Source organism: Rhodoplanes sp., assembly GCF_013377085.1.
Lineage (GTDB): Bacteria > Pseudomonadota > Alphaproteobacteria > Rhizobiales > Xanthobacteraceae > Rhodoplanes.
The window spans coordinates 56,367-113,229 of the sequence record NZ_JACAAX010000012.1; the positions used below are offsets into that span (position 1 = coordinate 56,367).

Genomic DNA, 56,863 nt, shown 5'->3' on the forward strand with positions numbered 1-56,863 from the left:
CGGTCGGGCCGATTTGGCTCGCCCATGTGAAGGAGAGCCAGCCGCTGCTGGTCATGGCCGGCACCGCCCCGGCCGTCGCCGCCACGGTCGCCGCCTTCCCGCTGGTCGCGCTGCTCGCCGTCCTGGTCATGGCGAGGGCACCGAAGCGGCGGCGGGATTTCGCCACCCTCACGGTCGCGGCCGTGCTGCTCGCGGCCGTGGTGCTGATGGTCGGCAATGCCAAGCTCTACGTCTACGCGGCCTGGTTCGGCATGCCCGTGGTCGCTGCCGTGCTGGCCGGCCTCGCCGACGCCCGGCTCGCGGTCCGCAGCCTGGTCGCGGTGCTGCTCGCCCCGGCCGTCCTGGGGTCGCTCGCCGGCGCCCTCGCGACCGCGATCGCCGGAGCCGAACCGACCAGTTCGACCCGGTCCGCCCCTGACGCGGTGGCGCGCGCCTGCCTGACCGACGCCAGCTACCGCGTCCTCGCCGGCCTGCCGCCCGGCCTGGTGGTGGCGGCGATCGACTACGGCCCGTTCATCCTGGCCCTGACGCCCCATGCGGTGCTGGGCGCCCCCTACCACCGCCTGTCCGAGGCGATCCTGGCGACCGACCGCATCTTCGCCCTGCCGCCCGATCGGGCCCGGCCGCTTCTCGCCGGCCTCGCCACGACCCATTCGGGCGCCACCTATGTGGCGGTGTGCCGGACCGCCTCCACACCCGCCGCCGTGGAGGCGCGCCGGCCGGCCGACGGGCTCGAGGCGCGCCTGCGGACGGGCGCCGTCCCGGCCTGGCTGGCGCCCGTCCAAGGCCCGTCGGATGCGGGGGCGCCGGAGACGGGTCTCGCCATCTTTCGAGTGCTGCCGGAGGCTGGTCCCGGCCGTTAACGAAAGCGGCTCGCGGCTTTAGCCGGCGTTTTCGAAAACGTCCGCCTTGCAGGCCATGACGGCCCTCCTATATGACCGTTTGAACCCGCCTCACCGGCGGTTGCCGTTATTTCAAGGGGCCGGACCCAAGGCACCTGCAGGCATGAGGCCTGCGGACGCTTCCGGGTGCTGTTCAGGCTCGGCCGGCCTGCTGCGATAGAGAAGGACAAGGACAATGGGCAAGGTCATCGGCATCGACCTCGGCACGACCAATTCTTGCGTCGCCGTGATGGAAGGCAAGACCCCGAAGGTCATCGAGAACTCGGAAGGCAAGAACACCACCCCGTCGATCGTCGCCTTCACGGACGACGGCGAGCGCCTCGTCGGCCAGCCGGCCAAGCGCCAGGCGGTCACCAATCCGGAGCGCACCTTCTTCGCCGTGAAGCGCCTGATCGGGCGCCGCTACGACGATCCGATGGTGGAGAAGGACAAGAAGCTCGTCCCCTACAAGATCGTGCGCGCCTCGAACGGCGACGCCTGGGTCGAGGCGGACGGCAAGACCTATTCGCCCTCGCAGATCTCCGCCTTCACGCTGCAGAAGATGAAGGAGACGGCGGAGTCGTATCTCGGCCAGAAGGTGACCCAGGCGGTCATCACGGTGCCGGCCTACTTCAACGACGCCCAGCGCCAGGCCACCAAGGACGCCGGCCGCATCGCCGGCCTCGAGGTGCTGCGCATCATCAACGAGCCGACCGCAGCGGCGCTCGCCTACGGCCTCGACAAGCAGAAGACCGGCACCATCGCGGTCTACGACCTCGGCGGCGGCACCTTCGACGTCTCGATCCTGGAGATCGGCGACGGCGTCTTCGAGGTGAAATCCACCAACGGCGACACCTTCCTGGGCGGCGAAGACTTCGACATGCGGCTGGTCAACTACCTGGCCGACGAGTTCCAGAAGGAGCAGGGCATCGACCTGCGCCGCGACAAGCTCGCGCTGCAGCGCCTGAAGGAAGCGGCTGAAGGCGCCAAGATCGAGCTGTCCTCGACGGCCCAGACCGAGATCAACCTGCCCTACATCACGGCCGACGCGTCGGGCCCCAAGCACCTGACGATGAAGCTCACGCGCGCGAAATTCGAGGCGCTGGTCGACGACCTGATCCAGCGGACGGTCGAGCCGTGCCGGCTCGCGCTGAAGGACGCCGGCCTGTCGGCGGCCGAGATCAACGAGGTGGTGCTGGTCGGCGGCATGACCCGCATGCCGAAGGTGCAGGAGATCGTCCGCCAGTTCTTCGGCCGGGAGCCCCACAAGGGCGTCAACCCGGACGAGGTGGTCGCCATCGGCGCCTCGGTCCAGGCCGGCGTGCTGCAGGGCGACGTCAAGGACGTGCTGCTGCTCGACGTGACCCCGCTGTCGCTCGGCATCGAGACGCTGGGCGGCGTGTTCACCCGCATCATCGATCGCAACACCACGATCCCGACCAAGAAGAGCCAGGTGTTCTCGACGGCGGAAGACAATCAGAACGCCGTCACCATCCGGGTCTTCCAGGGCGAGCGCGAGATGGCGGCCGACAACAAGCTGCTCGGCCAGTTCGACCTCATGGGAATCCCGCCGGCGCCGCGCGGCGTGCCGCAGGTCGAGGTGTCGTTCGACATCGACGCCAACGGCATCGTCAACGTGTCGGCCAAGGACAAGGCGACCGCCAAGGAGCAGCAGATCCGCATCCAGGCGTCCGGCGGCCTGTCGCAGGGCGACATCGAGCGGATGGTCAAGGACGCCGAGGCACACTCCGAGGACGACAAAAAGCGCAAGGCCGGCGTCGAGGCGAAGAACCACGCCGAGGCGCTGGTGCATTCGACCGAGAAGGCCCTGGCCGAGCACGGCTCCAAGGTCGGCGACAACGAGCGTCGCATGATCGAGGACGCCCTGAGCGACCTGCGCGAAGCCCTCAAGGGCGATGACGCCGAGGCGATCAAGACCAAGACCAACACGCTGGCGCAAGCCTCGATGAAGCTCGGCGAGGCGATGTACAAGCAGTCGCAGGAGGGCGGCGACGGGGATGCCGGCGCCGCTGGCGGCGGTGCCAAGAAGGAAGACGTGGTCGACGCGGAATTCACCGAGGTCGACGACGACAAGAAGAACAAGAAGAGCGCGTGATGCCTTCGCCCCTCTCCCCGACGGGAGAGGGGCGGCTTCCGGGCGCTGTGCACGGAAGCCGGGTGAGGGGTTCCTTTTTGTCGTTCAACGTTTTTCGTTTTGCGATGCCGATCGTCACCACTCGCCCGCCTCGCTCACTGACGCTCGCTCGACACCCTCTCCCATAAGGGGAGAGGGTTTTTCGTGCGTGGGGGACCGGCTGAATGTCCAAGCGCGATTATTACGAGGTGCTCGGAGTCCAGCGCGGCGCCAGCGAGTCCGACCTCAAGTCCGCCTATCGCAAGCTCGCGATGAAGTATCACCCGGACCGCAATCCGGGCGACGGCGAGTGCGAGCACCGCTTCAAGGAGGTCAACGAGGCCTACGAGGTCCTGAAGGACGCCGACAAGCGGGCCGCCTATGAGCGCTTCGGTCATGCCGCCTTCGAGCAGGGCGGCGGCGCCGGCTTCGGGGCCGACTTCGCCTCGACATTCGCCGACATCTTCGACGATTTCTTCGGCATGCGCGGGCGCGCCCGCGGCTCCGGCCGCGAGCGCGGCGCCGATCTCCGCTACAACATGGAGATCTCGCTGGAGGAGAGCTACCACGGCAAGGTCGCGCCGGTGCGCATCCCGACCTCGGTCACCTGCGAGGTGTGCTCGGGAACCGGCGCCAAGGCCGGCACCAAGCCGAAGCCCTGCACGACCTGCGGCGGCCACGGCAAGATCCGGCACGCGCAAGGCTTCTTCACGCTCGAGCGGACCTGCCCGGCCTGCCACGGACGCGGCCAGGTGATCGACGACCCCTGCCCGGCCTGCGCCGGCGCCGGGCGCGTCACCCGCGAGCGCACGCTGTCGGTCAACATCCCGCCCGGCGTCGAGGACGGCACCCGCATCCGGCTGGCCAGCGAGGGCGAGGCCGGCGTGCGCGGGGGACCGGCCGGCGACCTCTACATCTTCCTGTCGATCACGCCGCACGCCTTCTTCCAGCGCGACGGCGCCGACCTGCACTGCCGGGTGCCGATCTCGATGGTGACGGCGGCGCTCGGCGGCGACTTCGAGGTGCCGACCATCGACGGCAGCAAGACCAAGGTGAAGGTTCCGGACGGCACCCAGTCGGGCCGGCGCTTCCGGCTGACCAGCAAGGGCATGCCGGTTCTCCGCTCCAAGCAGATGGGCGACATGTACGTCCAGGTGGTGGTCGAGACGCCGCAGAGCCTCACCAAGCGGCAGCGCGAGCTGTTGGTGGAATTCGAGAAACTGTCCTCGACCGCGACCCATCCGGAGTCCGCGGGGTTCTTCGGCAGGGTCAAGGAGTTCTTCGGGAACAAGGCCTCGCCGTGAACGGGGTTGACCCGGACGCCCCGGACCTATACCCGTGACGTTTCCGTGACGAAGCAGTTTGCCGCGTCGCAGCCCAGTAGTTGAAAATGCCGTTTCAGTCCGCTGTGGGCACCGCCAGGAAGGGCCTTCGCATCGACGACGATGTAAGGTTCATCCGGTCGTGGATCGAGAAACCGTTGGCGATGGGCGCCGTGATGCCGTCGAGCAAGCCGCTCGCGCGCGCCATGGCGAGCTTCGTCGACCCCGATGCCCAAGGCAAGGTGATCGAGCTCGGACCCGGCACCGGTGCCATCACGGAAGCCCTGGTCGAGCACGGCGTCGACGAGTCGCGTTTGGTGCTGGTCGAGTTCAACTCCAACTTCTGCCGCCTGCTGCGCGCCCGCTATCCGGCCGCGACCGTGATCCAGGGCGACGCCTACCGGCTGCGCCGGCTGTTCGGCGAAATTCACCGCGGCGAAGTCTCCGCCGTGGTGTCCGGGCTGCCGCTGGTGACCAAGCCGCTGCGCACCCGCCTGCGCCTGATCAGCGAGGCCTTCGGGCTGCTGCAGCCGGGCGCCCCCTTCATCCAGTTCACCTATTCGGTGGTGCCGCCGATCCCCCGCGCGCTGGCGCGGGTGCGGGTCGAGGCCTCCGAGCGCATCTGGCTGAACCTGCCGCCCGCCCGCGTCTGGGTCTATCGCCGCGGCTGAGAGCGACCGTCTTCCCAGCCTCTTCGCAGAAATTCGTCTTGCCTCCGGCCCTTGCCGAGGCCACTTTTCGCGCGCCGGATTCTTTCGACTTCGGTACGCCGTTGCACTGCCTCCACCCTCATGGTGAGGAGCGATCCGAAGGATCGCGTCTCGAACCATGAGGCCGGCTGCGCCCTTCGGGACGGCTGCTTCGCAGCCTCCTCAGGGTGACGGCGGAGAGGGTCGGTGCGATGGCGCAAGGATTCGCGTTCGCATCTGATCTTGCGGAGAGGGAACTGCCGTGGAACATCCGCGCGATCGTCTGATCGTCGCCCTCGATCTGCCGTCCGTCGAGGCCGCCGAGGCCGTGATCGAACGGCTCGGCGACAGCGTCACGTTCTACAAGATCGGCTATCAGCTCGCCTTCGCGGGCGGGCTTTCGCTCGCCGAGCGACTGATCTTCAGCGGCCGGCGCGTCTTCATCGACCTCAAGCTGCACGACATCGGCAACACGGTCGAAAAGGGCGTCGAGAGCGTCGCCCGCATGGGGGCGACCTTCCTCACCGTGCACGCCTATCCGCAGACCATGAAGGCGGCCGTGGAGGGGCGCGGCGACTCCAATCTGCGCATCCTCGCCGTGACGGTGCTGACCTCCTACGACGACGCGGACCTGGCCGCCGCCGGCTACGACTTCACGGTGTCGGAGCTGGTCGCCGAGCGGGCCGCGCAGGCGCACGACATCGGCGTCGACGGCCTGGTCTGCTCGGCCGAGGAGGCCGCCATGCTGCGGCCCCGCATCGGCCACGGCATGGTGCTGGTGACGCCCGGCATCCGCCCGAGCGGGACCGAGGTCGGCGACCAGAAGCGGGTGAAGACGCCGCGCGACGCCATCCTGGCCGGCGCCGACTATCTGGTGGTCGGCCGGCCGATCGTCGCGGCCAAGAATCCGCGGGCCGCCGCCGACGCCATCGTCGCCGAGATCGAGATCGCCGCGAACGAGCAGGTGTGACCCGAGCCGGTGCGCGCCGTGCCGGTGCGAGCGCAAGGATATGAGCATGCCGAAGGCATACTGGATCGGCCGCATCGACGTGACGGACGCCGACGCCTACAAGGCCTATGTGGCGGCGAACGCCACGGCTTTCGCCAAGTACGGGGCAAAGTTCCTGGTGCGGGCCGGTCGCTTCGAGGCGGTCGAGGGCCCGGCGCGCTCGCGCCAGGTGGTGATCGAGTTCGCCGACTACGAGACGGCGCTGGCCTGCTACGGCTCGCCCGAATACGCCGCCGCCCAGGCGCTGCGCGCCTCGGCCTCGGCGGGCGAGCTCGTCATCGTCGAAGGCTATGACGGCCCGCAGCCTTAGCCGAACCAGCGCCGGCGCGACCCGGTCGACGGGACCCCCTTCTTCATCTTCCGATCACCGTGGCGCCCTCGTCGCCGGCTCAGGACGGCTTCGGGCCGTACGGCGCCGGCGTGATCGGATCGAGCGGAAGTCTGTATGGGCCGCCCTCACGGCTCCCGGCGAGCCCTTACCACTGGTACCGAACAACACCCTTTCCAGCATATGCGCGCGTGACGCTGGACCACTCACCCTCGAAGGTCGCAGCCGTCGACCAGCCGTTCAGCCAATTTTGCGCCACTGTCGCCGTGACCAGCGCGGAGTCGGAGGCCTGCGCCGCGCCGTTGACGACGAAGCTCGCCCCGGGCAGCGCCTGGAAGGTCGCGGCAATCGATCTGTCGGGATTGAAGTCATGCGCCCAGGCGATGCGGCCGCGCAACGAGAGGATACCGCCGGCCGTCGCAAAGGACTTGTCGGTGCGAAGGCCCAGTTCGCTGCGGCTGTCGGTCGCGTTCTTGGCGGCGTAGGCCAGCGCGAAAGCGGCGGCTCCGGAGACGACCGTTTCCGTGTAGGCCGGCAGCTCGAAAGTCGTAACCTGCGCAGCGGCATAGGGCGTGAGGCCGACGCCGAGCGTCGCGAAGCGATAACCGCCTTCGACCCGGCCGCTGAAGGCGTTGGCGCTGATCTCGGCGCGCAGCCGGTCGGCACCCGCCACCGTCACGGTCCGATCAGTCACGATGTTTTGCCAGCCATAGGCGAGCGCCGCAGCGAGGTAGCTCGGGCCGTTGACATGGCGCACATAGGCGCCTGCCTGAAACAGGTCGGAGCGGCCGGAGCCAAACCCGTTGACTCCGAAGGTCGTGCCGCCGCCGGCAAGCGCGAATCCTGCGACGGTGTCCGGTGAGAGGCGGTAGTCCGCGCCCAAGGCCGTGCCGAAGATTCGGCTGGTCGCTTGATTCGATCCGACGACTGCATTGCCATCGGTGGTCTGTGAGCCGCCGAACCCCGAGGCCCACACGCTCCAGCGCTGCGCATCGGCAGCAGGCTGCGCCTTGACGAACATAGCCAGGGCGTCGCTGGCGCGCCGGGACCCGGTGGCGCTCGTCCGATCGCTTTCCTCGGCGTAGGCGGCCGGCCTCATCGCGCCGCCAGCATCGCCGGCGCGGTCCGCGGCCGGATCGGTCAGAAGGCCGAGGAACAGCGTCATCGCATCGAATGACGTCTGTTGCGGCGCGGTGCCAATTTCGCCGGAGAGTTGCGACAGCGCGGCGGGCAAGGCGCTGCCAGTCAGGCCGAAAACGGACAGGAAGCCCGGCGGCAGCGACCCGCCGGTGTTGAAGAAGTTGTTCAGCGCGTCGGCGACGGCCTGCTGGTTGCCGTTGAAGCCGCCGGTGCCCATCGCTCCGGGCGTGCCGAGCACAGCCGTGAGGTTCAGCAACACGTCCGTCGCGGTGTAGCTCAGACCCGCGGAAAAGCCCGCCGGAAGATTGGTCGTTGCGAGACCCGAGAATGTGGTGCCGCCGAGCCCGGCCGCGTGCAGGATCGTGTAATGCCTTGCGATATAGCTGCCGGCAGCGAACGCGGCCTGGACGGTGCCGCCGAGCGCAGCCGTGCCGGCGACGTTGGCGAGGCTGGCCGCCGTCGGATTGATCTGCACCAGATAGAGGGCACCCGACTGGAAGGCGAGATTGCCGGACACGGCCATCGAGGTGCCGGGAGTCCCCGCAGCGCCCGGCGCAAACATGCCGCCGGCGGCAACCGTGACGGTCCCGACCGTGCCGGTGCCGCCCAGAGTGCCGCTGCTGTTCACCGTGAAGCTCGAATTGGCGAGCGCGCCATTCACGGACAGGGTGCCCGCATCGATGCTCCAGGGCAGCGCCGCCGCATTGGTGCCGGTCAACGTCCAGGTCGACGTGCCGGTCTTGGCGAAGCTCGCAAAACCCCGGTACTGCGCCGACGCCCCGATCGAGGAGGCATCGAAGCTGGCATCGGCGTTGCCGCCGAGCCGAAGGATGTCGTTGTTGGTGCCGGCCACGGTGCCGGTGACGGTCGCACCCGCCCACAGCTCCAATATGTTCAGGCTGCCCGAGAAATCGATGGCGTGGGCCGAGCCGCCGCCGGCGATGGCGCCGGCATTGATCACCGTCACGTTGGAACCGCTGATGCCGACGCCGTCGGCGCCGTTGGTGCCATTGAGCGATACGCCGACCCCGCCCGCGCCGCCGGTGCCTCCGGTCACCGAGCCCGCAGACCCGATCGTGATCACGACGTTCGAGCCGAACAGGCCGGCGCCACCATAGCCGCCATTGCCGCCGACATCGCCGGCACCGCCGGCGCCGCCATTGCCGCCCCTCACCGCGGCATTGATCGTCAGGGACCCGCCGGAGGAATCGGTGAGCCCCAGACCGATCCCGCCACTGCCGCCGCTGCCCGCGTATCCGCCGGCACCGCCGGCGCCGCCCTGGCCGCCGCTCACCGCGACGCCGAGCGTGCCCAGATTGCCGCCGCCCGTCACGACCGCGCCCCAGCCGCCGGCACCGCCGCCTCCTCCGAAGTTACCGACGCCCGCGCCGCCGGCGCCGCCGGCGCCGCCGGTCACCGCCGCGCTCGGCAAGGTTCCAGGCGCGCTCAGATCGGTATAGCCATGCGCGCCGCCACCGCCACCGCTGCCGCCGGCAGTCAAGAAGGCGACCGCGGGATCGGCCACGCCGTCCGCACCGGCCGCGCCCGGGCTCGAGCCTCCCGCGCCTCCCGCCGAGGTGCCGTGGCCGCCACTGCCACCGGTCACGCCGGCACCGCCACCCGCACCGCCGCCGCCGCCACTCATGGTGCCGGCACCGCCCGTGCCGCCGGCCATAGTGGGATTATCAACTCCCCCGCCCGCACCGCCGCCACCACCGCCGCCGCCGGCAAGCGCCGGCGCGGCAATGCAGAGGGCCCCCAGAGCCGCGGGCAGCGCCATCGCGACCCCGGCCGAAAGCCGCGCCAGCGACGTCCGGGCCGGCGCGGCCATCGCCGGCGGCGCCGAAGACCGGGCCGGGACAGCGGTGGACGCCAGCAGCGTCCGTTCGCTCGAACGGTGCGTGCGATCGACGATGTGCGCCAACACGGAGCCCCCCCATGATCCAAAGCCGCCGTGCAACGCATCGTGCAGGCACTCATCACGGCTCGCGGTAGAATCCCGATTGCCCGGGCCTGCCGCCATCGGGTTTCGATGAACGCGGCAGAACTGGCGACGAACCGGGCAGAGAACCGAGGACACCCCGCGGTCGGGACGCTATCGTGGCGGCCGGAGACGGTAGGCGCGTTCGGGAGGAATAAAGGGATGCGGCCGGGCGAGACGGAGTGGCGGAGCGCATCGCGCCTCGACATGGTCGGCGTGTGCCTGCTGTTTCTGCTGAGCCTGGTGCTGCGCACGGCGCACTTCCAGAATGTCGGCGAGGCCCTGCTGTTCAGTCTTCTCGTCGAGCCGCTGGCACTGCCGCTGATTCTCCTGCTGCGTCCGTTCCTGCAGCGGCGTGCCGAGCCGAAATTCGACGTTCGCGCGATCCTGCTGAACGCCCTTCTGTGCACCGGCGCCGCCCTGGCGATGACCGCCTGGGCCAAGATCATCTCGGGCCTCACCGGCTGGTATACGCCGACCTGGGGACCGCTCCAGAGCTGGGTGATTCCGTGGGCCTATTTCAGCATCGTGTTCGTGACCTGGGGGCTCGCGCATTTCTGGGCGGCGGCGGAAGACGACGCCCGCAGCGAGAAGCGGCGCGCTGCCGCCGCCGAGGCCGAGGCGTTGAAGGCCGAGTTGCACCACCTGCGTCACCAGCTCGATCCGCATTTCCTGTTCAACGCGCTGAACGGCATCGCCGTGGAAATCCACGACGATCCCGATGCCGCGGTCGGCATGGTGCGCGACCTCGGCGAGTATCTGCGCTATTCGCTGGACCAGCGGAACCGCACCGTCACGACCTTTGCGTCGGAGCTCGACGCGGTGCGTTCCTATCTCGACGTGCAGAAGACCCGTTTCGGCCCCGAGCTGAACTACAGGCTGACGGCGGACGAGGTCGCACGGCGGCGCCAGATGCCGAGCTTCCTGCTGCAGCCGCTGGTCGAGAACGCCGTGAAGCATGGGTTCAAGGCGGGGATCACGCCGCTCGCGATCGCGGTCAGCGCCGCGGCGGGCAACGACACGCTGCAGATCACGGTGGCGGGCGAGGGCATCCTGCGGCCCGACTGGCGCCTTGCCGGCGATCCCGGCGTCGGCCTGTCGGTGCTGCGCCGGCGGCTCGAGCTTCACTATCCCGGCCGGCACGATTTCGGCATGCGCCAGATCGGAAACACTGTGACGGCCGAACTCCGGCTGCAGGGTGAGCCATGCTCCGTGTCGTGATCGTCGACGACGAGGCCCTGGCGCGGCGCGGCATGCGCCGGCTGCTCGCCGCACACCCGGCGGTCGATGTGGTCGGCGAGGCGGCTTCGGTCAAGACCGCGGCCGAGCTGATCCGCATCGAAAAGCCGGACGCCGTCTTCCTCGACATCGAGATGCGCGGCGACACCGGCTTCGATCTGGTGAGCGGGCTCGATGATCCGCCCGACATTGTGTTCGTGACCGCCTATGATCACTACGCCGTCAAGGCCTACGACGTCTCGGCGCTCGACTATCTGCTCAAGCCCGTCGATCCGGCGCGCCTCGGCGCCGCTGTCGCCCGATTGGAGAAGGCGCGGACGGCCCGGCAGGCACTGCGGCGAGGCAGCGCGCCCGTGCTGCACGTCAAGACCAATGCGAAGACCGTCCTCGTCCGCATCGGCGCCGTCGTCGCCATGCAGGCCGAGGGCGACTACACGCGGATCTTCGCCGCGAACGCGCCGCCGCTCCTCGCCGGGCAGTCGCTGGGGAAATTCGAGGCGCAGATGCCGCAGCCGCCGTTTCTGCGGATCAGCCGCTCGCTGATGGTCAACATCGACCGGCTCGTGGAAATCGAGACGATCGACCGCGATACCACGCGCATCGGCCTCGACGGCTGCGCAGAGAGCTTCGTGGTCGGCCGGATCGTTGCCGCCAAGGTCAAGAAGGCCACGGACAGAAGCCACATGCTCCAGACACGCTCGGGGCCGGCTCGGACCGAGACACCGAGGTTGCGCTGGTCATTGCCCCGCCATCTTCGCTGAACCGCCGGCTCTCGTGACCTCGCGCCGGTCGAGGCGCAAAGGACCGGGCCAGACTGGCTTCTCCGACCGGTTCGGCCGCACACTCCCGCTCGTCGCGGGCAAACGGACATCCGGGGCTTCCTTGCCGTGCCGCCCCTCGGTTCGCCTCCATGGACGAGCGGCAATCGGCCGTTCGGCCGATGATCGCGTCGCGGCTGTACGTCCCCGCGCCGCTCCTCTATACGGGCCCGGACAGGCAGGAGGGCGTGATGAGCGACGTTCGATTGATCGTGGCGGGGGCCGGCGGCCGCATGGGTCGCACCCTGGTGAAGGCGATTGCCGAGGCGAAAGGCGCCGTGCTGGCGGGCGCCGTCGATGCGCCGGGCTCGCCGCTGATCGGCCGCGACTCCGGCGAGCTCGCCGGGCTCGGGCCGAACGGCATCCCGGTCACGGCCGACCTCGCCGCGCTGGCGAAAAACGCCGACGGCGTCGTCGACTTCACGATTCCGGCGGCCTCGGTGGCGCTCGCCGGGCAGGCCGCGGTCGCCGGACTGTTTCACGTGGTCGGCACCACCGGCTTCTCGACCGCCGACGAGGACGCCATCGCGGCGGCCGCCAAAAAGATTGCCATCGTCAAGTCAGGCAATATGAGCCTCGGTGTGAATCTTTTGGCGGCGCTCGCCAAGCGGGTCGCGGCGACGCTCGACGAGGAGTTCGACATCGAGATCCTCGAGATGCACCACAACAAGAAGATCGACGCGCCGTCCGGCACGGCGCTGCTGCTCGGCGAGGCGATCGCCGCAGGCCGTGGCATCGACCTCGCCACGCGCTCGGACCGGGGCCGCGACGGCCACACCGGTGCCCGGCGGCCCGGCGACATCGGCTTCGCGAGCTTGCGCGGCGGCACCGTGGTGGGCGAGCACTGGGCGATCTTCGCCGGCCCGGCCGAGCGCATCGAGCTGGTCCACAAGGCCGAGGACCGGATGATTTTCGCCCGCGGCGCCGTCAGGGCCGCCGTGTGGGCGAAGGGCCGGCCGGCCGGGCTCTACGCGATGATGGATGTGCTGGGACTGAAGGATTTTTGAGGCGGCCCGCCGCCCTCCACCGACACCGTCATTCCGGGGCGCGGGCTGTAGGCCCGCGAGCCCGGAATCCATAGCCCCGGTGCTGGTGGCTCACGACGGACAGGGGTTATGGATTCCGGACAGCCGCGCTTCGCACGACTTCCGGAATGACGTTTCACCGCATCAGCGACTTGCCGGTCATCTCCTTGGGCTGCGGCAGCTCCATCAGCGCGAGCAGCGTCGGGGCCAGATCGGCGAGGCGGCCGTCGGCGAGGCTCTTCGCATCGCTGCCGAACAGCATGACGGGCACCGGGTTGGTCGTGTGCGCCGTGTGCGGGCCGCCCGTGACCGGATCGCGCATCAGCTCGCAATTGCCGTGGTCGGCCGTGACCAGCAGGGCGCCGCCCGAATCCTTGATCGCCGCGACGATGCGGCCGAGCCCGGTGTCGGCCGTCTCCACCGCCTTGATGGCGGCCGCCAGGATGCCGGTGTGGCCGACCATGTCGGGATTGGCGAAGTTCAGCACGATCAGGTCGTACTTGCCGGACCGGATCGCCTCGACGGCCTTGTCGGTCAGCTCGGGCGCCGACATCTCGGGCTGCAGGTCGTAGGTCGCGACCTTGGGCGACGGCACCATGATGCGATCCTCGCCCTTGTATTGCTTCTCCTCGCCGCCGTTGAGGAAGTAGGTGACGTGCGGATACTTCTCGGTCTCCGCCATGCGGAGCTGGGTACGCCCGGCATCGGCCGTCACCTGGCCGAGCCCATTCGCCAGGCTCTCGGGCGGGAAGATCGTGCCCATGAAGGCGTCGAGCGCCTCGCTGTACTGGGTCAGGCCGACCGCGATGGCGAATTTCACGACGCGCGGGCGCGGGAAGCCCGAGAAGGCGGGATCGAGCAGCGCGCCGAGGATCTCGCGCACCCGGTCGGCCCGGAAGTTGAAGCACAGGATGCCGTCACCGTCGCGCATCCCGGCATAGTCGCCGATCACGGTCGGGACGATGAACTCGTCGCCCACATTGGCTGCGTAGGACGCCGCGATAGCGCCGGCCGCGTCGTCGTAGCGGGCCCCCACCGCGTCGGCGATCGCCGCATAGGCCTTCTCGACCCGGTCCCAGCGCTTGTCGCGGTCCATGGCGAAGTAGCGGCCGTCCACGGTCGCGACCGGCACGTTAGGCGGCAGGTCGGCGACCAACCTCTCGACATACTCGGCGCCGGCGCGGGGCGGCGTGTCGCGGCCGTCGGTGAACACATGCATCACGGTCGGAATGCCGGCCAGCGCCAGGATGCCGGCGATCGCGGCGGCGTGGTCCTGGTGCGAGTGGACGCCGCCGGGCGAGACGAGGCCCATCAGGTGGCAGGTGCCGCCGGTCTCGCGCAGCTTGTCGATCAGGTCGACCAGGGCCGGCATCCTCTCGATCTCGCCGGTCGCGATGGCGTCGGTGATGCGCGGCAGATCCTGCATGACCACCCGGCCCGCCCCGATATTGAGATGGCCGACCTCGGAATTGCCCATCTGCCCGTCGGGCAGGCCGACATCCTTGCCCGAGGTGCGCAGGAAGGCGTGTGGGCAATTCGCCCACAGCGCGTCGAAAGTCGGCGTGTTCGCCTGCCGGACGGCGTTGTCGGCGGCGTCCTCGCGCCAACCCCACCCGTCCAGAATGACCAGCATGACCGGACGACGCGTCTGCATGTCGGTGTCTCTCTCTGCCCGAGCCGCGGAATGCCGCACCCGCGGCGGTGCAGCGCCCCGACTATTGGGACCAGGCAACCCCGCCGTCAACGGCCGGTGAGACCGTACCGCGGACGACCCCGCCGCAGGCGCCGTGTCGTCGCTCGACAGTTCGACACACGCCGCTCGGCGGCGCCCTTCAGGCGCCCCGCTGCCCGGTCTCCCAGCCCAGCATGGCGCGCTTTCGGGTGAGGCCCCAGTGATAGCCGGTAATGTCGCCGCTCTTGCCGACGACGCGATGACAGGGGACGACGAAGCACAGCGGGTTCTTGCCGACCGCCGCCCCGACGGCGCGGGCCGCCTTGGGCGAGCACACCGTGCCGGCGACGTCCGAATAGGTGGTCAGCCGGCCGAGCGGCACCCGCAACAGCGTCTCCCAGACCCGCACCTCGAAATCAGTGCCGATCATGACAATGCGCAGCGGCCGGTCGGGCCGCCAGGTGGCGGGATCGAACACCCGCCGGGCGAGCGCTGCCGTGCCGGCCTGCTCGCGCACATAGGCGGCGTTCGGCCAGCGCGCCTGCATGTCGGCAAGCGCCGAGGCTTCGCCACCCACATCCGCGAAGGCGATCCCGGCGAGGCCGCGGCTGGTTGCCATCACCAGGGCCATGCCGAAGGGCGACGGGTGGAAGCCGTAGTCGAGCACGAGCCCGGCCCCGCCCGCCTTCCATTCGCCCGGCGACATCGCCTCGTGGGTGACGAACAGGTCGTGCAGCCGCCCCGGCCCCGACAGGCCGACCTCGTAGGCGGCGTCGAGCACGCTCGCCGATTCGCGCAGCAGTTTTCGCGCGTAATCGAGCGTCAGGGCCTGCAGGAAGGCTTTCGGCGTCAGACCCGCCCAGCGCCGGAACAGCGCCGTCAGGCCGTCGCTCGACAGGCCGGCGGCATGCGCCACCGCCTCGATGTCGGGCTGCTCGCGCCAGTGCTCCGACAGAAACGCGATGGCGCGGCGCACGCGCTCGTAGTCGTCCGCGGCGCGGGCCAGCGCGGCACTCTGGGGGCGGACCGGGGGCCGCACCTCGACCGGATCGGTCAACATCATGGTGCTCATGGGCCGATCCTGGCAGATCCTCCCGGCGGATCCACCCGATTTCCGGGAGGGCGCTCGAACCCGCCCTGGTCCGGCGCCGGGTTGCGCGTCGGCCCGCGCCGGGCCTCGCCCAGCGCCGCCGAGAGCGCCGCCGCAAAACCTTCGCGCTCGGCCGGCGACAGCCAGGAGCCGACCGTCAGGCGCCGCCCGTGCGACACCAAGGCGAGCCTCAAAAGCCCGAACTCCGGGTCGACCACGCGGTCGAGCCGCACCCAGACCGGGTTCAAGGTCCACTCCGACACATGCCCGGTGTGGCTGACGCGGCGCACGTGAAGCTCCGAGGCCGTCACCACCACGTCCTCGCGCGCCGTCGCCTGGCGATCGTTGATCCGGAACGCCCAATAGACGAGGGCGACGTCCAGCCCTAGAAAGCCGGCGACGGGCCACGCCCCGACGAGCAGAAACACGATGCCGAGCACGGCGCTCGCCGCGGCGAGCACCAGGATCACGGTCCGCACGCCGGCACGGCCGAGCGAGCGGTGCGGGATCACGACGGCCGAGAACAGCGTGGGCTCGCCAGGAGCGTTCATGGGCACAGGAATCTCGGGTACCGGGGCTTCGGGTCCGGGATGCCGATCGGGACGACAACACGGGTGACGACGCGATGATCCGCAAGCCGGCCTCGAGCGCGAGCAAAGCAAGCCGCAAGCCGCACACCGCGGTCAAGGGGGGCAAAAGCCCGGCAAGCCCGAAGCCGTTGACGCCGGCCGATGTCGAGGAGGTGTTTCGCCGCTTTCGGGCGAAAACTCCCGAGCCCAAGGGCGAGCTCGAGCACATCAACCCGTTCACGCTGCTGGTCGCCGTGGTGCTGTCGGCGCAGGCGACCGACGCCGGGGTCAACAAGGCGACCCGGGCGCTGTTTCAGGTCGCCGACACGCCCGAGAAGATGGTGGCGCTCGGCGAGGCGCGGCTGCGCGACCACATCAAGACCATCGGGCTGTTCAACACCAAGGCCAAGAACGTCATCGCCCTGTCGGAGAAATTGATCGCCGAGCACGGCGGGATTGTCCCGGCGACCCGCGAAGCGTTGGAAAAGCTGCCCGGCGTCGGCCGCAAGACCGCCAATGTGGTGCTCAACATCGCCTTCGGGCAGGAGACCATGGCGGTCGATACCCACATCTTCCGGGTCGGCAACCGCACCGGCCTTGCGCCCGGCAAAACACCGCTGGAGGTGGAGCTGCGGCTCGAGGCCGTGGTGCCGAAACCGTACCGGCTGCACGCCCACCACTGGCTGATCCTGCACGGCCGCTATGTCTGCACGGCGATCAAGCCACGCTGCCCCGACTGCCTGATCGCCGACCTCTGCGGCTGGCCGGAGAAGCGCATTTTTTCCCCATAGGCGCGGGCGGAACGCGCGTTGGACTAAGGTCAGTGCACCGGCTATCGGTCGTCATCGTCCGCGCAGGCGGACGATCCAGTATCCACCGGCGTTGATTGTTTCACTCGACACGCTGCGGCGTACTGGGTGCTCCGCCTTCGCGGAGCACGACGAAGGAGAGGCTTTGCCGACTCTCCTGCCGGTCAGGGCGCCGGGTCGCCGGTTTCATACGGCCGCGCCGAAAAAGCTCCCTGCCGCGCCTCCGCCAGCGCCCGGATCCGCTCGGCCGACAGGCGCTTGTGGAGATGCACCATGAACGCGGTGGCGAACAGCGGCGTGGCGAAATTGACGATCGGGATCAGCACGAAGGCGGCGATGAACAGGCCGCCCGTGACGATTCGAGTGCGGTTCTCGCGCCACATCGCCTTGGCGTCGCGGATCGGACGCAGCCGCACGGCGGCGATGAGGAAATACTCGCGGCCGAGCAGATAGGCGGTGGCGAGGAAAAACGCGACGGCGCCGATTCCGCCGATCAGCAGGAAGGGGGCCGCGCACAGATAGATGCCCAATGCCAGCAGCGCCGTCTTGATGCCCTCGACGATCGAGTAGCCGATCGGCGGCGCGACACCGGCCGGATCGACCGGGTAGTGGACCAGCTCGACCTCGGCCGCGATGTCGTCGGCGAAGAAGCTGGCGACCAGCGAGGTGACGGCCGGCATCAGGAAGATGGCGCCGGCGAACAGCCCGGCGCCGATCGCGATCGCCAGAATCCAGCCGAGCACCGAGAGCGGATTGTGGGCGGCCGGCCCCAGCGTCGTCTCCATCCAGACGCCGCCCTCGCCACCCAGCCAGGCGACGAGCTGGTACAGCCCGACGACCAGCACGGCGAGCACCAGGATCGCGAGCCCGACAGACTTGAGCAGCACCGACCGGAACGGCGGCGACATCAACTGGGCCAGGGCCAGATAGGCGGCATGCAGCATCGGGATCCTCGGAAGAGCGCGGGCGCGCCGCGGTTCGGAAACGCCGGAGCAGCACCGGCTGCCTTGAGGTAGAGACCCGGCCGACCGGCGACAAGGCCATGGGCCGAAGCCGTCGTCCACATTGGCGTTTGCGGCCGGGAAGCCCTTGGGGCAAGTTGGCCCCCGCCAGAGAGGTGAGTCCCTGCCATGCCGCCACTCGACCGCCGCACCTTCCTCGCCGGCGCCGCCGCGCTCGCGTTGCCGGGATCCGCGCTCGCGCAGGGCTCGGGCGAGGTCGACATCGTGGTGATCGGCGCCGGCGCGGCCGGCATCGCGGCGGCGCGGCGCATCGCCGCAGCGAACCGCCGCGTGGTCGTCATCGAGGCGGCCGACCGGATCGGCGGCCGCTGTGCCACCGACAGCAAGATTTTCGGCGTGCCGTTCGACCGCGGCGCCCACTGGCTCTACGGCATGGACGTCAATCCGGTGGTGAAGGCCGCCGCCGGCACCGGCCTCGACATCACCGCGGCGCCGCCCGGGCAAAAAGTGCGGATCGGCCGACGCTACGCCCGCGAAAGCGAGCTCGAGGACTTTTTGTCGGTGCTGGTCCGCTCCAACCGGGCGATCATCGAGGCATCGCGCGGAAAAGCCGACGTCGCCTGCCTGCAGGCGCTGCCCAAGGATCTGCTCGACTGGCGCAACACGGTCGAATACGTGCTCGGCCCCCTGCCCTACGGCAAGGATCTGCGCGACCTCTCGGCCGTCGACGTCGCCAAGGCGGCCGAGCGCGATTCCGGCGCGTTCTGCAAGCAGGGGCTCGGCACGCTGCTGGCGGCGCTCGCCGGCGGCCTGTCGGTGCGGCTGTCGACGCCGGCGAACCGCATCAACACCTGGGTGCGCGGCAAGGTCGAGGTGGAGACCGGCCGGGGCACCATCGTGGCCCGCGCGGCGATCATCACCGCGTCGACCAACGTGATGGCGGCCGGCAAGATCAGGTTCGACCCCGAGCTGCCCAAGCGCCAGCTCGACGCCTTCGGCAAGCTCGGCCTCGGCAGCCAGGACCATGTGGTGCTGGAGCTCGCAGGCCAGCCGCTCGGGCCGCAGCGCGACGACCTGATCTTCGAGAAGGCCGACAGCGCCCGCACCGCGGCCATGCTGGCCAATGTGGCGGACACCTCGCTGTGCATGATCCAGCTCGCCGGCAAGCTCGGGCGCGACCTCTCGGCCCAGGGCGAGGCCGCCATGGTCGACTACGCGCAGGAATGGCTCGCCAAGCTCTACGGCAGCGACATCAGGAAGGCGGTGCGCCGCACCCATGCGACGCGCTGGAACCAGGAGCCCTTCGTGCTCGGCGCCGCCTCGGCGGCCAGCATCGGCGGTCAGGGCGCTCGCGCCGTGCTGACCGAGCCGGTGCGCGACCGCCTGTGGTTCGCCGGCGAGGCCGTGCACGAGACCCAGTACGGCACGGTCGGCGGCGCCTGGCTGTCGGGCGAGCGCGCCGCCGAGGCGGCGATGCGCAAGTTCGGCTGGATCACCACGCCGCGCCCCGCCGCCGAACCGAGCCGCGAGACCCCGCGAAAACCGCGGCGTCAACCGACCCCGACCCAGGCGCCGGCGCCGTCCCCGTCGCGCTGGCCGTTCTGATCACGTCGCCCCTGCGCACTGCGCCTTGTCCCCGCGGACATCTCTACCTGCGGCTGTTAACCAAAAATCAGGCGTCTTTTCGGTAGTGTCGGCCGATACGCGCGGCGTTTCGCAGCCGCGCGCGGTCTTCCAGAGGTCACGATCATGCAGGGTGCAGCTTCGGGACAGGACGGACCGATCCCCGCGACCAGCGACCAGATCGGCCATATCGTCTCGGTGCGCGGCTCGCAGGCGACCGTCGGCCTGTGCGAGCACGGGACCGAGGCGACGCCGGCGACCGTCGGCCGCTTCATGATCATCCGCAGCGGGCCGGCCGTGGTGATCGGCGTCGTCACCGAGGTGTCGCGGATGACCCGCACCTTCGTGCACGACCTCGATGTCGTCGCCACGGCGCAGCTCGACCTGATGGGCGAGATCGCCCCCGACGAGACCGGACGGCCGCGCTTCCGCCGCGGCATCAACCACTATCCGGGCATCGGCGACGCCGTCTCGCCGATCGGCCGTGACGCGCTGCGGGTCGTCTACGACATCGCCGGCGGCGACACGATCGACATCGGCCATCTGCAGCAGGACCAGACGATCGCCGCCTGCATCGACGTCGACGACATGCTGAGCAAGCACTTCGCCGTGCTCGGCACCACCGGGGTCGGCAAGTCGAGCGGCGTCGCGCTGATCCTGCAGCAAACGCTGGCGTGCCGGCCGGATCTGCGCGTCTTCCTTCTCGACGTGCACAACGAGTATGGCCGCTGCTTCCCCGACCATGCGCAGATCCTCAATCCGCGCAATCTCAAGCTGCCCTTCTGGCTGTTCAACTTCGAGGAGATCGTCGACGTCCTCTTCGGCGGACGGCCCGGGATCGAGGAGGAGACCGAGATCCTCTCCGAGGTGATCCCGATCGCCAAGGTCAGCTATCTCCAGTACCGCACCGGCGGCGACCGGCCGGGACTCAAGCGCATCGACCCGCGCAGCGCCGGCTTCACGGCCGACACGCCGGTGCCCTACCGGCTCGCCGACCTGATCGGCCTGATCGACGAGCGCATGGGCAAGCTGGAGAACCGCGCCTCCCGCATGGTCTATCACAAGCTGATCGGGCGCATCGAATCGGTCGCCAACGATCCGCGCTACGCCTTCATGTTCGAAAACGCCAATGTCGGCGGCGACACCATGGCGGACGTGATCAGCCTCTTGTTCCGGCTGCCGCCGAACGGGCGGCCGATGACCATCATGCAGCTCGCCGGGTTCCCGGCCGAGGTGGTCGACTCGCTGGTCTCGGTGCTGTGCCGGATGGCGTTCGACTTCGGCCTGTGGAGCGACGGCGCGGTGCCGCTGTTGTTCGTGTGCGAAGAGGCGCATCGCTACGCCTCGGCCGACCGCACGATCGGTTTCGGCCCGACCCGCAAGGCGGTGTCGCGCATCGCCAAGGAGGGCCGCAAATACGGGGTCTATCTGGGGCTGGTCACGCAGCGTCCGGCCGAGCTCGACCCGACCATCATCTCGCAGTGCTCGACCCTGTTCGCGATGCGGATGGCGAACGACCGCGACCAGGCGCTTTTACGCTCGGCGGTGTCGGATGCAGCCGCCAACCTGCTCGGCTTCGTGCCGTCGCTCGGCACCCGCGAGGTGCTGGCCTTCGGCGAGGGCGTCGCGCTGCCGACGCGGCTGCGCTTCCGCGAGGTGCCGGCCCATCTGCTGCCGCGCAGCGAGGCGCTCGGCAGCGCCAAGGTCGACCCGTCGACCGGTCACGACCAGGCCTTCGTCGCCGCCGTGCTGGAGCGCTGGCGCGGCGCCACCCTGGGGGGAGCCGGCGCGGCGAGCGCGGGCCTGCGCGGCGACGAAACCGGCGGCGGCTTCGACGATGTCTCGTCCGCGTCGGCGGGCCACGGGCTCGACCCGGACCGTTTCAAGATTCTGAAGAAGCCGCTGACGCCTGGGCCGACGTCGAGCGCTCCATCGACGCCGCGGCCACCGCTCGGGCCGAACGGCTGGACCCGGTGAGGCAGAAGCCTTTGCGGGGTATCCTTCGCTCGTTCCGGGGCGCTGCGGAGCAGCGAGCCCGGAACCCAACCCCTGTCACTCTGCAGCAATCAACACCGGGTGTATGGATTCCGGGCCCGCGCGCTCACGCGCGCGTCCCGGAATGACACCGCGGGTGAGGTTACGCCGTCTCCTCGTCGGGGATCTCCAGATCGAGCAGCGCCGAGCTCAGCGACTTGCCGTGCGCGTCGAGCGCCAGCGTGCGGGTGACGCCGCCGCCGAGCGCATCGGACATGACGAAGTTCAGGGCGCCGATCTTCGGCAACTCGTAGCGCACCACCTTGCCTTTCACGACATCGGCGAAGTGGGCCTTGACGCGCTCCGGCGTGACGTGGCGGCGCAGCCGCTCGTAGTTCGCCGGATCGAAGGCGATCACCGAGATGTTCGAGGTGTTGCCCTTGTCTCCCGTGCGGGAGTGGGCGAGGGCTCGCAGCCTCATGATCACGCCTCCAGGATGCGGACGGACGAGCCGACCAGCGCGCGCGGCAGCAGCACCGACTGCACCGCGACGATCTCGCGGGCGGCCTTGAAGGCGCCGCCGCCGCCGGCGGGCCCGTTGGTGTAGAGGGTCTCGACCTCGTTGCCGATGCGCACGGCCTCGGCCAGCGTCTCGGTGCGCCCGGTGACGCGGGCCCGCACCTCGTAGGGCTCGCCGCCGGTGGCACCGCGCGTGACACCGTGCAGCGAGTCGATGCCGATCAGATCGAAGCGCAGCTCGCTGGTCTTCACCTGCATGATTTCCAGACGCTCGCGCACGATGTCGAGCGCCAGCCGGCCGCGCGCCACGGCGCCCGGACCCGCATAGGAGATCTGGCCCTCGCCGACATAGCTGTCGATGTAGCCGACCGACACCTTCAGGGTGTCGGTCCTGGGCCGGCCGGTGCCGCCCGTGACCTGCACGCGGTCGGGCCCGATATCTTCCACCTCGACCTGCGAAAAGTCGGCGACGACGTCGGGTTGAAAATAGTTCTTCGGGTCGTGCAGCTCGTAGAGAAGCTGCTCCTTGACGGTCTGCGGCGTGACCTTGCCGCCCGAGCCCTCCACCTTGGTGACCACCAGGGTGCCGTCCTCGGACACCTCGCCGATCGGGAAACCGAGCCGGCCGAGCCCGTCGACGTCCTTGACGCCGGGATCGGCGAAATAGCCCCCCGTCACCTGGCCGGCGCATTCGAGCAGATGACCGACGACGATGCCCTTGCCGAGCTTGTCCCAGTCGTCCATGGCCCAGCCGAACTCGCGGATCAGCGGTGCCATGAACAGGGCCGGATCGGCGGCACGGCCGGTGATCACCACGTCGGCGCCCCGGGCCAGCGCCTCGACGATCGGCGCCGCGCCCACATAGGCGTTGGCCGAGACGATGCGGTTGCCGAGATCCGTGGTCGAGGCGCCGGTCTCCTCGAGGCGGCGCGGCGTCTCGCGGATGGAGTCGAGCACGTCGTCGCCCGTCACGGCCGCGATCTTCAGGCCCTGGAGGCCGAGCTCCTTGGCGATCTCGGCGGTCTTCCTCGCCGCGGCCTCCGGATTGGCCGCCCCCATGTTGGTGACGATCTTGATGCCCCGACGCCTGCAGGCGGCGAGCACCGCCCGCATGCGGGCCTCCAGCAGCGGATCGTAGCCGACCGCCGGGTTCTTCATCTTGGCCTGCTGGGCGAGCGCGATGGTGCGCTCGGCCAGACACTCGAAGACGAGGTAGTCGATGTCGCCCTTCTCGGCGAGCTCGACGGCGGGCTCGATGCGGTCGCCGGAATAGCCGGCGCCCGAGCCGATCCGGACCACTCGCTTGGTCATGGCCTTGTCCTCACGTTCCGGGGCTCGCGGGCGCCGTCACAGCACGATCGCGCCGGTGACGATCGCGACCGGGATCATGATCAGGGTGGTGGCGAACGCCCACTTGAAGATGAACTTCTGATGGTCGCCGAGATCGACCTCGGACATACCGACCAGGATGAAGGTCGACGCGGTGAGCGGCGAGAGCGGGAATCCGGTCGTCATCTGCCCCAGGATGGCGGCCCGACCCATCACGGCGGGATCGATGCCGTAGGCCGCGCCGGCCTGCGCCAGGATCGGCAGCACGCCGAAGTAGTAGGCGTCGGGGGTGAACACCAGGCTGAGCGGCATGCTGGTGACGGCGACGAACAGCGGCAGGTAGTGACCGAGCGAGGTCGGGATCACGGCCACGGCCGCCTCGGACATCGCGCCGATCATCTTGGTGCCGGTCAGGATGCCGGTGAAGATACCCGCCGCGAAGATCATCGAGCACACCGTGATGACGCTGTTGGCATGCGACAGGAGCTGCTTCTGCTGATCCTCCCACTTCGGGAAGTTGACCGGCAGCGCGATCGCGAAGGCGACCATGAACAGGATCGGCAGCGGCATCCAGGCGCGCAGCAGCGCGACGACCAGCACCAGCGTCACCACCGCGTTGAACCAGAACAGCTTGGGGCGCCGGCGCTCGCGCTGCGCGTCGGTGAGCTGCTCGTGATAGGCGCTGGTGACGTCCATGATGCCGATGCGGGCCCGCTCCTTGCGGCCGAGCCACCAGGCGACGAAGAACGTCCAGGCGATGCCGACCAGCATGGCCGGGATCACCGGATTGAAGATCGTCTCGGCGTCCTTCTGCAGCACCGCCATGGCGCGCGCCGTCGGGCCGCCCCAGGGGATGATGTTCATCACGCCGGCGCCCAGGCAGATCACGCCGGAGAGCACCAGCCGGCTCATGCCGAGCCGCTTGTAGAGCGGCAGGAAGGCCGAGATGGTGATCATGAAGGTGGTGGCGCCGTCGCCGTCGAGCGCCACCATCATGGTCAGGATCAGGGTCGAGATCGTCACCTTCAGGGGATCGCCGCCGACCAGCTTGAGCAGCCGGTCGATCAGCGGGTCGAACAGCCCGACATCGAGCATCAGGCCGAAATAGAGCACGGCGAACATGATCATGATGCCGACCGGGGCGACCCGGATGATCCCGTCCAGCATCATCTTGCCCAGCGCCCCGCCGAAGCCGCCGGCCAGCGCGAAGACGAGCGGCACCAGGACGAGCGCGACCAGCACGGACATGCGCTTGGTCATGATGGCGACGAGAAAGACACCGATCGTCGCGAAACCGAGCATCGCAAGCATCGCAACCTCCAGGGTTCAGCGGGCGCGAAGACGTCTTGGTTCGGGCCGCCCGGAGCACGGTCGCGGGCGGGGCGGCGGCCCGACTGCTCGGGGACCTGCCGGTGGCCGGCCCGCGCCAGAAGGCGCCGCAACCTGCATGACGTGCCGGCGTTCATAAAACAATTGAAATAGTTGGATAGTAGTGATAGTTTTTCTATATGGACGTCAGTCTACGGCAGGTTCGTTCTTTCCTGGCCGTGGCGCAGCACCGCAGCTTCACACGGGCCGCCACGCTGCTGCACCTGTCCCAGCCGGCCCTGACGGTCCAGATCCGCAATCTCGAATCGGCGCTGGGGAGCCGCCTGCTCGACCGCAGCAACCGAACCGTCGACCTGACCCGGACGGGGCGCGACCTGCTGCCGGTGTTCCAGCGGCTGCTGGGCGACTTCGACGCGGCGCTCACCGACATCCGCGAGGTCGGCGCCGGCCGGCTCGGCACCGTGCGGATCGCGGCGCTGCCGAGCTTCGCGGCGTCGCTGCTGCCGCAGGTGATCATGGCGTGCCGGCGCGACAATCCCGCCCTCGCCTTCGTGGTGCGCGACGCGATCGCGAGCCACGTGGTCGCCATGGTGCGCAGCGAGGAGGTCGATCTCGGGCTGACGGGCGGCGGCGTCGCCGACGCCGAGCTCGACGTGCTGCACCAGAGCACCGACCAGCTCTGCCTGGTGTTTCCGGCCTCGCATCCGATCGGCCGCCGGCGGCGGATCGGCGTGCGCGACCTCGTCGAGCTGCCGCTCGTCCTCACCAACCCGGGCACCAGCCTGCGCGACATGGTCGACGCCGCCCTGCTGGAGATCGGCCACACGCCGACGCTGGCCTGCGAGGTCACCTATATGATGTCGGCCGTGGCGATGGTGCGGGCCGGGCTCGGCCTGACCGTGCTGCCGCGCTCGGCCCGCGAGATCCGGGTGGAACGCGGCTTGCGCGCCCGGGCAATCGACGATCCGGCCTTCGTGCGGCCGATCACCATCGTCAAGAAGAAGGGTCGTACCCTGCCGCCCGCCTCGCTGACGTTCCTCGATGCCTGCATCGCCGCCATGAGCAAGATGGAGAGGTGAACATTGTGAGGCCGAGGCGCCCACCCCACTCTCGGTCGTCATCGTCCGCGACGGCGGACGATCCGGTAATCACTGAAGGTCTCGGGTTTCCACGACATCTCAGGGCGTACTGGGTGCCCCGCCTGCGCGGGGCATGACGAAGGGGACGAATCCGTGCCATCAGGCCTTGGTCGGCGGCGTGAACAGGAGCTTGTCGATGCGGCGGCCGTCCATGTCGATCACCTCGACACGCCAGTCCCCCACCGCGAACGTGTCGCCCTCGACCGGGATGCGGGCGAGCCGCTCGAGCGCGAGGCCTGCGGCGGTGTGGAACTCGGCGCCCGGCGCCGGCAGGCCGAACTTCAACGCCAGCTCGTCGATCGGCACCCGGCCGTCGACCAGGAAGGTGCCGTCCGCCCGCGGCGTGATGTCCTCCGGCATCGGCTCGTGCTCTTCCGGCAGGTCGCCGGCGATCGCCGAGAGCACGTCGGTGAGCGTGATGATGCCGAGAAAGTCGCCGTACTCGTCGACCACGAAGGCGACGTGCAGCGACACCTTCCGGAACATCTCCAGCATGCGCAGCACGCTGACATTCTCCGGGACATAGACGGGCTCGCGCAGATGCGGCTCGAGGTGCAGTCCCTTGCCGGCGATCAGATCCTCGACCAGATCCTTCTTCTGCATCACCCCGAGCGGCCGGCCGAGATCGCCGCCACGGGCGACCACCAGGCGCGAATACGGGCACTCGGCCACCTCGCGGGCGATCTGGGCGGGCTCGTCGTCGAGGTCGATCCAGTAGACGTCGGGCCGCGGCGTCATCTCGGCGACCACGGGCCGGTCGGCCAGCGCCAGCACGCCGTGGATCATCTGCTGCTCGACCTTCGCGATGACGCCGGCCTCGGTGCCCTCCGCGATGGTGAAGCGCACCTCCTCCTCGGTGACCGACGCGGCCGACCGCGCCGGCACGCCGAGCAGGCGGAGCAGCCCGGTGGACGAGCGCTCGAGAATCCACACGAACGGGCGGAACACCCGGGAGAGGAGGTCGAGCGGCCGCGCCATGCGGGACGCGATGATCTCGGGCGCCGACAGCGCGACCTGCTTCGGCACCAGCTCGCCCATCACAACCGACACCGCCGTGATGGCGACCACCACGAGCACCACGGCGAGCTGGTTGCCGTAGGGGTCGACATGGGGGATCTCGTCCAGCAGCGGGCCGAGACGCTGGCCGAGCGTGGCGCCGCCGAAGGCGCCCGAGAGAATCCCGATCAGCGTGATGCCGACCTGCACGGCAGAGAGGAGCTGGCCCGGATTGTCGGCCAGCGCGAGCGCCTGGGCGGCCCCCGGATGCCCCTCGTCGGCCATCTGCTGCAGGCGGATTCGTCGCGACGACACCACCGCGAGCTCGGCCATGGCGAAGAAGCCGTTGAGGGCGAACAGCGCGATCAGAACCGCAATCTCGACGAGTACGTCCATGTCCGTAAGGTAGAGCCCCGATGGCGGAAAGCAAATGCCCAGGGTTTCGTAGCACGCATGCGCGGTTTGATCTTTCGCAGCGAATCCCGCCACGATGACGCGCAGACCGAGTCGACCCTACCCGCCCACGCCACGCCCCCGCGTCACGTCCCCGCGTAAAGAGCGCCCCAACGACCATCGACAGGAGAGAATGATGCTCGAGACCGTCGCGAGCTTCGACCGTATCGGTGAGGAGAACGCGTTCGCCGTGCTGGCCCGGGCGACCGAGCTCGCGGCGAAGGGCCGCGACATCATCAATCTCGGCATCGGCCAGCCGGATTTTCGCACGCCCGGCCACATCGTCGAGGCGGCCGTGCAGGCGCTGCGCGACGGCGCCCACGGCTACACGCCGGCGATCGGCATCCTGCCGTTGCGCGAGGCGGTCGCCGCCGACCTCGCCAAACGCTACGGCGTCGGCGTGTCGCCGGCCGAGGTGATGATCATGCCGGGCGGCAAGCCCACCATGTTCATGTCGATCCTGATGTTCGGCGAGCCCGGCATCGACATCCTGTATCCGGATCCGGGCTTCCCGATCTATCGCTCGATGATCGAGTTCACCGGTGCGCGGCCCGTGCCGGTGCCGATCCGCGAGGAGAACGGCTTCGCCTTCTCGGCCGAGGAGACGCTGAGCCTGATCACGCCGCGCACCCGCCTGCTGATCCTCAACTCGCCCGCCAACCCGACCGGCGGCGTCACGCCGAAGGCCGAAATCGACAAGCTGGTCGCCGGCCTGGCAAAATGGCCCAAGGTCGCCGTGATGTCGGACGAGATCTACGACCACATGCTCTACGACGGCGAGCAGCACGTGTGCCTGTTGTCGTATCCCGAGATCCGCGACCGGGTGATCCTGCTCAACGGCTGGTCGAAGACCTACGCCATGACGGGCTGGCGACTCGGCTACGCCGTGTGGCCGGGGAAACTCTACGACAACGCGCGAAAGCTCGCCGTGAACCTGCATTCCTGCGTCAACGCCGCCGCGCAATATGCCGGCATCGCCGCCTTGACCGGACCGCAGGACGAGGCCGAGGCGATGGTCGCCGAGTTCGACCGCCGCCGGAAGGTGGTGGTCGAGGGCCTCAACCGGCTGCCGGGCGTCTCCTGCGCGACGCCGAAGGGCGCCTTCTACGCCTATCCGAACATCAAGGCGACCGGCTGGAAGGCGAAGCCGCTCGCCGCGGCGCTGCTCGACGAGGCCGGCGTCGCCGTCATCGGCGGCCCCGACTTCGGCGTACTGGGCGAAGGCTATATCCGCCTCTCCTACGCCAACTCGACCGAGAACATCGTCAAGGCGCTCGGCCGCATGGGCGAGTTTTTGGCCAACCGCAAGGCGGCGTGAGGGTCGACAACCAACACACTCATTGCCGTGCGACCACCCCCCTCCCCGACCCTCCCCCACAAGGGGGGAGGGAGCACACTGCGGCCTGTCGCGGCGGCAGAACACAACCGACGCCGCGGTTTCAAACAAGTCCGCACCATCACGGCCCGCGCTTCTCGCGTTCCCTCCCCCCTTGTGGGGGAGGGCCAGGGAGGGGGGTGAGCCACGCCCGCAAGCGGGCGCAGAACCCATCAATGCACCGCGCCCTCGGCGCGCGGCATGATGGCGCCGCGGTGGCGGATCACCTGGGCGGCGAGGCGGTGCGCGGCGCCGGCCGCGTCGAGCGGCGACTGGCCGGCGAGCCGAGCGGCGAGATAGCCGGCGTTGAAGCCGTCGCCCGCCGCGGTCGCGTCGACCGGCACCACCACCTCGGGCACCGGCACATGGGCATGCTGCTGGGCCGGATGCTGCTGGCCGGCAGCGGCCAGCACGGCGCCCTTGGGCCCGTTCTTCACCACGATCTCGCGGATGCCGAAGGCCTGCAGGCGCTCGATCGTCACCTCCGGGCTCGGATCGCCCCACAAGAGCGCCTCGTCGTCGAAGCTCGGCAGCGCGATGTCGACGCGCTTGAGCGCCTCCATGAACACGGCACGGATGCGCCCGACATCGCCGGTCCAGCCGCGCGGGCGGAAATTGCCGTCGAAGGCGACCATGGCGCCCTGCTGGCGCGCCAGCTCGACGATCGCCAGGAACCGCCCGAGTCCCTCGTTGCTGTAGAGCGACAGTGTGATGCCGGAGAAATAGACCATCCGGGCGCCGAGCAGGCCCTCGGCGATGCGGGCCCAGTCGGGCAGCTCGAACAGGGACCGCGCCGGGGCGGAGTCGCGCCAGTAGTGGAACAGCGGCGCGGAATTGGCGCCCGAGTCGGCCAGATAGAGGCCCGGCAGCCGGCCCGGCACGCGCAGCACCAGGTCGCCGCCGACGCCCTCGGCCGTCGCGAGCGAGACGATCTGGTCCGAGTAGATGTCGTCGCCGAGCGCGGTCGCATGCGCGACCGGCACGCCGGCGCGCGCCAGATAGATGGCGGTGGAGAACGTGTCGCCGCCGCAGGACAGCGCGAAGCGCCCGTCCGCACCGCGCGCCAGCTCGATCATGACCTCGCCGACCGTGACGACGCGGGTGCGATTCTGACTCATCGCGACACTCAGCTTTCAGGGCCGGCGTAGCGGCCGGCCGTGTGGGGAAACAGCGCCTTGACGATCTTCATCTTGGAGATGTCGACGGTGGCGTCCATGTGCAAGAAGATGGCGGCGTCGCGGAACAGCTTCTCGACGCCGAAATCGAGCATCACGCCGTTGCCGCCGTGCAGCTCGAGCGCGTGCTGGGCGACCTTGAAGATCTCCTCCGAGGCATAGACCTTGGCCATGTTGCACAACGCGTCGGCGTCCGGATCCTTGTCGTCGACGGCGCGCGCGGCGCGATCGAGCAGCGCCCGCACGGCCTCGAGCCGTGTCGCCATGTCGGCGATCCGCAGCGCCACCGCCTGATGCTTGATCAGGATGCGCCCGCCCTGCACGTAGTTCTGCACATAGTCGGCCGTGACCTCGAAGGCCCGCATGCCGACGCCGAGATTCTTGGCCGCCTGGATGATCTTGCCGGGACGGAAATAGATGCCGGCGCGGCCGAGCGAGTCGTTCTCGACCAGGAGGTGATCGTCGGGCAGCCACATGTCCTCGAACACCAGCTCGCCGTTGTTCATGAAACGGCAGCCCATGGTCTCGTTGCAGCGGGCGACCGTCAGGCCGGGCGTGTCGCGCGGCACCAGATAGCTCGACGTGCCGGCGAGCATGCCGACGGCCGGATTGGTGTTGGCATAGACGACATAGAGGCCGGCATCGTAGCCGTTCGAGATGAACTGCTTGCGGCCGTTGATCACCCAGCCGCCGTTTTTCCGCACGGCGCGGGTCTGCATGGCGGCCTCGGGCACGTTGTAGGGCAGCCAGCGGTCGGAGGCGCCGCGCGGCTCGGTGAGGCAGTGGGCGAGGAGGAACTGCGGATCCTCCAGCAGGCGGCCGAACCACTTCTTCTGCAGATGCTCCGGCGCGACGTTACGCAACAGCACCGCGACCTTCCAGTTCTGCACCAGCTTGTCGGCGAGGCCGGAGTCGCCGCGGGCGACCTCCTCGGCGATCAGCGCGAAGGTCGAAACCTCGCTCGCCGGATCGAGCTCGATGCCGCCATGCTGCTCGGGCACGCCGAGCGTGCGGATGCCGACCGCCTCGGCGCCTTCGAGAATCTCCGGCGGCAGCCGCCCATCGGGGCGCATGTCCCATTCGCGCTGCCACTCGCGGCGGATGAACGGGATCACGACGTCGTCGACGAAGGCGCGGCAGGAGGCGCGCATCAGGCGCTGCTCCTCGGAGAGATGCGTGTGGGCCATGTTTCCTCGTTCGTTCCGGTTTTTATGACAGGCAGCATAGAGGCCCGGGGCAGCCCGCAAAAGCGGCAAGGCCGCGCACCGGATCGGGCGACCCGGCCCGGCACGACTGTCGCGGCCCCGACGCGGACGCCGCCGGACGGCCTGTCGGCAGGCCTCCTGCGGGCGCAGGTTCTCGGGGGGACAGGGCCGGCGGACGGGCCATCGAGCGGCTGAGGCTCGCATGTCGGGCATGCCCCGGTGGCGTCCACGGCCGTTGACCGGTCGGCGCTGTTGCCGCTAGATTTTCCGCGATGGGGATGGAGTCCCCCGAAACTGCCTCGTCGGTCGAACCCGAAAGGCTGATGACTCCTGCCGCGTGTCGAGCGGCGGGAATCCGTCCCGAACCGCGACGCGGCGGCTTTGTTCGGGATGACGAGGATGGCTTATCTCTGGATTGCGATCGGCAGCGCGCTGGGTGGGGTGGCGCGGTTCTGGTGCTCTGGCGTCGTCGCGCGCCTGGTCGGCGAGACCTTTCCCTGGGGCACCTTGACCGTCAACGTGGTCGGCTCCTTCGTGATCGGCTTCTTCGCCATCCTCACCGGGCCGGACGGCCGCCTGCTGGTCGGCACGCCGGTGCGCCAGTTCGTCATGATCGGCATCTGCGGCGGCTACACGACCTTCTCGTCCTTCAGCATCCAGACGCTCGAATTGATGCGCGACGGCGAATGGCTGCAAGCCGGCGGCAATGCGATCGGTTCGGTGGTATTGTGCCTGGTCGCCGTGTGGGCGGGCGCCGCTCTCGCGGCCATGTTCAACGCGATGCGATGGGTGTGACCGCCATGAAACTCCCGCGCGACGCCGTCCTGCTGCGCATCTTCGTCGGCGAGGACGACAAGTTCGAGCGCAAGCCGCTCTACGAGGCGATCGTTCTGAAGGCCCGCGAGATGAAGCTCGCCGGCGCCACCGTGCTGCGCGGCCCGCTCGGCTTCGGCCATTCGAGCCACCTGCACACGACCAAGATCCTGCGCCTCTCCGCCGACCTGCCGCTGGTGATCGAGATTGTCGACTCGCCGGAGCGGATCGACGCCTTCCTGCCGGCGCTCGACGCCATGATGTCGTCGGGCCTGGTCACGCTGGAAAAAGTGCAGGTCCTGCAATACGGCGCCACCCGCAACGGGGCGGAGTGAGATCCTCCGCCCTCGTCCTGAGGAGCGCCGAAGGCGCGTCTCGAAGGGCGGGGGCGGCCACTATCGTGGCCACATGGTTCGAGACGCGCTCCTGCGGAGCGCTCCTCACCATGAGGAGAGAGACATGGGCGCCTGGAGCGCCCCGCCCCTCACTTCATCGGCGTCATGCCGAGCTTGTGCAGCAGCAGCATGTCGCGGTCGGGCTCGGGGTTCGGCGTGGTCAGCAGCTTGGTGCCGTAGAAGATCGAGTTGGCGCCGGCGACGAAGCACAGCGCCTGCATCTCGTCGCTCATCTCCTCGCGGCCCGCCGACAGGCGGACCATCGAGGCCGGCATGGTGATGCGCGCCACCGCGATGGTGCGCACGAACTCGAGCCCGTCGACCGGGACGACCTTCGCCAGCGGCGTCCCCTCGACCTGCACCAGCAGATTGATCGGCACCGACTCGGGATGCTCCGGCAGGGTCGCCAGCGAGTGGACCATGCCGACCCGGTCCTCGCGCGTCTCGCCCATGCCGACGATGCCGCCGCAGCACACATTGATGCCCGCCTCGCGCACATGCGAGAGCGTGTCGAGCCGGTCCTGGTAGGTCCGGGTCGTGATGATGTTGCCGTAGAACTCCGGCGAGGTGTCGAGATTGTGATTGTAGTAGTCGAGACCGGAGTCCTTCAGGCGGTGCGCCTGGTCCTTGGTCAGCATGCCGAGCGTCATGCAGGTCTCGAGCCCGAGCTCGCGCACCCCTTCGACCATGGCGCAGATGTCGTCGAGGTCGCGATCCTTCGGGCTGCGCCAGGCGGCGCCCATGCAGAAGCGGCTGGCGCCGGCGTCCTTGGCGGCCTTGGCCTCGGCCAGAACGGCGTCGACCTCCATCAGCTTGCCGGCCTTGACGCCCGCCTCGTGGTGGTGGGCGCTCTGCGGACAGTAGCCGCAGTCCTCCGAGCAGCCGCCGGTCTTCACCGACAGCAGCGTCGAGATCTGCACCTCGCGCGGATCGAAGCGCTCGCGATGGACGCGCTGCGCCAGGAAGATCAGCTCGGGGAACGGCAGATCGAACAGCGCGCGGATGTCCTCGCGCGTCCAGTCGTGGCGGATCGTGGCCGCTTGCGGCAGCGGCGCACGGGCGGGCTCGGAAGCGAGGCGGGTGCGGTCATCCATGATGGCGGGACCATGGCCAGGAGACCGGCGAAATGCAAGAGGGCTCGTCCGGATGCCGGCCCTGCAGGGGCGGCGGCCGCGGTGCAGCGACGGGGGCCTCCGGCGGCGCGCCACCCCGGTGGAACCGCGGCACGGATCGTGCAAAACGGCGGTCCGGGAGCGGACGCCGGGCCGGCCATCGGCGGCGGCCGCGGCACAAGAGGGGAGCGGACATGCGCGTGCTGGTGGTCTATTCGCATCCGGTCGAGGAGAGCTTCAACGCCGCGGTGCATGCCCGGGTGGTCGCGAGCCTGCGCCAGGCCGGCCACACGGTCGACGACTGCGACCTCTATGCCGAGGGCTTCAACCCGGTGCTCGGCCGCGAGGAGCGGCTGAATTACCACGACACGTCCGTCAACCGCGCCCCGGTCCAAGGCTACGTCGACCGGCTGCTCGCCGCCGAGGCGCTGGTGCTGGTCTTCCCGGTGTGGTGCTTCGGCCTGCCGGCGATGCTGAAGGGCTGGTTCGACCGCGTCCTGATGCCCGGCGTCGCCTTCGACATCAGCGATCCGGCGAACGTGAAGCCGGCCCTCACCCATTTGAAGAAGATCGCCGCCGTGACGACCTATGGCCGGCCGCGCTGGACCGCCTTCCTGATGGGCGATCCGCCCCGAAAGGTGATCACCCGCTACCTGCGGGTGCTGACCGGCGGCCGCGCCAAGATCGCGTATCACGCCCATTACCACATGAACGTCTCGACCGACGCGTCGCGCACCGCCCATCTGGAGAAGGTCGGGCGGATCATGGCGCGGCTCTGACCGGCCTTCGACGACTCGACGTCGTCATGGCCAGGCTCGTCGGGCCCATCCACCTCCTCCCGCTCGCGTGGAGCAACCACGACAGGTTGAACACGCTGCTCTTTTCTTGTTCCCCTGTCGGCCGCGCCGCCCTATATTTCAAGGCATGACCAAGTTGCTCGAACAGGCCCTTGAAGCCGCCCGCGCCCTGCCCCCCGATATGCAAGACGACATCGCGCGCGTGGTGCTTCAGCTCGCGCACGATGTCGAGCCGCCGGTTGCGCTATCCGCCGCCGAGCGTGCGGCCGTCGAGCGTTCCAAAGCCGCCGCCGCGCGCGACGAGTTCGCCACGGATGACCAAGTGCGGAACCTCTGGACAATGCACGGCCTTTGAAACTCCGCTACACCCTCCCGGCCCTCGCCGACCTCGAAGCGATTCTCGACGACATTGACCAGCACTCCGCGCAGGGAGCGCTTCGCGTCAAGGCGCGCATTCAGACCATCATCGATCTGTTGCTGCTGCACCCGCAGATCGGCGCGCCCACGGATGACCCCGTCATCCGGCGCATGACCACGCCACCCTATCCCTACCTCGTCTTTTACGAAGCGACCGCCGACGAGATCATCATTCACGCTGTCCGGCATGGGGCGCGTGATCCATCATCCATGCCGGGCTCGGGCTGAGCTGAGGGTTGCGCCTATTCACCAGAATGACGGCGCACACGATCCTCAGAACAGCCCGGTGATCCGCCCGTCCGGCGTGACGTCGATGGCGGTCGCCGCCGGCACCCGCGGCAGACCCGGCATCGTCATGACGTCCCCGCAGATCGCCACCACGAAGCCGGCGCCGGCGGCGAGCCGCACCTCGCGCACATGAACGATGTGGCCGGAGGGCGCGCCCTTGATCTCGTGATTGGTCGAGAAGCTGTACTGCGTCTTGGCGATGCACACCGGAAGGCTGCCGTAGCCCATCGCCTGATAGCCGGCGAGCTGCTCGGCCACGGGAGCGTCCAGCGCGATGTCCTTGGCGTGGTAGATCTCGCGGGCGACGGTGCGGATCTTCTCGATCAGCGGCATGTCGTCCGGATAGAGCAGCGTCAGCTTGCTGCGGCCGCTCTCGGCGGCCTCGACCACGGCACGGGCGACGTCGACGGCGCCCTTGCCGCCCTCGGCCCAATGGTCGGCCAGCACCGCCTCGACGCCGAGCGCCGCGCAGGCCTTTTGGACCAGCGCGATCTCGGCCGCCGTGTCGGCGCTGAAGCGGTTGATCGCGACCACCGGCACCAGCCCGAATTTTTCGACGTTTTCGACATGGCGGCGGAGGTTCGACAAGCCCTCCTCCAGCGCCCCGAGGTTCTCCTCGCGAAGCTCCTCCTTGCGGACCCCGCCGTGCATCTTCAGGGCCCGGATGGTCGCCACCAGCACGACGCAGTCGGGGGCGAGCCCGGTCTTGCGGCACTTGATGTCGATGAACTTCTCCGCCCCGAGATCGGCGCCGAAGCCGGCCTCGGTGACCACCCAGTCGGCCAGCTTGAGGGCCGTCGCGGTGGCCAGCACCGAGTTGCAGCCATGCGCGATGTTGGCGAACGGGCCGCCATGCACGAAGGCCGGCGTACCCTCGAGCGTCTGCACCAGATTGGGGGCGAGCGCCTCCTTGAGGAGCGCCGCCATGGCGCCGTTGGCGGCGAGGTCGCGGGCCCGGATCGGCTGGCGCTCGCGCGTCGTGGCGACGATGGCGTCGCCGAGCCGTTCCTTCAGGTCGGTGAGGTTTTGGGCGAGGCAGAAGATTGCCATCACCTCGGAGGCGACCGTGATGTCGAATCCGGATTCACGGGGAAACCCGTTGGCGACGCCGCCGAGCGACGAGACGATCTCGCGCAGCGCCCGGTCGTTCATGTCGAGGACCCGCCGCCAGGTCACCCGCCGCGAGTCGATGCCGAGCGCATTGCCCCAGTAGATGTGGTTGTCGATCATGGCGGCCAGCAGGTTGTGGGCCGCCCCGATGGCGTGGAAGTCGCCGGTGAAATGGAGGTTGATGTCCTCCATCGGCACCACCTGGGCGTAGCCGCCGCCGGCCGCCCCGCCCTTCTGGCCGAAGGAGGGGCCGAGACTCGGCTCGCGCAGGCACAGCATCGCCTTCTTGCCGATCTGGACGAGGGCGTCGGTGAGGCCGACCGTGGTGGTCGTCTTGCCCTCGCCGGCCGGCGTCGGCGTGATGGCGGAGACCAGCACCAGGCGGCCGTTCGGCCGGTCCTTCAGGGTCTCGACGAAGTCGAGCGACACCTTGGCCTTGTAGCGGCCGTAGGGCTCCAGATTGTCGGCGGCGATGCCGAGCTTGTCCCGTGCGAGGTCGAGGATGGGACGCTTGGGAGCGTCCTGCGAGATCTCGATGTCGGATTTCGGGGCGACGTGCTGGGAGGCGGGCATTCCGGACCTTGCGTCTCTTTTGGCGCAGCAGTCCTACAGGACAAGCGGCCCGGGTCGAAGCCCAAATGCGGCGGGCCCGTCGTCGGCCGGCCGGTCCCGAGCCGCCGTCACCACGGCACCACGTCCCCGCGGTGATCGAAGAAGCCACCCGACTGCTCGGGTCCGAGCCCGTCGACGACCGTCAGCAGCCGCCCGGCGGCGATGTCGGGGGCCTGGGCGTCGAGCCCGGCCTTGCCGAACGGCGACGACAATCGCGTCTCCACCGTGCCGGGATGCAGCGACACGCAGACGGCGTCGGGCCAGCGCCGGCGCAGCTCGACGGCCGCTGTCCGCACGAGCTGGTTCAGGGCCGCCTTGGACGCGCGGTAGCCGTACCAGCCCCCCAGCCGGTTGTCGCCGATGCTTCCCACCCGGGCGGACAGCGTCGCGAACACCGCCTTGCCGGTTCGCGGCAGCCGCGGCAGCACATGCTTCATGGCAAGGGCCGGACCGATGGCGTTCAGCGCGAAGGTGCGCGCGAGCGCGGCCGCATCGAGGTCGCGCCAGCTCTTCTCCGGCTGCTGCCGGTCGTCGTGGAGGAAACCGGTCGCGTCGATCACCAGCCGGATCTCGCCCTCGGCCGCCGCGAAGGCCGCAGCGCGCTCCATGCTCGCCTCGTCCAGGAGGTCGATGGCGGGCGCGGTGCTTCGGCTGAGCCCGATCACGTGCCGGACAGACTCGGCGGTACGCAGCCGATCGACCAGAGCGCGTCCGATGCCGCCGCCCGCCCCCAACACGACCGCGACGCCTCCGGCGGGAAACGATCGGAGCACGATGCCGGAGGTCGCTGCCGACGCGGGTGGGGCCAGCCCGGTCACCGGCGCCCAGCCCCGTCGGCAGGCCCGCCGAATTGCCGAAGCCGCAAAAAGAACCGGGCGACGACCGGCCGGACCGGCAGGACCAGACGATAGCCGAGCTCGAGCGCGGCCATCGCCCCGGGCAGGGCCGCGGCGCGCGCCACCCAGCGCCATCGCGGCAATCGGCGCCAGACGGCGGCAAAGGCCTCGGCTCCGGACAGGAGCCGCCCATCGCCGGCCAGCACATGGAACCGGGCCATGGCCTGCTGGCGGCCGAGACCGGGCGGGAGTGCCGCGCCCGCCCGCGAGACGTCGACGAAGCGGAGCGCACCGGACTCGTCGTGCCGGCGGTAGTGTCCGATCTCGGCCCGGCACAACGGGCATGATCCGTCGAAATACACGATCGATTCGGATGTCTCGGGCTGCACGCGGCTCTCCAGCGACAGGATCGTCAATACACCAGCACGGGCGCCGTGCGGACATGGGTCCGATCCTCGATCTGTCGAACCAGAAAGTCGGCGACATCGGCGCGGGACACGAGTCCGTTCCGCCACTGGGAGGGTGCGACGAGAATCTCGTAGCGCCCCGTTCGTGTCCCATTGGTCAGGATCCCGGGCCTCGCGATCGTCCAGTCGAGCGAGCTGGCCTCGATCAGGCGTTCCTGCACGTCCTTGTCGTCATAGGCCCGGCCGACCAGGAGCCGGAACGGCACGCTCTGGAGGCAGCCGATGCTCGCCCGGCTGTCGCCCGCCCCGAAACCGGTCACGCAGATCAGGCGCTTCACGCCCCGGCGTTCCATGGCGCCGACCAGAATGCGGGTGGCGTCCGAGAACAGGGTCACCGGACGGAACAGATCGCCCATCGCGATGCCCAGCGCCTGGATCACGACCTCCGTGCCTCTCAGTGCCGCATCGATGTCGCGGCTGCTCAGCGCGTCGCCGCGGACCTTCTCCAGCGCGGGATCGGCCAGGCCGATCCCGGCGGCCGAGCGGGCGAGCGCTCGCACCCGATGACCGGCCGCGAGCGCGGCCTTCGTGGTTTCGAGCCCGATTCCCTTGCTGGCTCCGATGACCAGGACGTGCGCCATGCCGGTGCTCCTGACGGGCCGCCGACGACCGCGGAGGCGGCCCCCGTGATCGACGGTTCATGCCATGCTACGCTGGTGCGGGCGGCTTGGACCTTCAGGGCGGCCATCGGCCGCGCCGTCCCGGCCTGCGCTGGTCGTCCGCGCGCAGCGACGGGCACGGGCGGCGGGTGTGATGGCGTCAGCGGCGGCGGCAGTGGCCCGGTCCGGCCACCGGGCCGGTGGACCGGGTTTCGACCGACCTCAAAATTTCTGTCATATCCACGCCTTACGGTGCAGACGTGACGGTCGTCGTCGGTCGGTCGACACGGAGGGGCGCCCCGATACGAAAAACCCGCCAAACTCTCGCGAGCGGCGGGCAATCAATTAGCGAATGCTTGGTTGCGGGGGTAGGATTTGAACCTACGACCTTCAGGTTATGAGCCTGACGAGCTACCGGGCTGCTCCACCCCGCGCCAAGAACGACCGGATGACGACAAAGCGATCGACGCCGGTGCGCGGCTTATGTAGCAACAGCGTCACCGAATGGGAAGCCCGACTTGGGACAGAATCTCATTGTTTCGAATATCCCGCCTTTGACGGCCGAAAAGTCCGAAAAGGACGTCCGGCCACCCGCTCTGCACGTTCCGGATGTGCTGCGTGGCGTCGCCAGGGAAGCGCTGACCGAAGCCCGCACGGCCATGACGGATCCGGGCCTCGACGAGGCGACCGCGATTCACGATTTCCGCAAGGGCATGAAGCGCTGGCGCGCCCATCTGCGGCTCGTCGAGCCGTTCCTGGGCGACGAGGGCCGCCGCCTGCGGAACGAGGCGCGCGACCTCGCCCGCCTGCTGGCCGGCGCCCGCGACGCCCGCACGGCGCTCGACGCCTTCACGGATCTCGGCAGGCTCGAGGGGGTGCCGCTGCTCTCGGCCCGCAGCGTCGCGACCGTGACGGCCCGGCTCGACGAGGTGCGGTCGCATGCCGAGGGGGTGTCGCTGACGGCCGAATCACGCGCCCATATCGACGGACTGCTGACCGCCGCGACCGAGGGCGTGAAATACTGGCCTATCGGCGGGCTCGATTTCCGCGACGTCGCCGGCGAGCTCGCCGGCCATTACGGCCGGGCCCGCGCCGCCATTCCGGACGACTGGCAGGCCGCCGAGCCCGAGACGCTGCACGCGCTTCGCCAGCGCGTGGTGATCCACCGCTACCAGATGGAGATCGTCGCGCCGCTGTGGCCGCGCTTCGGCGAGTTCTGGATCGGCGAGGCGCAGCGGCTGCGCGACCGGCTCGGCCACCACCAGGACCTGATCATCCTGGCCGGATTCGCGGCGCCACACGGGCCCCTGTCGCCGTGGCGATCGCGGCTGATGCCGCTGATCGAGGCGCGCCGGGCCGAGCATGTCGCGGTGGCGCAGCGGCTCGCCGGCCGGCTGTTCGCCGATTCGCCGAAAAGCTTCCGCCGCCGCCTGCTGGCGCTGTGGGACCACCGCGTCCACGCCGCCTGAGGGGCCGGCACCGGCCCCGCCCGCCGAGTCCGCAGCCCGAGCAACCCGAGGCGGACCGGAGTTCTGCTCGCGCCGCCGTGAACCGGACGCCGCTTCCACCGCACATCACCGTCAGAGTAGAGTGGTGCCGCCGGAGCTCGTCCGGCGTCAGCCGCCCGTCGGGTCAGGCCGCATGCACGCAGCCCCACAAGGTTTCTCGGTGATCGTCGCGCTCGCCGCGTCTATTGCCGCCCTGTCGCCGGCCACCCTGCAGGCGCAGTCCGCCGATCCGCCCGACACCGTCTATGCCACCGGCGACGTTCCCATCGACGACCAGACCAAGCGCAGCCTGTCGGTCACCGAGGCGTTCCGCGCCTTTCTGCCGGTCTCGGTGGATCTCGCGGGCAGCATGCCGCCGCCGGGCCGGCAGGGACGGCTGCCCTCCTGCACGGCCTGGGCCGTCGCCTATGCGGCGCGCAGCTACTACGTCTCGACGGCGGAGGGGCGCGACGTCCGCCAGTCCACCAACATCGCCAGCCCGGCCTATGTCTACCATCTGGCGCGGGCGACCAACGAATGCGGCGGCACCAATTTCGTCCGCAATGTCGAGGTGCTGCGCCGCGGCGCCCCGTCGATGGCGTCCTATCCCTATACGGACCAGTGCGCGGCGCCGCCCGGCCCCGACGTGACGACGCGGGCAGAGGATTTTCGGGTGCGCGGCTATCGCCGTATCGACCTCGCCCGGCTCGACGACATCAAGGGCCAGCTCGCGCTTTCCAACCCGGTGCTGATCTCGTTCGCCGACAGCGTCGCCTTCCAGCGCCACCGCGGCGACCAGGTGTTCACCGAGCCCGGCTTCGAGGGCCCGCGCGGCTGGCACGCCATGGCGGTGACGGGCTACGACGACCGCCGGCAGGCGTTCCGGCTGATCAACTCGTGGGGCAATGGCTGGGGCGACCGCGGCTATGCCTGGGTGAGCTACGACGTCATCCGCCAGCGGGTGCGCGAGGCCGGCATTCTGGACGTGGCCCGGCCGCAGCGGCCGCCCCCGCCGTCGGTGACGCCGCCGTCGCCCCCGCCGCCGGTCTCGACCTATGTCCCGCCGCGGCCACCACCGTCACCGCCGCCGGCCGTGACGGTGCAGCAGCCGACGCCCGCCATCGTCGGGACGGAGGTGCCCGAGCTGCAGCGCCTGCCCTGCGCCAAGGTGACGCTGCGGCGCGATCCGATGGGCGGCGGCGTGCTGTCCGGCTTTGTCGCCTCCAACGAGGATCTCGACACGGTCCGCCGCACGGCGGCGAGCCGGCCCGGCACCACGGTCGGGGACGTCGTGGTGGCGCCGTGGCCGCAATGCGAGGCGATGCAGACGCTCGACGACGCCCTCACGGTCGGCGACCGCCCGACCGTCGACATCGGTGGCCGCAGTATCCTGCGCGACGGCGAGCCGCTGCGCATCACGGTGCGGACGCCGAGCCGGCCGCGCTATCTCTACGTCTCCTATGTGCAGGTCGACGGCTCGCTGGTGCATCTGGTGCAGCCGCGCGGCAACGCGCCGGAGCCCGCCGACGGCAGCCGCAGCTTCGTGTTCGGCGATGGTTCCGACGGGCGGGCCCGAGCGACCGTCAGCGCGCCGTTCGGCCGCGAGATGATCATCGCCATCTCGTCGGCGGCGCCGCTGTTCCCGCGCGAGCTGCCGACCCGGCAGACCGAGCGCGAGTATCTCTCGGCGCTGCGCCGGGCACTGATCTACCAGCCCTCGGCGTCGATGTCGGGCGCCACGCCCGGCCGCGACCTCGCCGCCACCGTGCTCAGCCTGGAGACGCGGTCGCGCTGATCTCGCCTGCAGCACGCGGGCGCGCCGCCGCTCGCGGCCCGCGTGCGTCATCGCTCCGTCATCCGCCCTTCGTACCGATTAACCAAGGATTAATCGGGTTGGACGGGGTCGGTCATGTCGCGTTTCCTGGCGAGCGTCAGCCGCTTGTCATTGATGATCGCGGTCGCGGCGATGAGCGCGCCGCTGGCGGCAAGTGCCGCCGACATCGTCGTGCCGGCGGGGACCACCAACACCAGCGCCAAGACGCTCGTCGACGGCGACCGGCTGATCGTCCAGGGAACCGGCGCCCTCTCGGTGAACGGAACCGCCGTCTCGTCCACGGTCGCCACCGCGACCGGAATCACGATCAGCAATGCCGGCACCATCGAGTCGACGGCGAGCGGCGGCCGGGCCGTCAATATCGGCGGCAGCAACAACAATCTCCGCTCGATCACCATCACCAACGCTGCCGGCGCCGCCATCCAGTCGCAGGACGACGCGGTCCGCGTGAACGTCGACCCCGCCACCGGAAGCACCGTCACGATCGACAATTCCGGCCTGATCCTGTCCTCCAATGGCGGGCAGGCCCTCGACCTCGCCGCGATCGCCAGCGGCCGCGCAACCATCACGATCGCCAATGGTGCGACCGGAGTGATCCGCGCGACGGGCAACGACGCGATCCGGCCCGGCAGTGGCATCGTCAGCATCACCAATAACGGCCTGATCGACGCGACCGCGTCAGCGAGCCGCGGCATCAACGTCAATCTCGCCGACCTGACCAAGCTCACCAGCTTCACGCTGGTCAACGGCGTCACCGGGACGATCCAGTCGCAGGACGACACCGTCCGCATCACCGGCACGGCCGGCACGGCGACGACCGCCGTGCAGGTGACGATCGACAATGCCGGCCTCATCCGGTCGGTGGGCACCGGCTCGGCCGCCGGCCAGGCGATCGACCTCGACAACATCGCCTCGAGCGCCGCGAGCGTCACCATCATCAACCGCGCGACCGGCACCATCACCAGCGCGGACGCCGACGCGATCCGGCCGGGGCAGAACTTCGTGCTGGTCAACTACGGCCAGATCATCGCCAACGCCGTGGCGGTGCCATCCGACCGGCCGAGCGCCGACGGCGTCGACCTGCAGCTCAACCACACCGGCACGATCTACAATTACGGCCTGATCTCGGGGGCCAAGAGCGGCACGACGTCCGACGTCGGCAGCAGCCTGACGGTCTACAACTATGCCGGCGCCACCATCGTGGGCCAGGACGGCGCCGGCGTCGGCTCCGGCGGCACCGCGACGATCGTCAATTACGGCACCATCACGGGCCGCATCGACACCACCTCGGCGCGCGGCGACGGCGACGGCATCGACGTCGACTACACGGCGGACATCACCAATTACGGGCTGATCCAGGGCCTCGGCGCGAAGGGTTGGGATTCCGGCGGACGCCTCAACAACAGCGAAGGCATCACGATGGGCGGCGGCACCGTCCGCAACTACGGCACCATCACGGGCGCGACCTACGGCATCACGGTCAACAACGATTCCAACACCGACAATTCCCGCAGCGGGTCGGCCGCCACCACCATCGTCAACTACGCCGGCGCCAGTATCGTCGGGCAGGCCGGCTACGCGATCCGGCTGGAGAACAAGCTCGGCACCACGGCCGACAACGACACTATCGTCAACTACGGCACCATTGTCGGCAACGGCGCCATCCCGGATCCCAATGCGGTCGTGCTGCGCCAGGACGGCACGCCCGATCCAGGGTCGGTCGGCACCCTCGACGGCGTCACCTATACGGGGACGGGATCGGCGCGCTTCATCCGCGGCGACGGCTCGGCGATCCAGATGGGCGAGGGTTCGGACATCCTGATCAACTACGGCACCATCATCGGCAACAACGGCCGCGCCATCAACATGGAAGGCGGCAACGACACCGTGCGGATCATGCCGGGATCGACGATCGTCGGGCTGGTCAATGGCGGCGCCGGCATCGACACACTCGACTATCAGAAGGTCGGCCTCGGCGAGGCCAAGAAGGCCGCCCTGCTGGCCGGCCAGACCGTCAATATCGGCGGCACGCTCTACACGAGCTTCGAGGCCTTCGCCGGCCTGACGCAATCGTTCTCCTCCTTCGCCACCAGCGGTGCGACCCGCGGAATCGCGGCGACGCTCGACAACGGCTCGACCAGCCAGAGTGCGAGCCTGACCACCCAGAAGCTGATCGACCAAGTGGCGAGCGCCAGCGACGTCGGCGGCGCGCTGGCCCAACTGACGCCGCGCACCCTCCAGGCCTACGCGTCGATCGGCATCGACATCGCGCAGCAGACCACGGACACGATCGACCAGCGCCTCACCAATGCGCGCCAGGGTGTGCTGCCGTTCGACATCGGCGGGCTCGACGCCATCGCGGCGCTGTTCGACGGCAGCAGCAGCCGCTCGCTCCCGGGCCTGACGGCGGCGGATCTCGGCATCGCCTCGTCGGCGGCCACGGCATTTGCCTCGGCGAGCCCGGCGATGCGGCCGAATCCGGCCTTCGGCACATTCGATTCCGTCGCCGCCTACGGACCCGGCCCGGTCAAGGCCGCGCCGGCCGTGCCCGACTCGCCGTGGGGCGGCTTCGTCTACGGCAGCGCCGCGACGACGCGCCAGGGTGCCACCGCGACCTCGCCGGCGACCCGCTACCGAACGGCGGGCGTCACGGCCGGCCTCGACTACCGGTTCTCTCCCGAGATCATCGCCGGCGTGTTCGGCGGCTACGGCCGCACCAATGCCAATCTCGACGAGCTCGGCAGCACCGGGGCCGTCACCACCTGGCTCGGCGGCGTCTATGGCGGCTGGTACGGGCCGGCCTGGTTCGTGCAAGGCGCCGCCCTTTACGGACGCAACGACTACGACACCACACGGGTGGCGCTCGGCACCGCCAACACCAGCAGCACCCGGGGCGATCAGGTCGCCCTGCACGGGATCGCCGGCACCGACATCCGGCTCGGACGCGTCCTGGTCACCCCCGAGCTCGGCGCCCAGTACACGCGGGTGCAGATCGACGGCTTCACCGAGGCCGGCAATGCGGCCCTGACGGTCGGCGAGGACCGGGCCGACTCACTGCGCAGCAGCCTCGGTCTGCGCAGCCGGCTGGTCTGGAAGACCTCGTTCGGACTGCTGATGCCTGAATGGCGGGCGAGCTGGCAGCACGAGTTCCTGAACACCGAGCGCGACCTGACGGCGACCTTTGTCGACCAAGCCTTCCCGGTGCCGTTCGCCACCACGGCGGGCGGCGCCGGACGCGACTTCGGGGTGCTCGGGGTCGGGCTCGGGGCCTGGATGGCCGACCGGCTGCAGGCTTCCGTCGGCTACGACCTGAAGGTCGGCGGGCACGACTACACGGCCCATGTGGTCAGCGGCCGCCTGCGGGCCGCGTTCTAGAGCAATTTCCGGCGAAGCGGGAACCGGTTCGCCGCAGAGAATACGATCACATCAAAATACCCGGCACATCAAAATATCTGGAGCGTGTTCCGATTTCCACCGATCGGAACGCGCTCACAGCGCGAGCGGCTCACGTCGAGCGGGCACGGCCGGTCCGTCGCGGCCGGGGATGGGACCGTGAGGCTCACGTCCGCAGGCCTGCGGCTCACCCCTGCAGGAAGGCCCGCAGCATCGCCCGCAGCCGGACCAAGAACCGCGCCAGCGGCCGGTTCAGCCCGCGCCGCGGCTCCTCCGGCTCATGCTCGGCGAGGCGCAGACCGACCTGGGTGACGCGGCCCTTGGCCTCGGCGCTGACCACCAGGGCGATGGCGCCGAGCGGCAGAATGTCGCCGGGATGCGGCGGATGGCCGAGATGGATCGAGAAATGCTCGGCGAGCGTCATGTCGCGATGCTCGGGCGCGATCTCCAGCCCGTAGATCTCGGCAAGCGCCCCCAGCGTCACATCGGCGCTGAGGAAGAAGTCGCCGAGCAGGCGCGGGTCAGGCGCGCGCGGCGGCGGCATGTCGACGAAGAAGCGGTCGAGCGCATGGGCTTTCCCGTGCGGCGCCAGCAGATAGATGTGGTCGCCCGGCTTGATGGCGCCCGCTTCGGCCGGGGAGAGCACGCGCTGGTCGCGCACCACCAGCATGGGCTTCGCCCAGGACGGCACGATGCGGCGCCGCAGGAACGGGTTGCTGGCGCCGACATGATAGCCGACCAGCTCCTGCTCGAGCTGGCCCGGCAGGTCGAGCTCGACCCGGCGGGGCGCCGGCTCGCTGCGCGGCAGCGCGATGCGCAGGACCTTGGCCGCCGGTCCCAGCGTCCAGCCCTGCACCAACAGCGACACCAGCACGACGACGAAGCCGATGTTGAAATAGAGCTCGGCTCGCGGCAGCTCGACCAGCAGCGGGATCGAGGCGAGGAAGATGCCGACCGCGCCGCGCAGGCCCACCCAGGAGATGAAGGCGCGCTCGCGCCAGGAGAAGCGGAACGGCGCCAGGCAGGCGAACACCGCGATCGGGCGGGCGACGAACATCAGCATGGCCGCGATGGCGAGCGCGGCCGGTGCATTGGCGAGCAGCCGCTCCGGCCACGCCAGCAGCCCGAGCAGCACGAACATGACGATCTGGGCGAGCCAGGTCGCCGCGTCCAGGAACGCGATGACGGTGTTGTGGGCGCGGGTCGGCCGGTTGCCGACGATCAGGCCGGCCAAATACACGGCGAGGAAGCCGGAGGCGTGCAGGGCCTGGGCGACGCCGAACACCGTCAGGGCCACCGTCATCACGAACGGCGCGTGAAGACCCTGCGGCAGCGACAGCCGGTTCAGCGCCAGCACGGTGCCGCGGCCACCGATCAGCCCCAAGAGGGCGCCACCGAGCCCTTGGCCGAGCAGGCTGGCGACGATCGCGGGCCACGGCCGGTCGCCCGTGACCAGGAGCTCGACCAACAGGATGGTGAGGAAGATCGCCAGCGGGTCATTGGTGCCGGACTCGATCTCGATGGTCGCGGCGACGCGCGGACGCAGCCGCAAGCCCCGCCCGTGCAGCAGGAAGAACACCGCGGCCGCGTCCGTCGAGGCGACCACCGAGCCGACCAGCAGCGCCTCGATCCAGTTCAACCCGAGGATATGAACGGCAACCGGCGCCGTCAGGGCCGCCGTGATGAAGACGCCGACGCTGGCCAGCATCAGCGACGGCGCCAGCACGCTGCGGAAGGTGCCGAAGCGGGTGCGCAGGCCGCCGTCGAACAGAATCAGCGCCAGCGCCACCGAACCGACCAGATAGGCGAGCCGCACGTCGTCGAAGCGCACGCCGCCCGGTCCGGCCTCGCCCGCCACCATGCCGACCAGAAGGAAGACCAGCAGCAGCGGCGCGCCGAACCGCAGCGCCACCAGGCTCGACAGGATACCAGCCAGGACCAGCAAGGCGCCGAGCAGAATGGAGAGACTGACGGTATCGAGCGAGTCCATCGGGCCTGCAGGACGTTCTACGTTTCGGGCGAACTGGGATTCGCACACGATACGGGCGATTGCCCGGCAGGACCAGGGAGGGGTGGCAGACGCAAGCGGTGCCGCGTCTCGCGGGTTCCGCACCGAACGCTCCCCTCATGGTGAAGCGCGCTCCGAAGGAGCGCGTCTCGAACCATGAGGCCGCGAAAGAGGTCGGCTGCCGTCGACCTCTCCATCATGAGTTGCCGAAATCGGGCAAGCCCGATTTCGGTGGCCGCCCTCGCCCTTCGAGGCCCGGCTACGCCGGGCACCTCAGGGTGAGGGCGGAGAGATGTCGGCGCGCCTCAGAACCCGACCTTGTCGGCGCCCTTCAGGTCGAGAATCTGCCGCGCCTCGTCGGGCGTGGCGATCTGCAGGCCGAGGCCGTCGATGATCTGCCGCACCTTGGTGACCTGCTCGGCATTCGACGTGGCGAGCTGGCCGGGGCCGATCCACAGCGAATCCTCGATCCCGACCCGGACATTGCCGCCGATCGCGGCGGCCGTCGCGGCGATCGGCATCTGGGCCCGCCCGGCCCCGAGCACCGACCACCGATAGGTGTCGGGCCCGAGCAGGCGGTCGGCGGTGCGGCGCATCATCAACACGTCCTCGGGATGCGTGCCGATGCCGCCCAAAATGCCGAACACCGACTGCACGAACAGCGGCGGCTTCACCAGGCCGCGGTCGAGGAAGTGGGCGAGATTGTAGAGATGGCCGATGTCGTAGCACTCGAATTCGAACCTGGTGCCGTTATCGAGGCAGGTCTTCAGGACGAACTCGATATCCTTGAAGGTGTTGCGGAAGATCAGGTCGCGCGTGCCCTCGAGATAGGCCCGTTCCCAGTCGTGCTTGAACTCCTTGAAGCGGGCGAGCATCGGGAACAGGGCGAAGTTGATCGACCCCATGTTGAGGCTGGCGAGCTCGGGCTTGTGCACCGCCGCAGGCCGCACCCGCTCCTCGACCAGCATGGTCGGCGAGCCGCCGGTCGTGATGTTGATGATGGCGTTGCAGCCCGACTTGATGGTCGGGAGGAACTTCGCGAACGCCTCCGGCGACTGGTCCGGCCGCCCGGTCTCGGGATTGCGGGCGTGCAGGTGCACGATGGCGGCGCCGGCCTCGGCCGCGCCGATCGCCGAGCGGGCGATCTCGTCCGGCGTCACCGGCAGATACGGTGACATCGACGGCGTGTGGATCGCGCCCGTGATGGCGCACGAGATGATCACCTTGTTCTTTGTCGCGGACTTGGCCGCGGTGCTGGCCGACATGCTGCGAGCCCCGTTTCCTTGGTTGTCGATGACCGTGCGGGACCAAAACGGTCCCCTTCTCCCTGGCCGGCGCGCCGCAGGTTCTTGGACGTCTTCTTGCGTGGGCCGCGCGCCCCCGAGGCCGAGCTTACATGGTTCGGCCGGCGAGACCAGGGTCGTGTGAGCTGGATCACACAGGCGAAACCCGCGCTGAACCCGCTTTTTTCGGGGGGCGACGAATGATCAATCGCGGCGATCGCCGCGGCCTCATCGAAGGAGAGACACCATGTCGACCAAGTCCAGGATCGCCGCCGTTGCGCTCGCCGCCGTGACCATGGCCGGCGCCATCGCCGCCACCACGGGCGAAGCCGCCGCCAAGCCGAAGTTCGGCCCGGCGCTCGGCTTCGGCATCGTCGCCGGCACCGCCATCGGGCTCGCCGCCGCGTCGTCCGCCTACGGCTCGCCGGCCTACGGCTATTACGGCTACGGCCCGGGCTGCCGCTGGGAGCCCCGCTACACGCCCTACGGCCACTACATCGGCGCCGTGAAGGTCTGCGGCTGGTAAGCCCCCCTTTAGCCGCCCCCTGGTGGGTGGCGCGGCGTCCCCTCGCCCCCCGACGCTTGCGCACCCCAAAAAACCCGCCCGGCCCTGCCGAGCGGGTTTTTTGCGTCACGACGGGGCTGACGGCGGAGGCGTCAGGCGAAGCGGGCGAGGCTGACCGGGCCGTTGCCGGCCGCAGCCCGCTCGGTCGCCCGATAGGCGGCACGCGCCTCGTCGGGCTCGGCGCGGCGGCGCTCGCGGGTCTGCGGCAGGCCGCGATTGGTGGCGATGAGCTGGGCCAGGAAGCTCGCGATATTGCGACCGGCCGGCCGCGGCGGCGCGTCGCGGGACGCCACCACCAGCACCAGGGCGCGGCTCGTCGCCTCGGGTTCCGGGACGGCGGGGTCCCGATCGATCGATTCGACGCGGCGGGGCCCCCGCGCGATGGCGGCGTAACGGGACACGGAGTCGATCGGCCTGGTCGTCATGATCCTGTTCCGAAACGAGACAGGGGTCTGTCGCTAGTGCCTCTATCGCAACGCGCGTGCCGGCCGGACGGTTCGGCCGGGCCGCCTGGAAGTTACCAATTCCTTAACCGTTTCCGACTAGGCTGTCGCCCCACGCCGCCCGTCCGTCCTCACCGAGGATCGCTCCGACGTGACCCGAATCGAGACGACCGCCTGCCCGCTTCCGGGAACGCTCGCCGCTGCCGCCGGTCCGCCGGCCCCGGGGGCGTGCGCGAAACCCCTCAACGCCTGCGACGTCCTGATCTCGATCGGCGACGTCCCCTATGCCTGGGACATCGTCTCGGACAGTCTCGCCTGGGGGGCCAATGCGGCCGACGTGCTCGCCGTCACGGATGCCGAGGCGTTCGCCACCGGCCGCGCCTTCGCCCGCCTGATGGCGCCGGACACCGGGACGACACGGTTCGACGCCGTGATGCGCTCGGGCGGCACCGACTCCGGCGACGGCGTGCCCTTCTCGGTCCAGTACGCGATCGTGCCGCCCGGCCACCAGGGCGACCCGCTGTGGGTCGAGGATGTCGGCCGCTGGTTCGCAGGCAGCCGCGGCGAGCCGGCGCGGGTGCACGGCGTCGTGCGGGTCATCACCGAGCGGCGCGCCCGCGAGGAGCGGCTCGCCTATCTGTCGCGGTTCGACGACCTCACCGGCGAGATGAACCGCTGGCATATGACCGAGATCCTGGCCGCGACCGTCGAGGAGACGGTGCGGTATCGTGCCTCCTGCGGGTTCCTGCTGCTCGCCATCGACAATGTCGGCCGCATCAACGAGGCCTATGGCTACGAGGTCGCCGACGACGTCATCGCCGCAGTGGCCAAGCGGCTGCGCGCGAGAATGCGGGCCGGCGACCACCTGGGCCGCTACTCCGGCAACAAGTTCGGCATCATCCTCAAGCAATGCACGCCCGACGACATCAAGATCGCGGCGGAGCGGCTGCTCGCTGGCGTGCGCGACGGCGTCGTCCAGACCAAGGCGGGTCCGGTCGCCGTCACGGCCTCGGTCGGCGGCGTCAATGTGCCGCGCCACGCCCGCTCGGTGCACGACGTGCTGAGCCGATCCAAGGAGGCGCTGGAGATCGCCCAGTCGAAGCGCTGGGGCTCGTTCCACGGCTACCAGCCGAATGTCGAGCGCGACGCGCTGCGCCGCGCCAGCGTGCGCACCAGCGACGAGATCATCACCGCCCTCAACGACCGGCGGGTGCGCATCGCCTTCGAGCCGGTGGTACACACCGACACGCGCGTCCCCGCCTTCCACGAATGCCTGATGCGGATCCGTCGCTCGGACGGCGGCCTGATCGCTGCCGGCGAGGTGGTCCCGATCGCCGAGCGGCTCGGATTGATTCGGCTCCTCGACCATCGCGTGCTCGAGTTGCTGCTGGACGAGATGAAGCGCACGCCGGCATTCTGCGCCAGCGTCAACGTGTCGCCCGCCTCGACCAGCGACGTCGACTGGTGGGAGGCCCTCAACGCCGGCCTGCGCGGCCATCCGGAGATCGCCCGGCGGCTGGTGATCGAGATCACCGAGACGGCCGCCATCAAGGACATCGACGAGACCCGCGGCTTCGTGGCGCGGTCAAAGGATCTCGGCTGTCGTGTCGCCATCGACGATTTCGGCGCCGGCTACACGTCGTTCCGCAACTTGCGCAAGCTCGGCGTCGACATCGTCAAGATCGACGGCGCCTTCGTGCAGAACATCACCCGCTCGGAGGACGACCGCGCCTTCGTGCAGACCTTCCTGGATCTGGCCCACCGGCTCGGCCTGGAGACGGTCGCCGAATGGGTGCAGGACGAGGAAGGCGCGGCACTGCTCGCCTCGTGGGGCTGCGAGTACCTGCAGGGTCGGCTGATCGGCCTCGGCCAGGTCGACCCGCCATGGCTCGGCGCAGCCCCTTGCGAGGTGGCGGCGGGATGACGGCGGAGTCGGTGCGCACCATGCGTCCTGACGAACAGGTGTCCTGACGAGCGCCGGAAACGGGCGCGCCGCAGCTAGTCGGCCGGACCCGCCCGAACGATCGCCGCGTCCCGGAGGAAGGCCCGACACATCGCCGCCATCCCGAGGCGGAACTGGTCGAGGGCGTCGCGGTCGGACTTGGTCTCGACGGCGACGCGCGTCGCCCCCGTGACCGCCGAGATCACGAAGAAGGCCACTTCCTCGACCGGCTCGAAGCGCGCATCCGGCGTGCTACTCAGGAGCCGCACGGTCGCCTCGTGGAGCCGCGCGAAGGTCGCGTTCACGAGCTCCGTCACCTCCACCTCCGCCGCTGCGAGGTAGAGGGCCCGGGACGTCTCGACGTCCTTCGTCTTGGCGAGGACGTAGGCGGACACCAAGGCGTCCGAGGCGACGGCGACTGGCCGGCCCATGTGGCCGCGGCAGGCCTCCTCCACGGCGTCGGCCACCTCACCGAGATAGCGCTCGATCACGGCGCGGAGCAGGGCCTGCTTGTTCGGGAAGTACTGATACATCGTCCCCACCGACACGCCGGCGCGTTCGGCGACCCGCGTGGTCGTCAATCGGCGCGGGCCGTGTGACCGCAGAACCTGAACGAATGCCTCGAAAATGGCGTCGACGGTCGCGGTCGACCGGGCCTGACGCGGTGTCTTCCGGGGCTTCAGGGCCGGTCGCGGCCTGACGGGCATATGCGAATCCAAAGTGCGGGTCTGCTTCATATATCGATGCCGAGCGGCCGGGCGCAAACGACCGAGGCGTCCGGACGGACGTCCCGGCGGCTGTCGGAAGGAGAGGCTCCATGACCATCGGACAGATCCCCGAAAAACGCGGCTCCACCTCCTCGCCCGCCTCCGGCGCCGACGGATCCGGTGCTGTGGCGCTGTCTCGTCGTGCCGTCGCGTTGTCGGCGATGGCATGGCCGATCGCCGTCGCGGACCGCGCATCGGCGACGGCGAGAGGCCGGGATGCCGGTCCGCCGTCCACCGCCGGAATCCAAGTCGCAAGGGAGAACCCCATGGCACCCGATCAGATCGAGGCCACGCTGCAGAGACTGGCCGACGGTTTCCGCTCCTGGCCGAACGCGCCGATCCTGCACTGGCCCGACGAAGCCGGGCTGGCCTACGAGAACGTCTGGTTCCCGTCGGAAGACGGCGTCCCGCTCGAGGGCTGGTTCATCCCGCGGCCCGGATCGGACCGGATCGTCATCGCCAACCATCCGCGCTGGTTCAACCGGGCCGGTCTCCCGTCCCACCTGGAACCGTGGAGATCGTTCGGCGGCGCCACCGGCAACGATTTCGAGGTCGACTTCGTGCCGGACTACAGGATCCTCCATGACGCCGGCTACAACGTGCTCGCCTACGACATGCGCAATTTCGGACACAGCGGCAGGGCCAATGGAGGCATCTTCTCCGTCGGCCGCTACGAGTCCCGCGACGTCGTCGGCTCGCTGAGCTATGTGCGCAACCGCGACGACACCCGCCACATGACGATCGGGCTGTTCAGCCGCTGCGCCGGCGCGAACGCCACGATGTTCGCGATGGAGCGGCGGCCCGCGGTGTTCGACGGCGTGCGCTGCATGGTCGCGCCGCAGCCCCTGTCGAGCGGTGTGGCGCTCGAACGCGCGCTCGAAAGGCTCGGCATTCCCCTCACCTACATGGCGGATCTGAACACGCGCATCCGGCTGCAGACGAGCTTCTCGATCGATCAGTTCTCACCGGTTCACTGGGCGAAGAGCGTGCGGATCCCGACCTTCCTGTATCAGGTGCGCGACGACCTCTACACACGGCCGAGCGACATCCAGGCGATGTTCGACAACATCCCGGCCGCGGACAAGGCGCTGCACTGGATCGAGGGAACGACGCGGCGGTGGGACGGGTACACCTACTTCCAGCGCGAGCCGCGACGGATGCTCGACTGGTTTGCCCGTTTCATGGCGTGATCGCCGGCTCAGGATCGCCGGCGCGGTTCGTCCGGAGTCGCGGGAGCCTACCGGAACCGCGGGCTCCGGGCCGGGGCCGAGCCCGGCCGTCCGCGAGGCGGAGCCGATCGCGCGACACGCTCTTCAGGCGGCGCGGACGGCTCGCCGTCAGCTCTTGTCCTTGTCCTTGTCGGACTCGCTGAGCCGCTCGAGCCGCTTCTGCATGTCCTCGAGCTGGCGGCGCAGCACGTCGATCTCGCCGGCCTGGGCGTGCGGCGCCTCGGTCTTCTCGGGCTCCGGGCCCTCGCCCCCCTCGCGACGCGCGAACGGCGTGAACATCGTGAAGGCGCGCTGGAACATCTCCATGTTCCGCCGCACCTGGTCCTCCATCGTGCCGAGGGGGCCGAATCCGCCGACGCCCCAGGCCTGGGTCATCTGCTCGCGGAACTTCGACTGCTCGCGCGAGAACAGGTCGAGCGAGCTCTCCAGATAGCGCGGCACCAGCATCTGCATGCTGTCGCCGTAGAACCGGATGAGCTGGCGCAGGAACGTGATCGGCAAGAGGTTCTGGCCCTGCTTGCCCTCCTGCTCGAAGATGATCTGGGTCAACACCGACCGGGTGATGTCCTCGCCCGTCTTGGCGTCGTAGACGACGAAATCCTCGCCGGATTTCAACATGCCGGCGAGATCCTCGAGCGTGACATACGTGCTCGTACCGGTGTTGTAGAGACGGCGATTGGCGTATTTCTTGATGATCACCGGGGCTTCAGGCTTGGCCATGACGCGTTCGCTCTGCAACTGGGATGTCCGATGAGGATCTCGGTGCGGATGTGGGTTGCGCTCGCCCCAAAATGAACTCAGGGAACAAAAAATAGGCGAAATCTTCGGCGTCGGCTACCGTTTTGTGTGAGCACCCGCAAAATCGACGAAGCCGGTCCCGCCTGCGTGCGCCGTGCGCGCCCGCAGGCCGGGCCGACCGTGGAGACCGGCGGCCGACCGCGATCGGCGTCACCGATCGGCATCGTCGATCGTCGTCGCCGATTGTCGAGGTACGCGCCGCCGTGCAAAGCTCGTCATTGACCGGTCGTCGGGGATGCCCGACAACCATCGGAGAAAACCGATAATCGAGGTCACGACCGAACGGGGCCCGCGACACCACGCGGCGCGTCCGGCGAGGTTCGCCGCGGCCGCCGTCAATTGGAACCAGGGAGCTAGCTAAAATGGCAGAAGACATCGTCATCGTCGGTGCGGCGCGCACGCCGGTCGGCAACTTCAACGGAGCGTTCAGCACCCTTCCGGCCCATGATCTGGGCAAGATCGCGATCAAGGCCGCGCTCGAGCGCGCCAAGGTCGAGGCGAAGGACGTGTCCGAGGTCATCATCGGCCAGATCCTGGTCGCCGGTCAGGGCCAGAACCCGGCCCGTCAGGCCTCGATCAATGCCGGCATCCCGGTGGAAGCGCCGGCCTGGGGCATCAACCAGCTCTGCGGCTCGGGCCTTCGCTCGGTGGCGCTCGGCGCCCAGCAGCTCCTCGACGGCGGCAACCATGTCGTGGTGGCCGGCGGCCAGGAGTCGATGACGCTGTCGCCGCACTTCGCCTATCTGCGCACGGGCGTGAAGATGGGCAATCTCGAGCTGGTCGACACCTTGCTGCGCGACGGCCTGTTCGACGCCTTCCATGGCTACCACATGGGCGTCACGGCCGAGAACGTCGCCAAGAAGTGGCAGATCACCAAGCAGGAGCAGGACGAGTTCGCGGTCGGCTCGCAGAACAAGGCGGAAGCCGCCCAGAAGTCCGGCCGCTTCAAGGACGAGATCATCCCGGTGACGATCAAGTCCAAGAAGGGCGACACGGTGGTCGACACCGACGAGTTCCCGCGCCACGGCGTCACCATCGACCAGCTCCAGAAGGTCCGGCCGGCGTTCGACAAGGAAGGCGGCGTGACGGCCGCCAATGCCTCCGGCATCAACGACGGCGCCGCCATGGTGGTGCTGATGCGCCGCAGCGACGCCGAGAAGGGCGGCCATCCGATCCTCGCCCGCATCGCCTCCTGGGCGCATGCCGGCGTCGACCCGGCCATCATGGGGACGGGCCCGATCCCGGCCACCCGCGCGGCCCTGAAGAAGGCCGGCTGGACCCACGAGCAGCTCGATCTGGTCGAGGCCAACGAGGCGTTCGCGGCCCAGGCGCTGGCGGTGAACAAGGATCTCGGCTGGGACACCAGCAAGATCAACGTCAATGGTGGCGCCATCGCGCTCGGCCATCCGATCGGCGCCTCGGGCACCCGCATCCTGGTGACGCTGCTGCACGAGATGGCCAAGCGCGACGCCAAGAAGGGCCTCGCCACGCTGTGCATCGGCGGCGGCATGGGCATCGCCATGTGCCTGGAGCGCTGAGCGCTCCGGAGCCTGTGCCGACAAGGTGAACCCCGGTTCGCAACGACCGGTGCCCCCTAAGAATGTCAAGGACGGGCGGCCAGGGCCGCCCGTCCCCGCGAAGACCGGGCGGGTCCGCGTGCAAGTCGATATCGATTTGGCTCGATATCGATTTGCGTTCGGGCCCGCTCTGACGTTTGATCGCCCGCGTCGTTCCCGTGCGGCTCCGGCAAGACCCGCCGGCCGCATCACGGCGACGTCCGCGAAGTGCGGGGCGCGCGCCATCGCCCCGACGGTCCCGGGCCGGCCTGTCCGGCCATGGCCGCCACTGCGATAGGTCCATGTCGCTCGACGTCGTCGATCTGCGCAACTTCTATGCCCAGCAACTCGGAAAGGTGGCGCGACGCTTCATCGGCCGGGGCATCCGGGCGCGCTGGACCGACACACGCGGCCAGCGGGTGCTCGGCATCGGCTATCCGACGCCCTATCTCGGCCTGTTCCGCGAGCATGCCGAGCGCTGCCTCGCCTTCATGCCGGCCCAGCAGGGCGTGGTGCGCTGGCCCTCGGAGCGACCGACACTCGCGGCGCTGGTCGAGGAATACGACCTGCCGCTCCCCGATTCCGCGGTCGACCGGGTGCTGCTGGTGCATGCCCTCGAGATGTCGGAGGACGGGCTGTCGCTGCTGCGCGAGGTATGGCGGGTGCTGGCCGGCAGCGGCCGCATCCTGGTGGTGATCCCCAACCGCCGCGGCCTGTGGGCCCGCATGGACACGACGCCGTTCGGCTATGGCCGGCCCTATTCGCGCTCGCAGATCGTCGACCTGCTGCGCGAATCCTCGTTCACTCCAACGTCGTGGGGCGAGGCTCTCTACATGCCGCCGATCGGCAAGCGCTGGTTCATGCGCTCGGCGGTCGCCTGGGAGCGCACCGGCGCGACCATCTCGGCGCCGTTCGCCGGCGTCCACATCGTCGAGGCGACCAAGCAGGTCTACCGCGCCGCCCCGGCCCGTCGCGAGAAGCGCCGCCTGGTGCCGAGCCTCGAGCCGGCGCTGCCGGCACCGGGCGCGGTGGCGCGCGACGCCACGATCTGATCGGCGTTCGTCGCGCGGCCGGGGGTTACCCCATCACGGATCCAGCTCCGGGTAGTGCCGGAAAATGCCCATCTGGTTGAACGGCAGCCGGCGTTCCGAGGTGAGGTAGGCCTTGATGCGCGGGCGCGCCGCCACCCGGTCGTGCAGCGCCACGAGGCGCGGCAGCTTGCGCTCCAGCCGCATCATCGTTTTCGGGAAGGCGAAGCGCAGCCCCTCGACCACCTGGAACACCGAGAGGTCCGCATAGCTGAGCGAGCGTCCGGCCAGCCAGGTGC

General features: G+C 69.5%; 49 protein-coding genes, 1 tRNA gene and 1 riboswitch (2 of these 51 only partly in view). Of the genes, 27 read left to right on the plus strand and 23 right to left on the minus strand.

The genetic code is table 11. The annotated features are described in order from the left end of the window. The 6 genes from HXX10_RS10980 to HXX10_RS11005 form a co-directional block, all read left to right on the plus strand. Positions 1-863, plus strand: partial view of a hypothetical protein gene (locus HXX10_RS10980; RefSeq protein WP_296522240.1) — the final stretch only. The gene continues 979 nt to the left of window position 1, outside the view; 863 of the gene's 1,842 nt are visible here — the last part of the coding sequence; its start codon lies off the left edge, out of view; the stop codon is at positions 861-863. 214 nt (positions 864-1,077) lie between these two features. Continuing rightward, a complete protein-coding gene (dnaK, locus tag HXX10_RS10985; RefSeq protein WP_296522241.1) occupies positions 1,078-2,997 on the plus strand; it encodes a molecular chaperone DnaK in 1,920 nt (639 codons plus the stop codon). Between the two features lie 203 nt (positions 2,998-3,200). Continuing rightward, complete coding sequence (gene dnaJ, locus HXX10_RS10990; protein WP_296522242.1) at positions 3,201-4,319, plus strand: molecular chaperone DnaJ; 1,119 nt, start codon at positions 3,201-3,203, stop codon at positions 4,317-4,319. An 86-nt stretch (positions 4,320-4,405) separates the two neighbouring features. Beyond that, complete coding sequence (locus HXX10_RS10995) at positions 4,406-5,008, plus strand: methyltransferase domain-containing protein (protein WP_296522243.1); 603 nt, start codon at positions 4,406-4,408, stop codon at positions 5,006-5,008. A 280-nt stretch (positions 5,009-5,288) separates the two neighbouring features. Beyond that, entirely contained in the window at positions 5,289-5,996 is a 708-nt protein-coding gene (gene pyrF, locus HXX10_RS11000; RefSeq protein ID WP_296522245.1) for an orotidine-5'-phosphate decarboxylase, read from the plus strand. 46 nt (positions 5,997-6,042) lie between these two features. Beyond that, positions 6,043-6,345, plus strand: a complete 303-nt coding sequence (locus tag HXX10_RS11005; RefSeq protein WP_296522247.1) for a DUF1330 domain-containing protein — start codon at positions 6,043-6,045, stop codon at positions 6,343-6,345. Positions 6,346-6,511: 166 nt separating this feature from the next. On the opposite strand, the gene HXX10_RS11010 is transcribed toward HXX10_RS11005, so the two are convergent. Beyond that, positions 6,512-9,430 (minus strand): autotransporter outer membrane beta-barrel domain-containing protein, encoded by a 2,919-nt coding sequence (locus HXX10_RS11010; RefSeq protein WP_296522248.1) that lies wholly within the window; start codon positions 9,428-9,430, stop codon positions 6,512-6,514. Between the two features lie 216 nt (positions 9,431-9,646). Here HXX10_RS11010 and HXX10_RS11015 point away from each other — a divergent pair, with 216 nt between their 5' ends. The 3 genes from HXX10_RS11015 to dapB all read left to right on the plus strand — a co-directional run bounded on the left by HXX10_RS11015 (position 9,647) and on the right by dapB (position 12,548). Beyond that, positions 9,647-10,705, plus strand: a complete 1,059-nt coding sequence (locus HXX10_RS11015; protein ID WP_296522249.1) for a sensor histidine kinase — start codon at positions 9,647-9,649, stop codon at positions 10,703-10,705. Further along, positions 10,690-11,484 (plus strand): LytTR family DNA-binding domain-containing protein, encoded by a 795-nt coding sequence (locus HXX10_RS11020; protein ID WP_296522250.1) that lies wholly within the window; start codon positions 10,690-10,692, stop codon positions 11,482-11,484. Before HXX10_RS11015 ends, HXX10_RS11020 begins: the two co-directional genes overlap by 16 nt. A gap of 248 nt (positions 11,485-11,732) precedes the next feature. Continuing rightward, the gene (gene dapB / locus HXX10_RS11025) at positions 11,733-12,548 is read left to right on the plus strand and encodes a 4-hydroxy-tetrahydrodipicolinate reductase (RefSeq protein WP_296522251.1); all 816 of its coding nucleotides are present in this window, start codon (positions 11,733-11,735) and stop codon (positions 12,546-12,548) included. 154 nt (positions 12,549-12,702) lie between these two features. Here the strand turns inward: dapB and gpmI are convergent, their stop codons facing one another. From gpmI to HXX10_RS11040, 3 genes are all read right to left on the minus strand, one after another. Next, the gene (gene gpmI / locus HXX10_RS11030; RefSeq protein WP_296522252.1) at positions 12,703-14,220 is read right to left on the minus strand and encodes a 2,3-bisphosphoglycerate-independent phosphoglycerate mutase; all 1,518 of its coding nucleotides are present in this window, start codon (positions 14,218-14,220) and stop codon (positions 12,703-12,705) included. Between the two features lie 178 nt (positions 14,221-14,398). Then, entirely contained in the window at positions 14,399-15,310 is a 912-nt protein-coding gene (locus tag HXX10_RS11035) for a bifunctional helix-turn-helix domain-containing protein/methylated-DNA--[protein]-cysteine S-methyltransferase (RefSeq protein ID WP_296522253.1), read from the minus strand. After that, positions 15,307-15,879 carry a DUF2244 domain-containing protein gene (locus tag HXX10_RS11040; RefSeq protein WP_296522255.1) on the minus strand — a complete coding sequence of 191 codons (573 nt, stop codon included), beginning with the start codon at positions 15,877-15,879 and terminating at the stop codon, positions 15,307-15,309. The genes HXX10_RS11035 and HXX10_RS11040 overlap by 4 nt, the downstream gene beginning before the upstream one ends. Positions 15,880-15,953: 74 nt before the next feature. Between HXX10_RS11040 and nth the strand changes: the two genes are divergently transcribed. Continuing rightward, positions 15,954-16,688, plus strand: a complete 735-nt coding sequence (nth, locus tag HXX10_RS11045) for an endonuclease III (RefSeq protein ID WP_296522256.1) — start codon at positions 15,954-15,956, stop codon at positions 16,686-16,688. Positions 16,689-16,870: 182 nt separating this feature from the next. On the opposite strand, the gene HXX10_RS11050 is transcribed toward nth, so the two are convergent. Beyond that, the gene (locus tag HXX10_RS11050; RefSeq protein WP_296522257.1) at positions 16,871-17,650 is read right to left on the minus strand and encodes a sulfate transporter family protein; all 780 of its coding nucleotides are present in this window, start codon (positions 17,648-17,650) and stop codon (positions 16,871-16,873) included. A gap of 186 nt (positions 17,651-17,836) precedes the next feature. On the opposite strand from HXX10_RS11050, the gene HXX10_RS11055 reads away from it, so the two are divergent. Beyond that, positions 17,837-19,273: an FAD-dependent oxidoreductase gene (locus HXX10_RS11055; protein WP_296522258.1), complete on the plus strand. Its 1,437-nt coding sequence runs from the start codon at positions 17,837-17,839 to the stop codon at positions 19,271-19,273. Between the two features lie 144 nt (positions 19,274-19,417). Next, the gene (locus HXX10_RS11060; RefSeq protein ID WP_296522259.1) at positions 19,418-21,268 is read left to right on the plus strand and encodes a DUF87 domain-containing protein; all 1,851 of its coding nucleotides are present in this window, start codon (positions 19,418-19,420) and stop codon (positions 21,266-21,268) included. 160 nt (positions 21,269-21,428) lie between these two features. Here the strand turns inward: HXX10_RS11060 and HXX10_RS11065 are convergent, their stop codons facing one another. From HXX10_RS11065 to HXX10_RS11075, 3 genes are read right to left on the minus strand one after another with little or no spacing between them, the layout of a single operon-like run. Next, positions 21,429-21,746, minus strand: coding sequence for a hypothetical protein (locus HXX10_RS11065; RefSeq protein ID WP_296522260.1), 318 nt, complete (start codon positions 21,744-21,746; stop codon positions 21,429-21,431). 2 nt (positions 21,747-21,748) lie between these two features. Beyond that, complete coding sequence (locus HXX10_RS11070) at positions 21,749-23,095, minus strand: acyclic terpene utilization AtuA family protein (RefSeq protein ID WP_296522262.1); 1,347 nt, start codon at positions 23,093-23,095, stop codon at positions 21,749-21,751. Between the two features lie 36 nt (positions 23,096-23,131). Next, complete coding sequence (locus HXX10_RS11075) at positions 23,132-24,424, minus strand: citrate:proton symporter (RefSeq protein WP_296522263.1); 1,293 nt, start codon at positions 24,422-24,424, stop codon at positions 23,132-23,134. Positions 24,425-24,621: 197 nt separating this feature from the next. Here HXX10_RS11075 and HXX10_RS11080 point away from each other — a divergent pair, with 197 nt between their 5' ends. Then, positions 24,622-25,521 (plus strand): LysR family transcriptional regulator, encoded by a 900-nt coding sequence (locus HXX10_RS11080; RefSeq protein WP_296522264.1) that lies wholly within the window; start codon positions 24,622-24,624, stop codon positions 25,519-25,521. A 159-nt stretch (positions 25,522-25,680) separates the two neighbouring features. On the opposite strand, the gene HXX10_RS11085 is transcribed toward HXX10_RS11080, so the two are convergent. Next, entirely contained in the window at positions 25,681-26,973 is a 1,293-nt protein-coding gene (locus HXX10_RS11085) for a hemolysin family protein (protein WP_296522265.1), read from the minus strand. A gap of 193 nt (positions 26,974-27,166) precedes the next feature. On the opposite strand from HXX10_RS11085, the gene HXX10_RS11090 reads away from it, so the two are divergent. Further along, positions 27,167-28,348, plus strand: a complete 1,182-nt coding sequence (locus HXX10_RS11090) for a pyridoxal phosphate-dependent aminotransferase (RefSeq protein WP_296522266.1) — start codon at positions 27,167-27,169, stop codon at positions 28,346-28,348. 230 nt (positions 28,349-28,578) lie between these two features. Here HXX10_RS11090 and HXX10_RS11095 read toward each other — a convergent pair whose 3' ends face one another. Together HXX10_RS11095 and HXX10_RS11100 are read right to left on the minus strand one after the other, a co-directional pair. Then, entirely contained in the window at positions 28,579-29,523 is a 945-nt protein-coding gene (locus HXX10_RS11095) for a sugar kinase (RefSeq protein ID WP_296522267.1), read from the minus strand. Positions 29,524-29,531: 8 nt separating this feature from the next. Next, positions 29,532-30,767, minus strand: a complete 1,236-nt coding sequence (locus HXX10_RS11100; protein ID WP_296522268.1) for an acyl-CoA dehydrogenase family protein — start codon at positions 30,765-30,767, stop codon at positions 29,532-29,534. 283 nt (positions 30,768-31,050) lie between these two features. After that, positions 31,051-31,125: riboswitch (Fluoride riboswitch) on the plus strand. 59 nt (positions 31,126-31,184) lie between these two features. Here HXX10_RS11100 and crcB point away from each other — a divergent pair. Continuing rightward, entirely contained in the window at positions 31,185-31,580 is a 396-nt protein-coding gene (crcB, locus tag HXX10_RS11105; RefSeq protein ID WP_296522269.1) for a fluoride efflux transporter CrcB, read from the plus strand. A gap of 5 nt (positions 31,581-31,585) precedes the next feature. Continuing rightward, positions 31,586-31,933, plus strand: a complete 348-nt coding sequence (locus tag HXX10_RS11110; protein ID WP_296522270.1) for a DUF190 domain-containing protein — start codon at positions 31,586-31,588, stop codon at positions 31,931-31,933. Positions 31,934-32,082: 149 nt separating this feature from the next. On the opposite strand, the gene bioB is transcribed toward HXX10_RS11110, so the two are convergent. Beyond that, complete coding sequence (gene bioB, locus HXX10_RS11115) at positions 32,083-33,087, minus strand: biotin synthase BioB (protein ID WP_296522271.1); 1,005 nt, start codon at positions 33,085-33,087, stop codon at positions 32,083-32,085. Positions 33,088-33,299: 212 nt separating this feature from the next. Between bioB and HXX10_RS11120 the strand changes: the two genes are divergently transcribed. From HXX10_RS11120 to HXX10_RS11130, 3 genes are all read left to right on the plus strand, one after another. Then, complete coding sequence (locus tag HXX10_RS11120; RefSeq protein WP_296522272.1) at positions 33,300-33,884, plus strand: NAD(P)H-dependent oxidoreductase; 585 nt, start codon at positions 33,300-33,302, stop codon at positions 33,882-33,884. A gap of 145 nt (positions 33,885-34,029) precedes the next feature. Next, positions 34,030-34,257, plus strand: a complete 228-nt coding sequence (locus HXX10_RS11125; protein WP_296522273.1) for a hypothetical protein — start codon at positions 34,030-34,032, stop codon at positions 34,255-34,257. Next, entirely contained in the window at positions 34,254-34,547 is a 294-nt protein-coding gene (locus HXX10_RS11130; protein WP_296522274.1) for a type II toxin-antitoxin system RelE/ParE family toxin, read from the plus strand. The genes HXX10_RS11125 and HXX10_RS11130 overlap by 4 nt, the downstream gene beginning before the upstream one ends. A gap of 45 nt (positions 34,548-34,592) precedes the next feature. Here the strand turns inward: HXX10_RS11130 and HXX10_RS11135 are convergent, their stop codons facing one another. From HXX10_RS11135 to HXX10_RS11155, 5 genes are all read right to left on the minus strand, one after another. After that, positions 34,593-36,290 carry a formate--tetrahydrofolate ligase gene (locus HXX10_RS11135; RefSeq protein WP_296522275.1) on the minus strand — a complete coding sequence of 566 codons (1,698 nt, stop codon included), beginning with the start codon at positions 36,288-36,290 and terminating at the stop codon, positions 34,593-34,595. 107 nt (positions 36,291-36,397) lie between these two features. After that, positions 36,398-37,102 carry an SDR family NAD(P)-dependent oxidoreductase gene (locus tag HXX10_RS11140; RefSeq protein ID WP_367141959.1) on the minus strand — a complete coding sequence of 235 codons (705 nt, stop codon included), beginning with the start codon at positions 37,100-37,102 and terminating at the stop codon, positions 36,398-36,400. Positions 37,103-37,143: 41 nt separating this feature from the next. After that, the gene (locus HXX10_RS11145) at positions 37,144-37,554 is read right to left on the minus strand and encodes a thiol-disulfide oxidoreductase DCC family protein (protein WP_296522276.1); all 411 of its coding nucleotides are present in this window, start codon (positions 37,552-37,554) and stop codon (positions 37,144-37,146) included. 23 nt (positions 37,555-37,577) lie between these two features. Then, positions 37,578-38,213, minus strand: coding sequence for an NAD(P)-dependent oxidoreductase (locus tag HXX10_RS11150; protein ID WP_296522277.1), 636 nt, complete (start codon positions 38,211-38,213; stop codon positions 37,578-37,580). Between the two features lie 375 nt (positions 38,214-38,588). Next, positions 38,589-38,665, minus strand: a tRNA-Met gene (locus HXX10_RS11155). 225 nt (positions 38,666-38,890) lie between these two features. Here HXX10_RS11155 and HXX10_RS11160 point away from each other — a divergent pair. From HXX10_RS11160 to HXX10_RS11170, 3 genes are all read left to right on the plus strand, one after another. Then, the gene (locus HXX10_RS11160; protein ID WP_296522278.1) at positions 38,891-39,700 is read left to right on the plus strand and encodes a CHAD domain-containing protein; all 810 of its coding nucleotides are present in this window, start codon (positions 38,891-38,893) and stop codon (positions 39,698-39,700) included. Positions 39,701-39,872: 172 nt separating this feature from the next. Then, positions 39,873-41,513: a C1 family peptidase gene (locus HXX10_RS11165; protein WP_296522279.1), complete on the plus strand. Its 1,641-nt coding sequence runs from the start codon at positions 39,873-39,875 to the stop codon at positions 41,511-41,513. Positions 41,514-41,627: 114 nt separating this feature from the next. Next, a complete protein-coding gene (locus tag HXX10_RS11170) occupies positions 41,628-44,927 on the plus strand; it encodes an autotransporter outer membrane beta-barrel domain-containing protein (protein WP_296522280.1) in 3,300 nt (1,099 codons plus the stop codon). 205 nt (positions 44,928-45,132) lie between these two features. Here the strand turns inward: HXX10_RS11170 and HXX10_RS11175 are convergent, their stop codons facing one another. Then, on the minus strand, positions 45,133-46,935 hold the full coding sequence (locus HXX10_RS11175) for a potassium/proton antiporter (protein WP_296522281.1): 1,803 nt from the start codon (positions 46,933-46,935) through the stop codon (positions 45,133-45,135). A gap of 323 nt (positions 46,936-47,258) precedes the next feature. Further along, the gene (locus HXX10_RS11180; RefSeq protein WP_296522282.1) at positions 47,259-48,218 is read right to left on the minus strand and encodes a 3-keto-5-aminohexanoate cleavage protein; all 960 of its coding nucleotides are present in this window, start codon (positions 48,216-48,218) and stop codon (positions 47,259-47,261) included. A gap of 265 nt (positions 48,219-48,483) precedes the next feature. On the opposite strand from HXX10_RS11180, the gene HXX10_RS11185 reads away from it, so the two are divergent. After that, positions 48,484-48,762, plus strand: a complete 279-nt coding sequence (locus HXX10_RS11185; protein ID WP_296522283.1) for a hypothetical protein — start codon at positions 48,484-48,486, stop codon at positions 48,760-48,762. A 131-nt stretch (positions 48,763-48,893) separates the two neighbouring features. Here HXX10_RS11185 and HXX10_RS11190 read toward each other — a convergent pair whose 3' ends face one another. Further along, positions 48,894-49,226: a hypothetical protein gene (locus HXX10_RS11190; protein WP_296522284.1), complete on the minus strand. Its 333-nt coding sequence runs from the start codon at positions 49,224-49,226 to the stop codon at positions 48,894-48,896. A gap of 169 nt (positions 49,227-49,395) precedes the next feature. Here HXX10_RS11190 and HXX10_RS11195 point away from each other — a divergent pair, with 169 nt between their 5' ends. Beyond that, on the plus strand, positions 49,396-51,168 hold the full coding sequence (locus tag HXX10_RS11195) for a bifunctional diguanylate cyclase/phosphodiesterase (RefSeq protein ID WP_296522285.1): 1,773 nt from the start codon (positions 49,396-49,398) through the stop codon (positions 51,166-51,168). A 74-nt stretch (positions 51,169-51,242) separates the two neighbouring features. On the opposite strand, the gene HXX10_RS11200 is transcribed toward HXX10_RS11195, so the two are convergent. After that, positions 51,243-51,923, minus strand: coding sequence for a TetR/AcrR family transcriptional regulator (locus HXX10_RS11200; RefSeq protein ID WP_296522286.1), 681 nt, complete (start codon positions 51,921-51,923; stop codon positions 51,243-51,245). 80 nt (positions 51,924-52,003) lie between these two features. Between HXX10_RS11200 and HXX10_RS11205 the strand changes: the two genes are divergently transcribed. Further along, a complete protein-coding gene (locus HXX10_RS11205; RefSeq protein WP_296522287.1) occupies positions 52,004-53,143 on the plus strand; it encodes an alpha/beta hydrolase in 1,140 nt (379 codons plus the stop codon). Between the two features lie 147 nt (positions 53,144-53,290). Here HXX10_RS11205 and phaR read toward each other — a convergent pair whose 3' ends face one another. Then, positions 53,291-53,902, minus strand: a complete 612-nt coding sequence (gene phaR / locus HXX10_RS11210) for a polyhydroxyalkanoate synthesis repressor PhaR (RefSeq protein ID WP_296522288.1) — start codon at positions 53,900-53,902, stop codon at positions 53,291-53,293. A 440-nt stretch (positions 53,903-54,342) separates the two neighbouring features. Here phaR and HXX10_RS11215 point away from each other — a divergent pair, with 440 nt between their 5' ends. Further along, positions 54,343-55,518, plus strand: a complete 1,176-nt coding sequence (locus tag HXX10_RS11215) for an acetyl-CoA C-acetyltransferase (protein ID WP_296522289.1) — start codon at positions 54,343-54,345, stop codon at positions 55,516-55,518. A 320-nt stretch (positions 55,519-55,838) separates the two neighbouring features. Beyond that, positions 55,839-56,588, plus strand: a complete 750-nt coding sequence (locus HXX10_RS11220) for a methyltransferase domain-containing protein (RefSeq protein WP_296522290.1) — start codon at positions 55,839-55,841, stop codon at positions 56,586-56,588. A 33-nt stretch (positions 56,589-56,621) separates the two neighbouring features. Here the strand turns inward: HXX10_RS11220 and HXX10_RS11225 are convergent, their stop codons facing one another. Next, a protein-coding gene (locus tag HXX10_RS11225) for a glutathione S-transferase (protein ID WP_296522291.1) crosses the window boundary here: on the minus strand, positions 56,622-56,863 show its 3' end. It continues 493 nt past the right edge of the window; 242 of the gene's 735 nt are visible here — the last part of the coding sequence; its start codon lies off the right edge, out of view; its stop codon occupies positions 56,622-56,624.

What these genes read in the sequence shown, in the direction of transcription:
- dnaK (WP_296522241.1), top strand. Translation starts at nt 1,078, where the DNA reads ATGGGCAAGGTCATCGGCATCGACCTCGGCACGACCAATTCTTGCGTC.
- dnaJ (WP_296522242.1), top strand. Translation starts at nt 3,201, where the DNA reads ATGTCCAAGCGCGATTATTACGAGGTGCTCGGAGTCCAGCGCGGCGCC.
- HXX10_RS10995 (WP_296522243.1), top strand. Translation starts at nt 4,406, where the DNA reads ATGCCGTTTCAGTCCGCTGTGGGCACCGCCAGGAAGGGCCTTCGCATC.
- HXX10_RS11005 (WP_296522247.1), top strand. Translation starts at nt 6,043, where the DNA reads ATGCCGAAGGCATACTGGATCGGCCGCATCGACGTGACGGACGCCGAC.
- HXX10_RS11015 (WP_296522249.1), top strand. Translation starts at nt 9,647, where the DNA reads ATGCGGCCGGGCGAGACGGAGTGGCGGAGCGCATCGCGCCTCGACATG.
- HXX10_RS11020 (WP_296522250.1), top strand. Translation starts at nt 10,690, where the DNA reads ATGCTCCGTGTCGTGATCGTCGACGACGAGGCCCTGGCGCGGCGCGGC.
- dapB (WP_296522251.1), top strand. Translation starts at nt 11,733, where the DNA reads ATGAGCGACGTTCGATTGATCGTGGCGGGGGCCGGCGGCCGCATGGGT.
- gpmI (WP_296522252.1), bottom strand. Translation starts at nt 14,220, where the DNA reads ATGCAGACGCGTCGTCCGGTCATGCTGGTCATTCTGGACGGGTGGGGT.
- HXX10_RS11035 (WP_296522253.1), bottom strand. Translation starts at nt 15,310, where the DNA reads ATGAGCACCATGATGTTGACCGATCCGGTCGAGGTGCGGCCCCCGGTC.
- HXX10_RS11040 (WP_296522255.1), bottom strand. Translation starts at nt 15,879, where the DNA reads ATGAACGCTCCTGGCGAGCCCACGCTGTTCTCGGCCGTCGTGATCCCG.
- nth (WP_296522256.1), top strand. Translation starts at nt 15,954, where the DNA reads ATGATCCGCAAGCCGGCCTCGAGCGCGAGCAAAGCAAGCCGCAAGCCG.
- HXX10_RS11050 (WP_296522257.1), bottom strand. Translation starts at nt 17,650, where the DNA reads ATGCTGCATGCCGCCTATCTGGCCCTGGCCCAGTTGATGTCGCCGCCG.
- HXX10_RS11055 (WP_296522258.1), top strand. Translation starts at nt 17,837, where the DNA reads ATGCCGCCACTCGACCGCCGCACCTTCCTCGCCGGCGCCGCCGCGCTC.
- HXX10_RS11060 (WP_296522259.1), top strand. Translation starts at nt 19,418, where the DNA reads ATGCAGGGTGCAGCTTCGGGACAGGACGGACCGATCCCCGCGACCAGC.
- HXX10_RS11065 (WP_296522260.1), bottom strand. Translation starts at nt 21,746, where the DNA reads ATGAGGCTGCGAGCCCTCGCCCACTCCCGCACGGGAGACAAGGGCAAC.
- HXX10_RS11070 (WP_296522262.1), bottom strand. Translation starts at nt 23,095, where the DNA reads ATGACCAAGCGAGTGGTCCGGATCGGCTCGGGCGCCGGCTATTCCGGC.
- HXX10_RS11075 (WP_296522263.1), bottom strand. Translation starts at nt 24,424, where the DNA reads ATGCTTGCGATGCTCGGTTTCGCGACGATCGGTGTCTTTCTCGTCGCC.
- HXX10_RS11080 (WP_296522264.1), top strand. Translation starts at nt 24,622, where the DNA reads ATGGACGTCAGTCTACGGCAGGTTCGTTCTTTCCTGGCCGTGGCGCAG.
- HXX10_RS11085 (WP_296522265.1), bottom strand. Translation starts at nt 26,973, where the DNA reads ATGGACGTACTCGTCGAGATTGCGGTTCTGATCGCGCTGTTCGCCCTC.
- HXX10_RS11090 (WP_296522266.1), top strand. Translation starts at nt 27,167, where the DNA reads ATGCTCGAGACCGTCGCGAGCTTCGACCGTATCGGTGAGGAGAACGCG.
- HXX10_RS11095 (WP_296522267.1), bottom strand. Translation starts at nt 29,523, where the DNA reads ATGAGTCAGAATCGCACCCGCGTCGTCACGGTCGGCGAGGTCATGATC.
- HXX10_RS11100 (WP_296522268.1), bottom strand. Translation starts at nt 30,767, where the DNA reads ATGGCCCACACGCATCTCTCCGAGGAGCAGCGCCTGATGCGCGCCTCC.
- crcB (WP_296522269.1), top strand. Translation starts at nt 31,185, where the DNA reads ATGGCTTATCTCTGGATTGCGATCGGCAGCGCGCTGGGTGGGGTGGCG.
- HXX10_RS11110 (WP_296522270.1), top strand. Translation starts at nt 31,586, where the DNA reads ATGAAACTCCCGCGCGACGCCGTCCTGCTGCGCATCTTCGTCGGCGAG.
- bioB (WP_296522271.1), bottom strand. Translation starts at nt 33,087, where the DNA reads ATGGATGACCGCACCCGCCTCGCTTCCGAGCCCGCCCGTGCGCCGCTG.
- HXX10_RS11120 (WP_296522272.1), top strand. Translation starts at nt 33,300, where the DNA reads ATGCGCGTGCTGGTGGTCTATTCGCATCCGGTCGAGGAGAGCTTCAAC.
- HXX10_RS11125 (WP_296522273.1), top strand. Translation starts at nt 34,030, where the DNA reads ATGACCAAGTTGCTCGAACAGGCCCTTGAAGCCGCCCGCGCCCTGCCC.
- HXX10_RS11135 (WP_296522275.1), bottom strand. Translation starts at nt 36,290, where the DNA reads ATGCCCGCCTCCCAGCACGTCGCCCCGAAATCCGACATCGAGATCTCG.
- HXX10_RS11150 (WP_296522277.1), bottom strand. Translation starts at nt 38,213, where the DNA reads ATGGCGCACGTCCTGGTCATCGGAGCCAGCAAGGGAATCGGGCTCGAA.
- HXX10_RS11160 (WP_296522278.1), top strand. Translation starts at nt 38,891, where the DNA reads ATGACGGATCCGGGCCTCGACGAGGCGACCGCGATTCACGATTTCCGC.
- HXX10_RS11165 (WP_296522279.1), top strand. Translation starts at nt 39,873, where the DNA reads ATGCACGCAGCCCCACAAGGTTTCTCGGTGATCGTCGCGCTCGCCGCG.
- HXX10_RS11170 (WP_296522280.1), top strand. Translation starts at nt 41,628, where the DNA reads ATGTCGCGTTTCCTGGCGAGCGTCAGCCGCTTGTCATTGATGATCGCG.
- HXX10_RS11175 (WP_296522281.1), bottom strand. Translation starts at nt 46,935, where the DNA reads ATGGACTCGCTCGATACCGTCAGTCTCTCCATTCTGCTCGGCGCCTTG.
- HXX10_RS11180 (WP_296522282.1), bottom strand. Translation starts at nt 48,218, where the DNA reads ATGTCGGCCAGCACCGCGGCCAAGTCCGCGACAAAGAACAAGGTGATC.
- HXX10_RS11185 (WP_296522283.1), top strand. Translation starts at nt 48,484, where the DNA reads ATGTCGACCAAGTCCAGGATCGCCGCCGTTGCGCTCGCCGCCGTGACC.
- HXX10_RS11190 (WP_296522284.1), bottom strand. Translation starts at nt 49,226, where the DNA reads ATGACGACCAGGCCGATCGACTCCGTGTCCCGTTACGCCGCCATCGCG.
- HXX10_RS11200 (WP_296522286.1), bottom strand. Translation starts at nt 51,923, where the DNA reads ATGAAGCAGACCCGCACTTTGGATTCGCATATGCCCGTCAGGCCGCGA.
- HXX10_RS11205 (WP_296522287.1), top strand. Translation starts at nt 52,004, where the DNA reads ATGACCATCGGACAGATCCCCGAAAAACGCGGCTCCACCTCCTCGCCC.
- phaR (WP_296522288.1), bottom strand. Translation starts at nt 53,902, where the DNA reads ATGGCCAAGCCTGAAGCCCCGGTGATCATCAAGAAATACGCCAATCGC.
- HXX10_RS11215 (WP_296522289.1), top strand. Translation starts at nt 54,343, where the DNA reads ATGGCAGAAGACATCGTCATCGTCGGTGCGGCGCGCACGCCGGTCGGC.
- HXX10_RS11220 (WP_296522290.1), top strand. Translation starts at nt 55,839, where the DNA reads ATGTCGCTCGACGTCGTCGATCTGCGCAACTTCTATGCCCAGCAACTC.